Source organism: Mycolicibacterium septicum DSM 44393, assembly GCF_000455325.1.
GTDB lineage: Bacteria > Actinomycetota > Actinomycetes > Mycobacteriales > Mycobacteriaceae > Mycobacterium > Mycobacterium septicum.
This window is the reverse complement of the sequence record NZ_HG322951.1, coordinates 1,774,867-1,832,305: the sequence shown is the minus strand read 5'-3', so window position 1 is coordinate 1,832,305 and position 57,439 is coordinate 1,774,867. Positions and strand designations below refer to the sequence as shown.

The window sequence follows — 57,439 nt, the reverse complement described above, 5'->3', positions numbered from 1 at the left end:
AGGAGACCAACACCGCGAGCACGGTGCTGCCATCGCCCAGCTGCGGGAACAACGCGCTGGTGGTGGCCATGATGAGCACCCAGTACGACGCGTTGCCCGCGCACGCCGATGCCCAGAATCCGAACGCCGAGTTGAAGCCGACGTAGTCGCCGAACCCGGCCTTGGCGTACGCGAAGATTCCGGCGTCCAGTTCGGGCTTGCGGGTGGCCAGCCGCTGGAATACGAACGCCAGCATCAGCATTCCCGTACCGGCGATGGCCCAGGCGATGATCGCGCCCAGCACCCCGGACTCCGCGCCGAACCGGCGGGGCAGCAGAAACACCCCCGAGCCGACCATCGATCCGACCACCATCGCGGTCAGGGTCGGCAGGCTGACCTTCTCGCTCACCTCACCGGTCTTCGGTTCAGCCGTTGTCATATCTCGTCTTTCGCTGTCTGTTGGACGGAGCCTGGACGATCGTGAATCCGGTGTAACCATAAAACACGGTCAGCAAACGGCTGGTGAACTCGCGGAAGGCAGACGGCAAACGTGCCAACCGGGTTCATCCAGAACGCATTCAGAGATCGGCGATGATCTGCTGTCGCTTCGCCGTGTACTCGTCTTCGCTGATTGCACCCGTCGCACGCAGCGTCTCCAGTTCCTGAAGGCGTTGCGCGGTCGACGGCGCGGGCGGTGCCAGAAACGGTGCCGACGGCGCGCCCGGTTCCGATGCCGCCACCGACGTGGTAGGCGCCTGTTGTGCCGCCGATGAGCGCTCGCGCGAAGAGTATGTCGCCGCGCGCCGAACCACCGCCTGGACCTGTTCGCGGACCGCGGGATTGGCCCGCAGGTCGATCATGTTGTCGATACCGATGCCGTGTGCCTTGAGGATCTGCAGGATCTCCATCAGCGGGCCCGACTGTCCGGTGAGGTCGTAGGTCTTGTTGTCCTCGGCGATGGTGAACGTCGCAGGCATCAGACCGCTGACCAGACTGCTTCTCTCCCAATCGATCCGGTATTCGTTGGTGGTCGGGTCCACCAGGGCGACCAACTTGCGGTTGGTGATCATCGGCAGCCGCGACACCGAGGCGAGCACCCGGTCCTGGCTCGCGAACGGCGCGATGCCCGGCCCCGAGATCTGCAGATCCAGCTTCACCAGCGGCTGCTCGTTGATGCGGGTGTTGGTCTCGTGAATGCCGGTGACCTGGGCCAGTGCCAGCACCCCGACCTGTTCGAGCTTCTCGTTCTGCGCCGCCGACTTCGTCCCGGCCGCGGTGAGCCCCAGCGCGATCAGGACATCGATCGCGGTGATCAACAGACCCACCCAGAACATCCACTTCATCATCGGATCACCGCCGCTGACGAAGTAGATGGTCAGGAAGATCGGACCGACGATGCCACACAACAGTACGAAGGACTGAATGCGCACGTACCGCCAGAATGTGGACATCGCAGGCTCCTGTCGTCGGTTGGGCGCCATCAGATTAACGCCCGAGACCGCTCAAATCAGGAGTGAACGACTCCATCCGCCGAGCCACCCGTCGGCACCACCTGCTGCTGCATCGGTGACGGGCCGAGCATCCGGTACAACGGCCAGGTCCACCGGTATCCCCCACTGGCCGACCGGGCATAACTGGTGTGCACGGCGATCGCGGTGGCGGTGACCTCGTCGGCGTCCTCGTCGTAGTCGCAGACCGCATCGCCGCGATCGCACACGCTGATCGTGCGACTGCCGACCGACACCGGCAGCGCGGCCGGAGCGTGAGCCAGGATCGGCCAGTCCTGCGCGACGCCCTTACCGGTTCCGGGCAACGCCGTCGCGGTGCCCAGATTGACCGTGGGGTCGGCGGGCAACCGGTCACCGTCGGCGACCAACAGGGCGGCGGCCAGGTTCGGGCTCGCCGACAACGCCGTCAGATTGCGGTGGACCACCATCGCACCCTGCGAATAGCCGGCCAGCACGACCTCGCTGGCCGGGCACTGCTGGGTGAAGGCCGCGTACTGGTTGCCCAGCGCCGCCACCCCGGCGTCGACACTGCTCATGAAGCCGCCCCAGCCCAGCAGGTCTCCGTCGGCCGGTACCGGCGCCGCGGGGTAGACCACGGCCTCTGCGGTCATTGTTCGGCCGTCTTGCTGCACCCACCTGGACAGGTCGCTCAGGGAGTTGTAGACCACGCGGCCCATGCCGGCGTCGACACTCGGATCGTCACGCTCTCCCGAACCCGCGACACCGATCCAGTGCACGTCGGGGCAGCCTGGCGCTGCCTGTGCCGGGCCTGTTGCCAAGCTGATCAGTGCCGCACCGGCGACCGCACCCGCGCCTACCAGTGCACTTATCCGTCGAAACATCACCGGACCCCCATACCCTTTACCTATGTGGGGTGCATCGCCTCACGGGCCACGTGCGTTACATCAGCCACCAACGGTAACCAGAGCACCAGGGTGCAGGCCGGTCAGAACGGCAGGCCGACCGCCTTGGTGATGCTCGGCAGGTGGGTGAGCGGGTTGTCGAACGACGGCGGCGGAGGCGGCGGCGGCAACTGGGGTGGAGGCGGCAGCTTCGAGAAGTCGAACTGCGGCGGAGGCGGCAACTTGGAGAAGTCGAACTGCGGCGGAGGCGGCAGCTTCGAGAAGTCGAACTGCGGCGGAGGCGGCAGGGCCGGCAAGCTCGCAGCCGCGGTGGGCCCCAGCATCAGCGCTGCCAATCCATCCGGCGACGGCAACCCGCCGTTCTGATTGCCATAACTGGCAGCGGTGATGACGGCGCCCAGGAAGTCCAGTGCGCCGCCGCCGATGCCACCGACACCGCCGGAGACCGAAGAGGCGATGGCGCCCGCGGTGTTCTGTGCGTTCGTGTCGATCAAAGCCGACCATGGCGGCTGCATGGCTCCGGCGTCGAACTGCGGCCAGGAAATGCTGGGCACCTCTGCCGGCGCCTCGGGCAACGACGGAACGAAAGGCTCGGAACGGCTCGCGATGGCAGGACTCCAACTGGACCCGCCGGTGGCCGGCAACGCAGACGCAGGCCGTTCCCGCGGTTTGGGCGCAGGCGTCACGGGAGGCAGCACGTCCGGAATCACTGACGGTGCGGAATGGGCGGCTACCGGTTGCGCGTGTGGGGCAGGTGCCGACAAGGCGGCCGCCGCCGGCTTCGGATTCTCGATCGCAGGTGTTTCCGGCTCCTGTCCGACCACCCACACCAGTGCACCGACAGCGGCGACCGCGACCGTCGTGGACACCCCCGCGACGACTCGGGACGGACTCAATTGGCTCCGGATCCGCTCGGCCAGCGGTGCTGACACCGGAATCGGTTCTGTCACATCAACGTCCATCTATAGCTCGCCCCGTAACGATCAATGGTCCCGAACGTTGCGGAGTCAACGACGTCGCCTCAGCCAAACTATCATCCGCGCGCACGCCACGCTCGTGTCCGTCGGCGCGCACCGCTGGCCGGAAAACAAAAGCGGCGCTCACCCGAAGGTGAGCGCCGCTCTCGCAGTGCTAGGTCAGATCACAATTACTTGTTGATCTTGGTGACCCGGCCGGCGCCGACGGTACGGCCGCCCTCGCGGATCGCGAAGCGCAGGCCCTCGTCCATGGCGACGGGCTGGATCAGCTTGACGGAGATGTCGGTGTTGTCACCGGGCATCACCATCTCGGTGCCCTCGGGCAGGGTAACCACGCCGGTCACGTCCGTGGTACGGAAGTAGAACTGCGGGCGGTAGTTGTTGAAGAACGGCGTGTGGCGGCCGCCCTCGTCCTTGGACAGGATGTAGACGCTGCCCTCGAACTCGGTGTGCGGGGTGGTGGTGCCGGGCTTGACCACAACCTGGCCACGCTCGACGTCCTCGCGCTTGATGCCACGAACCAGCAGACCGACGTTGTCGCCGGCCTGGCCCTGGTCGAGCAGCTTGCGGAACATTTCCACACCGGTGACGGTGGTCTTGGTCGTGGTCGGCTTGATGCCGACGATCTCGACCTCTTCGTTGACGTTGATCACGCCACGCTCGACGCGACCGGTCACCACGGTGCCACGACCGGTGATGGTGAAGACGTCCTCGACGGGCATCAGGAACGGCTTGTCGGTCTCGCGAACCGGATCCGGGATCGACTCGTCGACCGCGTCCATCAGGTCCTCAACCGACTTGACCCACTTCGGGTCACCCTCAAGCGCCTTCAGCGCGGAGACCCGGATAACCGGGGCATCCTCGTCGAAGTCCTGAGCGGCCAGCAGTTCGCGGACCTCCATCTCGACGAGCTCGATGAGCTCCTCGTCGTCCACGGCGTCCGACTTGTTCAGCGCCACCAGGATGTAGGGCACACCCACCTGGCGGGCCAGCAGCACGTGCTCGCGGGTCTGCGGCATCGGGCCATCGGTCGCGGCGACCACCAGGATCGCGCCGTCCATCTGGGCGGCACCGGTGATCATGTTCTTGATGTAGTCGGCGTGACCGGGGGCGTCCACGTGGGCGTAGTGCCGCTTTTCGGTCTGGTACTCCACGTGGGAGATGTTGATCGTGATGCCGCGCTGACGCTCCTCAGGCGCATTGTCGATCTGGTCGAATGCGCGCGACTCGTTCAACTCGGGGTACTTGTCGTGCAGAACCTTGGTGATTGCTGCAGTAAGCGTCGTCTTGCCGTGGTCAACGTGACCGATGGTCCCGATGTTGACGTGCGGCTTCGTCCGCTCGAACTTCGCCTTCGCCACTGTGGTGTCCTCCTGGACTTGTTGGTGCTTTTCCTAAAAGCAGTGTTGATGTGTTCAGTTGTGTGTCGCGACAACTGCCGCGACGAGCTTACTGACCCGTCGCCTTCGCGATGATTTCCTTCGCCACGTTCGCCGGAACTTCGGCGTACGAGTCGAACACCATGGAGTAGTTCGCCCGGCCCTGGGTCTTCGACCGAAGGTCGCCCACGTAGCCGAACATCTCCGACAGCGGCACCTGTGCCTTGACGACACGCGCACCGCTGCGCTCCTCCATGGCCTGGATCTGACCACGGCGGGAGTTCAGGTCGCCGATCACTTCACCCATGTAATCCTCGGGCGTCGTGACCTCGACAGCCATGATGGGCTCCAGGATGACCGGCTGGGCCGCCTGCGCGGCCTTCTTCAGCACCTGCGAACCCGCCACCTTGAACGCCATTTCCGAGGAGTCGACCTCGTGGTAGGCGCCGTCGAGCAGCGTCACTTTCAGGTTCACCAGCGGGTAGCCGGCCAGCACGCCGTACTGCATCGCGTCCTGCGCACCGGCATCCACCGACGGGATGTACTCGCGCGGGATGCGGCCACCGGTGACCTTGTTCTCGAACTCGTAGGTGGCACCGTCCTCGCCGATGAACGGCTCGAGGTCGATGAGCACCTTCGCGAACTGGCCGGAGCCACCCGTCTGCTTCTTGTGGGTGAACTCGACCTTCTCCACCTTGCGGCGGATGGTCTCGCGGTAGGCCACCTGGGGCTTACCGACATTGGCCTCGACCTTGAACTCGCGACGCATGCGGTCCACCAGGATGTCCAGGTGCAGCTCGCCCATACCGCCGATGACGGTCTGGCCGGTCTCCTGGTCCAGGTGCACCTTGAAGGTCGGGTCCTCTTCGGCGAGCTTCTGGATCGCGGTGCCCAGCTTCTCCTGGTCACTCTTGGTCTTGGGCTCGATGGCCACCTCGATCACCGGATCGGGGAAGGTCATCGACTCCAGCACGACCTGCTGGTTCGGATCGCACAGGGTGTCACCGGTGGTGGTGTCCTTCAGACCGATCACGGCGTAGATGTGACCAGCGGAGGCCGACTCGACCGGGTTCTCCTTGTTGGCGTGCATCTGGAACAGCTTGCCCAGACGCTCCTTCTTGCCCTTGGTCGCGTTGATGACCTGGGCACCGGACTCGACCTTGCCCGAGTACACGCGGACGTAGGTGAGCTTGCCGAAGAAGGGGTGCACGGCGATCTTGAATGCCAGCGCGGCGAACGGCTCGTCGGTCGACGGCTTACGCAGAACCTCTTCGTCCTCCTTGCCGGGGACGTGGCCCTTGACGGACTCGACATCCAGCGGCGAGGGGAGGTAGTCGATAACGGCGTCCAGCATGGGCTGAACACCCTTGTTCTTGAACGCGCTGCCACACAGCACCGGGTACAGCTCGCTGTTCACGGTCAGCTTGCGGATCGCGCCCTTGATCTCATCGATCGTGAGCTCTTCGCCGCCGAGGTACTTCTCCAGAAGCGCCTCGTCGGTTTCGGCGACGGTGTCCATCAGCTCGCTGCGGTACTCGGCGGCCTTGTCGGCGAGATCCGCGGGGATCTCGACGGTCTCGTAGCTCTCACCGAGCTTGGTCTCGCCACGCCACACCTTGGCGTTCATCTCGACCAGGTCGATGATGCCCTCGAAGTCGTTCTCGGCACCGATCGGCAACTGGATCACCAGCGGCTTGGCGCCGAGGCGGTCCTTGATGGTCTGCACGGTGAAGTAGAAGTCCGCACCGAGCTTGTCCATCTTGTTGACGAAGCAGATCCGGGGCACGTCGTACTTGTCGGCCTGACGCCACACCTGCTCGGACTGCGGCTCAACACCCTCCTTGCCGTCGAAGACGGCAACGGCACCGTCGAGCACGCGCAGGCTGCGCTCCACCTCAACGGTGAAGTCGACGTGCCCGGGGGTGTCGATGATGTTGATCTGGTTGTTGTTCCAGAAGCAGGTGACGGCTGCGGAGGTGATGGTGATACCACGCTCCTGCTCCTGCTCCATCCAGTCGGTGGTGGAGGCACCGTCGTGCGTCTCACCGATCTTGTAGTTGACGCCGGTGTAATAAAGGATGCGCTCGGTCGTCGTCGTCTTGCCGGCGTCGATGTGCGCCATGATGCCGATGTTGCGGACCTTGTTCAGGTCTGTCAGCACGTCCTGTGCCACGGAAGTCTTCCCAACTCTTTCGCTTGCTTGATTAGGTGTTCGATTGCGCGCGTACCGGCACCCGACGCTGGATGCCGGGCGCGGGTATCACCAGCGGTAGTGCGCGAAAGCCCGGTTCGCTTCGGCCATCTTGTGAGTGTCCTCACGACGCTTCACAGCGGCACCCAGGCCGTTGCTGGCGTCCAGGATCTCGTTGGCGAGGCGCTCGATCATGGTCTTCTCGCGACGAGCCTTGGAGAAGCTGACCAGCCAGCGCAGGGCCAGGGTGGTGGAACGATCGGGGCGGACCTCGACCGGAACCTGGTAGGTGGCACCACCGACGCGGCGGCTACGCACCTCGAGGGCGGGCTTGACGTTGTCGAGCGCGCGCTTGAGGGTGACGACCGGGTCGGTGCCGGTCTTGTCGCGAGCCTGCTCCAGCGCACCGTAGACAATGCGCTCGGCGAGTGACTTCTTGCCGTCCAGCAGAACCTTGTTGACCAGCTGGGTGACCAGCTGCGACCCGTAGACCGGATCGTTGACCAACGGACGCTTCGGCGCGGGACCCTTGCGCGGCATCAGCTCTTCTCCTTCTTGGCGCCGTAGCGGCTACGGGCCTGCTTGCGGTTCTTGACACCCTGGGTGTCGAGCGATCCGCGGATGATCTTGTAACGGACACCGGGGAGGTCCTTCACACGACCACCGCGCACCAGCACCATCGAGTGCTCCTGCAGGTTGTGGCCCTCACCGGGGATGTAAGCGGTGACCTCAACGCCGCTGGTCAGCTTCACGCGGGCGACCTTGCGAAGCGCCGAGTTCGGCTTCTTCGGGGTGGTGGTGTACACGCGGGTGCACACGCCACGGCGCTGCGGGCTGCCCTTGAGGGCCGCGGTCTTGACCTTCGCGACCTTGTCGCGGCGACCCTTGCGGACCAGCTGGTTGATGGTTGGCATGTACCGGCTTTCTCTGTGTTGCTCTGCTCTTTTTTGCTGTTCTAAGTCTCTGTACTGCAGTTATCCCCCGGCCGCGTACCCCGCGTCCGGGCGTGTCGCACGTGCTTACACCGGTGGAATTCCGATGCGTGTTAGACATGCAAATTGGCCCGGCGTGCGGGCACGCTTGCGAAACACTCAGCCGCATGCGCCTTCCGGCCAGGCACGATCTACCACGATACCAGGGCTGGCCGTGCCGAACCAAACCCGCTAACGAGAACCTAATCCCAGGTCAGACGCTACGACTCTCGTTGCCCCATACCTGCGGCCAGTCGTCGCAGCATATCGGTGAACACCGCATCGGTGTCGATGTCGTCCATCACACCCGTCATTTCGAGCAGGACGAAGCCGTGCAAAGCCGACCAGAACTGCAGTGCGGCATAGAAGGCATCCTCGCCCTGCAACCCATAGGAAGTCAGCACTTCGATGACCGGACCGGCCGCCGCCCTGGTGGCTGCCGAGTACTCGGGATCGTCTCCGCCGAAAGGCATCCGGGTGAACGCCGAGTAGCGACCGGGATGGTGATGGGCGTAGCTGCGGTAGGCGCTTGCCATCACCGCGACCGCATCGTCACGGGTGCGGCCGGAACCCACGGTGTTGAGCATCTCGATGATGTCGTCGATCACCCGCATCCGGACTGTGCGACGCAGATCGTCAAGGCTCTGCACATGGTTGTAGAGCGACGGGCCCTTGGTGCCGAGCTGGCCGGCCAGAGCATTGATGGTCAGGGCATCCCAGCCCTCGCGGTCCAGGAACGTCAGCGCGGCGTTGACGATGGCGTCACGGCTGAGCTTGGTGGTCCGAGCCGGCCGCGACTGGGAACGTCGGGCGCCGGCCACCTGTGGCTCCGGCCGAGCTGACATTTGTGCACTGCCTTCGAGTCGAAGTGATTGACGTCCCCCGATGGGGTCGCCGTGAAACTGTAGCCCCTCTGACAGCGCAGATCAGTTCATCCGGCCCTGACTGAGCCGGGCGAGTTTCTCGGTGACCTGACACAGATCGGGCAGCGTGGCCGGGTTCATCGTCTGAATCGACCAGGTGATCACATCCTCACCCTTGGCCACATAGATACTGCACACATTCGCGTCCGCGGCGCGGAATCCCTGATTGCCGTCGATGGACAGTTCGGTGAGGGTGCGTCCGGCGCGGGTCTCCAGGGTCCGCTCGGTGTCCATGTCACTCCCCCGGTACCACCAGGTGGAGATGCCCATCCCGGCGCCGAAGGTGCCAAGCACCGAGTTCTCCTGCCAGAAACACCCGGTATCGCTGACCACGGCCTTGGTGAACATCGAGGAGCCGACGGCATCGGCGATGTCGGCGTCGGTGACACCGTTGCAATCCGCGCCGTGAAAACCGCCGCCGACGGGAGCCGACTCCGGTGCCGGCGGGGCGTCCGTCGATCCACACGCCGTCAGCAGCGCCGCAGCGGCTGCGACGCCGGTCAGACACCTCACTGCGAGGTAGCGGTGCGCCACGGTCAGAGTTCCGATTGAAGCGTGGCCGACAGCAGCTTCTTCGCGTCCTGGCACGGATCGCCCTTGGTGGCTTGCCCGGCTGCACCCGCACCGCGGAACTGCACCCACCAACTGATCACGCCCGACCCGGCCGACGCGGTCGCCGAGCAGGCCGCGCCCGTCACGTCGCGGCGCGCCACGAACGCCTGGTGCCGCTCGACCACGACGTCGGTGATCTGCGCATCCCGGCTGCGCGCCACCGCCCGCTCGCGCTCCAGCGAGCCCTTCTCGAACCAGGAGAAGATCACGTCGAGCATCGCGGGCGAGCCCGCATTCGGCTCGGCACCGGGCTGGGTCTTGCGCGACAGCACGTACTGGCAGACCGCACCGCTGTACGGGCGCACCACGTTGTCGGCGGCCAGGATCTCCTGGATCGTGCTGTCGACGAGCAGCCCGCACCGGTCGTCGACGTATCCGAAACTGCGGTCGGGATCGGCGGTATCGGCCGACGCGCGCTGGGCAGCCCCGTCGATGGTGTGCGAACACCCCGCGACGGTCACCACGGCTGTGACCGCCACGGCAGCAGCCTGAACAACACACCGACGCATTGCTGAACACGGTACCCAGCACCGACACAGCACGCGACCTGTCGGCGAACGCCCGTCAAACTGGTCAACACTTACCGCGACGAGAAGTGCGCCACGTACTCTTCTCGGCAGCGGATCGGAAGGGGAATTCACCGTGAATTGGACAGCTGTGGGCCGGAGGATGATTGTCGGGCTGGCGGCCGGCACGCTCGCATTGCCGCTGGCGCTCACCGTCGGTGCGCCCGGCGCCGCAGCCAAGAACGGTGACACCACGATCACCGGCCAGGGCATCGAACAAACCATTGACTGCAACAACGCCACGCTGATCGTCAATGGAACCGATATCCGGATCACCGCGTTGGGCACCTGTTGGGCGGTTGCCGTGCAGGGGTCGTCAAACGTGATCGTCGCGGACAACGTCATCAACGACGTCACCGTGTACGGCTCCAACCAGACCGTGTTCTTCAAGAACGGTGATCCGATACTCGTCGACCGTGGCCGTGAACTGGGGATGACCAACCAGATCAGTCGCGTCCCCGCCTGATCAACGCCCGAGGCAGAAAGCAGAGACTTACCGTGTTCACCCGTTTCCCCCACACCCAGTTGATCCTCGGGATCGGCGCCGCCGCCGCGGCGTTCACCCTCGCGGCCTGTGGTTCCGAAAGTTCGGACACCACCACCCCGAGCGCCACCGCGGGACAGTCCGGGGTCAACGTCGAAGTCGGCAACACCATCAACTACATGTCGGTCGGCACCACGACCGACATCGACTGCGCCGACGGCAAGTCGCTCACTGTCGGTGGCACCAACAACACGCTGACGGTCAAGGGCACCTGCGCCAATGTGAACATCGGCGGATCCGACAACAAGATCACCTTCGAGCGGATCGACAAGGGCCTGACGATCATCGGGCTGAACAACACCGTCACCTATGCGGCGGGTGACCCGAAGGTCACCAACACCGGCAGCAACAACAAGGTCAACAAGGGCTAATCGGCGCTGGCGCCGTGCCGGCCCGCTCCGGCGGCGAACCGACCGGCGCCATGGGCGGCCTCTTCCGCGACGCGGGCGACGCTGGCGAATTCGAATTCCATTGCCGCCTGCTCGGATTCACCCCACTGGTGCAGCGCTGACAGGCGGTCGGCCCGCAGACACTGTTGAGGCAACCGGGACAGTTCGCCGGCCAGTTCCTCTGCCGCGACGCGGGCTTGCCCTGTGGGTACCACCCGGTTGGCCAGGCCGATCGCGTGGGCTTCGGCCGCGTCGACGGCGCGCCCGGTCAGGATCAGGTCCATGGCGCGGCCCTGCCCGATCAGCCGGGGCAGCCGCACGGTGCCACCGTCGATCAGTGGCACTCCCCAGCGGCGGCAGAACACCCCCAGCACGGCGTCTTCCTCGACCACGCGCAGGTCACACCACAACGCCAGTTCCAACCCGCCGGCCACCGCATGGCCGCCGATCGCAGCGATCACGGGCTTGGACAACGCCATGCGGCTCGGCCCCATGGGTCCCGGCCCGGCGGGGTCCAGCCGGTTCATCTCCGGCGTGCCGAATGCCTTGAGATCTGCTCCGGCGCAGAATGTTCCACCGGCACCGGTCAGCACCGCGACGGCGGCATCCTCGTCGGCGTCGAATTGCTCGAACGCCGCGTACAGCGCCGCGGCAGTGGGGCCGTCGACCGCGTTGCGGGCATGCGGCCGGTCGATGATGACCGTGGTCACCGGTCCGTTGCGTTCGACCCGGACAGATTCGGTCACGTCGCCTCCATCAGTTCGGTACGGTCACGCCGCACGACCAGTTCGGCGGCAAAGTCGTTGTACGCCTTACGCAGTTCAGCACCCGGCCACTCGCCCGACAGCAACCCGTCCGGCAGCACCGGGTCCGCCAGCAGGTGACGCACGATCCCCGCGGCCGCGACGAACCGGCCCGGAACGTCGGTCGCGGCGGCCATCTCCTCCAGTAGCTGCTCGCCCGTGCGCCGCCAGCCGGGCAGATCCCACAGCGTGGCGGCCAGGCCGGCCGGATCCTCGTCCCTGGCATGCAGCAGCCGCACCCGGCCGGTGATCTCCTGGGGCAGCACCTGGTCCAAATTGTCCGGGCGCATCCACACACCCTCGCGCAGCTCGCCGAACCGATACTGCTGCAGGGCATTCCGCAGCGAAGCGCGGGTGCGGGCGTCGGTGCCCACACTGGTGATGACCAGTGCCTGCCACTGCCCGTCGTAGTCCCGCAGTTTCGGGTCGATCGCGTCGTCCTGGCGCCGCTGGCGGTTCAGCAGGCGGTCCGACAGCCGGTAGCCGTCCTCCGAACGGATCAGGTCACCGGCGCCGACCATGCGGGTCAACGCCACCCGCAGGGTTGGTTCCTTGATGTCGAAATCGGCTGTCAGCCTGACCAGTTCGGCGGCACTGGCCCAGGCCGGGTGGGCACCGAGCAACACGCTCAGCACCACCGACCGGGCCGTCATCCGAGTGAGCGCGGGCATGTCAGACCTCAGAAGACCTGCGCCCGTGGTCGCCCATCGGCTCGTCGCGATGGCGCACCGCTTCGCGGAAGCCGTGTTCGACTGCGTCGGCCACGAAGGCGTGCCCTTCGGGAGTGTGCCGCGCGATGCCGTCGAACACCGTGCTCACCATCCGACTGGTCGCCACCCCCTGCTGCAGCAGCGCGGAGTTGCAGGCCAGCTTGGCCATGATGAGCTGGTTGACGGGCATGGCGGCGATGCGTGCGACGAGGCGCTCGGTGCGCTCGTCGAGGTCTTCCGGTTCGGGCGCCTCGACGGCCAGGCCCCATTCGGCGGCCTTCGCACCGGTGATGCAATCCCCGGTGAACAGAAGCCGTTTGGCGCGTTGATCGCCCAACCGGTGCGCCCACAGGCCGGCGGCCGGAACGCCCCACACCCGCATGGGCGGGTAGCCGATCTTCGCGTCGGAGGCGGCGATCACCTGGTCGGCGTGCAGCGCGATGTCGGTGCCACCGGCCACGCAGTAGCCGTGAATCTTGACCACGGTCGGCTTGTCGGCGTGCATCAGGCTGGAGAAGCCGCGCACGAAGCGGCTCATCATCTGATAGTCGACCATCGGATCCCACGGTTGGTCCGGAAGATGGTTGACGGCCTGCGTTTTCCCCGACAGCACGGTCCCGTCGTAGCGGGCGCCCCCGGCCTCGCCGGTCCCGTCGGCGTAGGCCGACAGATCGAATCCGGCGCAGAAACCCTCACCACGGCCGGACACCAGGATCACGTGCACGTTCGGGTCCAGGTCGGCCCGCTCGACCAGGGCCTGCAGCTCCAGCGGGGTGTCCGCGACGATCGAGTTGCCTTTTTCGGGGCGGTTGAAGGTGATTCGCGCTATCCGATCGGTGACCTCGTAGGTCATCGTCTTCAGCGTGTCGACCGTCATACGTTGTCTGTCCTCCTCGCGTGCGGAGCCTTGACCAGGGCACGCTCGAGGATCGGCGCCAGATCCAGCCCGGTCGGCAGGGTGCCGAAGGCCTGGCCCCACTGCCCGCCGAGCCTGCTGGCCAGGAACGCCTCGGCCACGGCCGGGTGTCCGTGACGCACCAGCAGCGCGCCCTGCAGCGCCAGCGAGATGTCCTCTGCGACCTTGCGGCCCCGGTAGGTGATGGTCTCCAGATCCTGCAGATCGTTCTGCAGCGTGGTGACGTGGCGGCCCAGCCGCGGGTCCTGCCCGGCGGTCCTGGAGAGTTCGTCGAAGAGCACCTCGATGCTCTCCGGCCGGGTTGCCATGGCGCGCAAGGTGTCCAGCGCGCTGACGTTGCCCGAGCCTTCCCAGATACCCATCAGCGGGGCCTCCCGGTACAGCCGGGGCATGCCCGAGTCCTCGACGTAGCCGTTGCCGCCCAGGCATTCCATCGCCTCGGCTGCATGCGGGGTGGCCCGCTTGCAGACCCAGTACTTGCCGGCGGCCAGCCCGATGCGGCGCAGCAGTGCCTCGCGCTCGTCACCTCGGACCGCCTTGTCGGTGGCACCGGCCATCCGCATCGCCAGCATGGTCGCCGCCTCGGCCTCCACGGCCAGGTCGGCGAGCACGTTGCGCATCAACGGCTGATCGATCAGATAGGCGCCGAACGCCTTTCTGTGCTGGGCGTGGTGCACGGCACGGGTCAGGCCGCTGCGCATGCTCGTGGCGCTGCCCAGCGTGCAGTCGAGCCGGGTGAGGTTGACCATCTCGATGATGGTCGGCACGCCGCGACCCTCCTCGCCCACCAGCCAGGCGGTGGCGCCGTCGTACTCGACCTCGCTCGAGGCATTGGCGTGGTTGCCCAGCTTGTCCTTGAGCCGCTGCAGGAACATCCGGTTGCGGCTGCCGTCGGGCAGGATGCGCGGCAGGAAGAAACAGCTCAGACCGCCCGGCGCCTGGGCGAGCACCAGGAAGATGTCGCACATCGGGGCCGAGGTGAACCACTTGTGGCCGCGCAGCGAGTAGGTGCCGTCGCCGTTGGGAGTGGCTTCGGTGGTGCCGGCGCGAACGTCGGAGCCGCCCTGCTTCTCGGTCATCGACATGCCCGCGGTGATACCGGCTTTCGTCGTGGCGAGCTTGAGCTCGGGGTCGTAGACCCGGCTGGTCAGCAGCGGCTCGTAGATCGCGGCCAGCTCCGGGTTGAACCGCAGCGCGGGCACGACGGCGTAAGTCATCGAAATCGGGCAGACGTGCCCGGGTTCGACGGTCCACACCGAGGTCTTGGCGGCACGCACGACGTGGGAGCCCTCGCGGTCGTCGGCCCACGGGGCACCGTGCAGACCGTGGGTGACGGCCACATTCATCAGCTCGTGGTAGGCCGGGTCGTATTCGACCTCGTCCACCCGGAACCCGTAGCGGTCATGGGTGTGCAGCACCGGGCGGTTGCGGTCGGCCAGTTCCCCCCAGCGCTGAGCCTTGGCGCTGCCGTTGATCGCGCCGAGTTCGTGCACCTCGTCGACGCCCCACTGTCCGCCTTCGCGGATGAGGGCCTCGGCGAGCACCGGGGAGGTGGCGGGGTTGTAGTCCTCCAGCGTGGGGACCTGATTGGTGACGACGTGCGTGGCCATGCACCCAGTGTTACAAATTCACGACAACCGCACAATACTTGTAATGTCTGTTCAGGTCTCCGCCTTGCGGACCTGCGGCGGCGGGACGGTGTCGGCGCCACGCACACTGTTCAGCACGGTCTGCCCTTGCTGATCGATGAACCTGGTGAACAGCTGCTGGGCATAGCCGAACACCAGACCCCAGGCCAGGATCTGGGCCGAGGTGTCCAGCGCATTCAGGCCCGGAACGAACTGCCCGCGCATCAGGAGCAGGCCGAGGAACGCCGTCAGCGCTCCGGTCGGCAGCTTGAGTGCCGCGAGCGCCACCGGAATGCCGTAGCGTTCCGACGAGCCTCGGACGTGGCTGATCGCTGCGGCAGCCGCGATGGCCGCGGCGACAAGTCCGATCAACTCGACCACGATGATGTCGGTGCGTTTGGCGGTGTCGGCGACCACGTCGCCGATGTCCACACCGTTGCCCGGTTCCCCGGCCCGAAGAGGGACGAACGGTGCGGACGCGTTGGTCGGACACACCACCGACTGCTCAGAGACCCCCTGCGGGGCAAAACACATAGGGATCAACGTCGGGTTTCGCAAGCCGATCACCGCCAGAACCACAACCAGCAGCGATAAGAACAGCGTGGTGCTGACCACGATGTTGCGAAAGCTGCGCAGCCGGATGTTCTCCCGCAGTGCCGCGGAACTGGCAGCGCGGACGGTTGCCACGATCTGATCGCGCGCAGCCTCGACCTTGTTCAACGACGATTCACGATCACCGGACAGGTTCTTCACCAGCCGCTCGAACTCCTGCCGGCCAGGGTCGGTCGAACGGAGATGACGCTGCACGTGCCGCAGCAGTGACGGCAGCTGCCCGGCCAGATATTCGGTCGGTGCCAGGTTGAGCAACTGCGCCTCGGCAGCGTCGAGATTGCTCATCGCGCGTTCGAGCAGCGGGCCGTTGCGCGACAGCCTGATTCGCTTGCCGAGCTCCGGCTTCTTGCCCGACGCCGCGTCCCTCGCCGCGCTCAGGTGACACTTGATTGCTTTCGACAGTGCGGCATCGACGTCGCGCGAGCTGGCCTGCGACAGGTAGTCGGTGAGCGTCTCCAGCTCATATGCCCGGGTCAGCGTGCTCTCTCGCCAGGCCACCCAGACCGGTCCCCCAACCGACCGGACGGCATCGATGCGGGGCAGCGGGTTTGTCGGGGCCGGCGGCGCCTTCGTGATGATCACGATTATCTCCTCACCTGGTGGGTGATGGTGATGACCGTAAATTCCACCGATCGCATTCGGCACGCGTAGTCGACTACTCGATAAACGCCGGATTCACGAGCGGGAAGGGTCTGCGACCTCCAGGCCGGGGTCCGGCATCGGGTCCACATTCGCGGCCGGCGGTTCGGACCCGCAGGCACGCGTCTGGCGCGCTTCGTAGCGATTGAGCGCGAACAGCACCACGCCCGCCAGGGCCCAGCCGAGCAGGATGTCGACCACATAGTGCTCGGCGGTGTACACCAGCGTGAATGCCATGATCAGCGGATAGGCCACCAGCACCGGCCGCCATCCCCGGTTCACCCGGCTCCACAAGAACACCGCGACCGCAGCGGTGAGTCCCGCGTGCAACGACGGGATCGCCGCGACCAGGTTCACGCTGGCCTGTCCCTGATCGATCAATGCCGTTGCGGTGTGCAGATTGAGCTTGCCCCAGCCACGGGTGACGATCCGTTCGATCCACTCGTGCGCGCCGTCGCGACCGTCCTGCATGACGCCGAGGAGTCCACCGTCGACCGCTTCGCGCGCCGATCGGAACATGCATCCGGGGCCGGACGGGCCGCCGTCGACGTCATCGGCGCTGCACCGCGCCGCCGCCCACGGTGGAGCAGCAGGCAGCAGCGCATAGATGATCAGGGCTGCGAACGACAGCCCGACGAACAACCGCACGAACCGCTTCCACTCCTCGCGGTCACGCAGCCACAGCACACCCGCGACGACGTAGGGAAGGATGAAAAACGACATGTACACCGTGCTGATCACGACTTCCCACCACGGCGGGTGCAGCAGTTTCAGCCGTTCCTGCAACCACACCGTGGGCACCGTGCCGAAGAACATCCAGCGATCCGCGTCGACCTGCCAGTGCCACATGGTGGGCCGGCCGACCAGGGTGGCCGCGCCGCGGCTCAGATCGTAGGCGGCCAGCACCACGGCGAACGGCAGCCAGTCCCTGATCACGTAGAGCATCCGCCTGCCCTGCCCGATGCTCGCGGCCAGCAAACCGGTGGCGATATAGAGCAGCAACAGTTCGCGGTTGAACGCGAAACCGTCGGTGGCGGTGCGGTAGACGACCACGGCCGCCCACACCAGGATCGCGACGTACCGCAGAATTCGCAGTCGACGGGCACGGTTGGTGGCGCCCCATTCCGCTGGGGCTTCTTCCGTTACCGAGTCATCAACCGCGGTCACAGAGGTGACGTTAGTTCACCTTTGCTTCACGATGCCGTTGAAAACGGTTCAGGTCGCGAACGTGTCAGCCGGCGTGCTCGCGCAGAAACGCGATGTCGTCCTTGCGTCCCTCTTCTGCGGTCTCACAGATCACCGGCGCATCGGCCGCCTTGACCACCGCGGCCAGCAACTGCGGATCGATCTGCCCAGCACCGAAATTCGCGTGGCGGTCGGCACCGGAGCCGGCCGCATCGCGTGAATCGTTGCAGTGCACCAGGTCGATGCGCCCGGTGATGGCCTTGATCCGGTCGACGGCGTCGATCAACGCCTCCCCCGCCGCCCACGCATGGCACGTGTCGAGGCAGAAGCCAATTCCTTTGTCCCCGATGCGATCCCACAACCTGGAGATGGTGTCGAAATGCCGTGCCATGGCATGATCGCCGCCCGCGGTGTTCTCCAGGTACACCGGCACATCGGTGTTCAGCGCATCCAGGGCCTTGACCCAACGCTCGAACCCAGCCTCCATGTCGTTGTCATCGGCGTGTCCGCCGTGCACGATCACCGCGGTGGCGCCGATCTCGGCCGCGGCGTCGCACGTGTCCTGCAGGATCTTGCGGGACGGAATCCGCACGCGGTTGTTGGCCGACGCCACGTTGATCAGGTACGGCGCATGCACGTACAGCGGCACCGTCGACGCCTTTAGCAGCTCAGCGTCCTCACGGGGCTGTGGCTTCTTCCAGCTCTGCGGGTTGCCGAGGAAGAACTGCACGACGTCGGCGCCGTCCGAGGCGGCTGCTGCCAGTGGGTCGGTGTTGTCTACATGCGAACCGATGAGCACGCCGCCAAGTCTAGGCCGCCGTCCCGACACGAAATCGCCGACGATCCCGGCATCATCCCCGCATCCAGGGGGTCGGCCGCCACGAATGACGCCGAATGGCCACTTGTGACACGCGAAATGGCTTGCGGAGTGGCACAACTGGCCACTCGCACACACGCGGCGCACGAAAAAGCCCCCGCACAGGGCGGGGGCTTTTCCGTGAACTACTAGCGGTAGTCCGAGTATCCGTAATCGTCCAGCGGCACCGCAGCACCGGTGGCCTGGCCGAAGTCCGGGCTGTAGTACTGATCCTCGTAGGACGGGATCGTGTACGCCGCAGCGCGGGCCTCTTCGGTCGGCTGCACCTGGATGTCGCGGTAACGGGCGATGCCGGTACCGGCCGGGATCAGCTTGCCGATGATCACGTTTTCCTTCAGACCCTGCAGCTTGTCGCTGCGGCAGTTGATCGCCGCATCGGTGAGCACGCGCGTGGTCTCCTGGAACGACGCCGCCGACAGCCACGAATCCGTGGCCAGCGATGCCTTGGTGATACCCATCAGCACCGGACGGCCGGCCGCGGGCTCGCCGCCCTCGGCCACGACCCGACGGTTCTCGGTCTCGAACTCGGCGCGCTCGGTGAGCGAGCCGGGCAGGAACTCCGTGGCACCCGAATCGATGATCGTGACGCGACGCAGCATCTGCCGGACGATGACCTCGATGTGCTTGTCGTGGATCGACACGCCCTGGGCCCGGTAGACCTCCTGGACCTCCTTGACGAGGTGGATCTGCACCTCGCGGGGGCCCTGGACACGCAGAACCTCGTGCGGATCCGCGGAGCCTTCCATGAGCTGGTCGCCGACCTCGACGTGGTCACCGTCGGACAGCACGCCTTCGGAGCCGTCCTCGTGAGTGATCACGCGCAGACGCTGACGCTTGGAGAGCTTGTCGTAGACAACTTCCTCGCCGCCATCGTCGGGGACGATGGTGATCTTGAAGAACTTGTCGCTCTCCTCCAGCCGGACCCGGCCCGCGACGTCGGCGATGGGCGCCTTGTTCCGCGGAATACGGGCCTCGAACAGCTCCTGCACGCGAGGCAGACCACCGACGATGTCGGCGCCACCGGTAACACCACCCTGGTGGAAGGTACGCATGGTCAGCTGAGTACCGGGCTCACCGATGGACTGGGCGGCGACGATGCCGACGGCCTCGCCGATGTCGACCAGCTTGCCGGTGGCCATCGAGCGGCCGTAGCACTTGGCACACACACCGGAGGCCGAGGCACAGGTCAGCACGGAGCGGACCTTCACCTGCGTGATGCCGGCAGCCAGCAGCGCGTCGATGGCCGGGTCACCCAGGTCATGGCCGCGCTCGATGACGACCTTGCCGTCGGCGTCGACCGCGTCGGTGGCCAGGGTCCGGGCGAACGCCGAGGTCTCGACGTGCGCATCCCGGATCAGCGAGCCGTCAGCGGCGCGCTCGGCCAGGTGCACGATGATGCCGCGCTCGGTCTCACAGTCGGTCTCGCGAACGATGACGTCCTGCGACACGTCCACCAGACGACGGGTCAGGTAACCCGAGTCGGCGGTACGCAGAGCGGTGTCGGCCAGACCCTTACGAGCACCGTGGGTGTTGATGAAGTACTCCAACACCGTCAGGCCCTCACGGAACGAGGACTTGATCGGGCGCGGGATGAACTCACCCTTCGGGTTCGTCACCAGACCCTTCATACCTGCCAGGGTGCGGGTCTGGGTGAGGTTACCCGTGGCGCCCGACTTCACGATCGTGATGATCGGGTTGTCGGCCGGGTAGTACTCCTCCAGCGCCTTACCCACCTCTTCGGTGGCGTCCTGCCAGATCTTGACCAGGGACTCGTTGCGCTCGTTGTGGTTCAGCGCACCGCGCTGGTACTTGCGCTCGATCGCCTCGGCCTCGGCCTCGTGCCGCTCCAGGATCTCCTGCTTCTGCGGCGGCACCAGAACGTCGGCCATCGAGACCGTGACACCCGAACGGGTGGCCCAGTGGAAACCGGCGTCCTTGAGCTTGTCGACGGTCTGCGCCACCACGATCATCGGGAAGCGCTCGGCCAGATCGTTGATGATCCGGGCCTGGACCTTCTTGTGCATCTGCTCGTTGACGAACGGGTAGCCCTTGGGCAGCAGCTCGTTGAACAGCACGCGACCCAGCGTGGTCTCGGCGGTCCAGGCCTCGCCTGGCTTCCAGCCGTTCTCGAACAGCTCGGCCTCGACGGCGACCGGCGGACGCTGCTGCGTCAACCGCACCTTGATCTTGGCGCGCACCGACAGGGCACCGCGGTCCAGCGCCATGATCGCCTCGGCCGGCGAGCTGTACACGCCCTGCTCCGCACGATCCTTGGCGGCCGGCACGTACTCGCCGGTGTCGCCCGGGACCTCGGTGGTCAGGAAGTACAGACCGGTCACCATGTCCAGACGCGGCATGGCCAGCGGCTTACCCGACGCCGGGGACAGGATGTTGTTCGAGGACAGCATCAGGATGCGGGCCTCGGCCTGGGCCTCTGCCGACAGCGGCAGGTGCACGGCCATCTGGTCACCGTCGAAGTCGGCGTTGAACGCCTCACACACCAGCGGGTGCAGCTGGATGGCCTTGCCTTCCACCAGCTGCGGCTCGAAGGCCTGGATACCCAGGCGGTGCAACGTAGGTGCACGGTTCAGCAGCACCGGGTGCTCGGCGATGACCTCTTCGAGGACATCCCACACCTGGGGACGCTGACGCTCCACCATGCGCTTGGCGCTCTTGATGTTCTGCGCGTGGTTCAGGTCGACCAGACGCTTCATCACGAACGGCTTGAACAGCTCGAGGGCCATCAGCTTGGGCAGACCACACTGGTGCAGCTTGAGCTGGGGACCGACCACGATGACCGAACGGCCCGAGTAGTCGACGCGCTTACCGAGCAGGTTCTGACGGAAGCGACCCTGCTTGCCCTTGAGCAGATCGGACAGCGACTTGAGCGGACGGTTGCCCGGCCCGGTGACCGGACGGCCACGACGGCCGTTGTCGAACAGCGCGTCCACCGACTCCTGAAGCATGCGCTTCTCGTTGTTGACGATGATCTCGGGCGCGCCGAGGTCGATCAGTCGCTTGAGCCGGTTGTTGCGGTTGATCACACGGCGGTACAGGTCGTTCAGGTCGGAGGTGGCGAAACGGCCACCGTCGAGCTGAACCATCGGACGCAGCTCCGGCGGGATCACCGGGACGGCGTCGAGCACCATGCCCAGCGGGGAGTTACCCGACTGCTGGAAGGCAGCGACGACCTTCAGACGCTTGAGGGCGCGCAGCTTCTTCTGGCCCTTGCCGTTCTTGATGGTGTCGCGCAGCGACTCGGCCTCGGCCTCGATGTCGAAGTTCTCGATGAGCTTCTTGATCGACTCCGCGCCCATGGCGCCGGTGAAGTACTCGCCGTAGCGGTCCTGCAGCTCGCGGTACAGCACCTCGTCGACGATGAGCTGCTTGGGAGCCAGCTTGGTGAAGGTGGTCCAGATCTCGTCGAGCCGGTCCAGCTCACGCTGGGCCCGGTCACGGAGCTGACGCATCTCACGCTCGCCGCCGTCGCGCACCTTGCGGCGCACGTCGGACTTGGCACCCTCGGCCTCGAGCTCGGCCAGGTCGGCCTCGAGCTTCTGGGCGCGGGCCTCCAGGTCGGAGTCACGCTGGTCCTCGACGGCCTTGCGCTCGACGGCCATCTCGGCCTCGAGCGTGGACACCTCGTTGTGGCGCATCTCGTCGTCGACCGAGGTGATCACGTAGGCCGCGAAGTAGATGATCTTTTCCAGATCCTTCGGGGCCAGGTCGAGCAGGTAGCCCAACCGTGACGGAACACCCTTGAAGTACCAGATGTGCGTGACGGGTGCGGCCAGCTCGATGTGGCCCATCCGCTCACGACGCACCTTGGCGCGGGTCACCTCGACGCCGCAGCGCTCACAGATGATGCCCTTGAAGCGGACACGCTTGTACTTGCCGCAGTAGCACTCCCAGTCGCGAGTAGGTCCGAAGATCTTCTCGCAGAACAGGCCGTCCTTCTCAGGCTTCAGCGTGCGGTAGTTGATGGTCTCCGGCTTCTTGACCTCGCCGAAGGACCAGTTACGGATGTCGTCCGCGGTGGCGAGGCCGATGCGGAGTTCATCGAAGAAGTTGACGTCTAGCACGTAACTCCCTTTCCCCTTTCGGGACTAGAAAACAACTCAGGCGAGATCTTCGACAGAGGCGGACTCGTTGCGTGACAGGTTGATGCCGAGGTTGGCAGCAGCGCGCTCCAGGTCCTCGTCGTCACCGTCACGCATCTCGATCGCCGCGCCGTCGCTGGAGAGCACCTCAACGTTGAGGCACAGCGACTGCAGCTCCTTGAGCAACACCTTGAACGACTCCGGGATACCGGGTTCGGGGATGTTCTCGCCCTTCACGATCGCCTCGTACACCTTGACGCGACCGACGGTGTCGTCGGACTTGATCGTCAGCAGTTCCTGCAGGGTGTAGGCGGCACCGTAGGCCTGCATGGCCCAACATTCCATCTCACCGAATCGCTGGCCACCGAACTGCGCCTTACCACCGAGCGGCTGCTGGGTGATCATCGAGTACGGGCCAGTGGAGCGAGCGTGGATCTTGTCGTCCACCAGGTGGTGCAGCTTGAGGATGTACATGTAGCCGACCGTCACCGGGTACGGGAACGGTTCGCCACTGCGGCCGTCGAACAAAGTCGCCTTGCCGTCGGCATTCACCATGACGTCGCCGTCGCGGTTGGGCAGCGTCGAGCCGAGCAGGCCGGCCAGCTCCTCTTCGCGGGCACCGTCGAACACCGGGGTGCTCACGATGCTGTCGACCGGGGCCGAGTGCAGACCGTCGGGCAGCCTGCTCGCCCATTCCGGCGTTCCCTCGGCCACATCGATGTTCCAGCCGGCCTTGGCCACCCACCCGAGGTGGGTTTCCAGGATCTGGCCGATGTTCATACGACGCGGCACACCGTGGGTGTTCAGGATGATGTCCACCGGGGTGCCATCGGGCATGAACGGCATGTCCTCGACCGGCAGGATCTTGCCGATGACGCCCTTGTTGCCGTGGCGTCCGGCGAGCTTGTCGCCGTCGGAGATCTTGCGCTTCTGGGCCACGTAGACGCGGACCAGCTCGTTGACACCGGCGGGCAGCTCGTCGTCATCCTCACGCGAGAACACGCGGATGCCGATGACCTTGCCGGACTCACCGTGGGGCACCTTCAGCGACGTGTCGCGAACCTCGCGGGCCTTCTCACCGAAGATGGCACGCAGCAGGCGCTCCTCCGGGGTCAGCTCGGTCTCACCCTTCGGGGTGACCTTGCCGACCAGGATGTCGCCGTCGCGGACCTCGGCGCCGATGCGGACGATGCCGCGCTCGTCGAGATCGGCCAGCACCTCATCGGAGACGTTCGGGATGTCCCGGGTGATCTCCTCGGCGCCCAGCTTGGTGTCGCGGGCATCGATCTCGTGCTCTTCGATGTGAATCGAGGTGAGCACGTCCTCTTCGACCAGGCGGTTCGAGAGGATGATCGCGTCCTCGTAGTTGTGACCCTCCCACGGCATGATCGCCACGAGCAGGTTCTTGCCAAGGGCCATCTCACCGTTCTCGGTGCACGGACCGTCGGCGACGACCTGGCCGGCCTCGACACGCTGCCCGGCGTCCACGATCGGACGCTGGTTGGCACAGGTGCCGTGGTTGGACCGGGCGAACTTGCGCATCCGGTAGGTGTGCCGGGAGCCGTCGTCGGCCATCACGGTGATGTAGTCCGCCGAGACCTCCTCGACGACGCCCGCCTTCTCCGAGACGATGACATCGCCTGCGTCGATCGCGGCACGCAACTCCATGCCGGTACCGACCAGCGGGGCCTCGCTGCGCACCAGCGGAACCGCCTGGCGCTGCATGTTGGCACCCATCAGGGCGCGGTTGGCGTCGTCGTGCTCGAGGAACGGGATCATCGCGGTCGCGACAGACACCATCTGGCGCGGCGAGACGTCCATGTAGTCGACGTCGGACGGGGCCACGTTCTCGACCTCGCCACCCTTACGGCGGACCATCACGCGGTCCTCGGTGAAGCTGCCGTCCGCGTCGATCGGCGAGTTGGCCTGCGCCACGACGTGGCGGTCCTCCTCGTCGGCGGTCAGGTAGTCGATCTGGTCGGAGACCACACCGTCGACGACCTTGCGGTACGGCGTCTCGATGAAGCCGAACGGGTTGACCCGGGCGTACACCGACAGCGAGCCGATCAGACCGATGTTCGGACCCTCAGGGGTCTCGATCGGGCACATGCGGCCGTAGTGGCTGGAGTGCACGTCGCGGACCTCAAGGCCGGCACGCTCACGGGACAGACCGCCGGGGCCCAGCGCCGACAGACGACGCTTGTGGGTCAGGCCCGACAGCGGGTTGTTCTGGTCCATGAACTGCGACAGCTGGCTGGTGCCGAAGAACTCCTTGATCGCCGCCACGACGGGACGGATGTTGATCAGGGTCTGCGGCGTGATCGCCTCGACGTCCTGGGTGGTCATGCGCTCACGCACGACGCGCTCCATGCGGGAGAGGCCGACCCGGATCTGGTTCTGGATCAGCTCACCGACGGTGCGCAGACGACGGTTACCGAAGTGGTCGATGTCGTCCACCTCGACCGGGACCTCGACGCCGCCGGGGACGGTCATCGTGGTCTGGCCCTCGTGCAGACGCACCAGGTACTCGATGGTCGCGACGACGTCTTCCTCGGTGAGGGTCGAAGACGTGATCGGCTGGCCGGCGTTCAGGCCCAGCTTCTTGTTGACCTTGTAGCGGCCCACGCGGGCCAGGTCGTAGCGCTTCTCCTTGAAGAACAGGTTCTCCAGCAGGGTCTGCGCGGACTCCTTGGTCGGCGGCTCGCCCGGACGCAGCTTGCGGTAGATGTCCAGCAGCGCCTCGTCGGGACCAGCGGTGCTGTCCTTCTCGAGGGTGCCCATCATGATCTCGGAGAAGCCGAAGCGCTCCACGATCTGCTCGTTGGTCCAGCCCAGTGCCTTCAGGAGCACGGTGACCGGCTGACGACGCTTGCGGTCGATGCGCACACCGACGGTGTCGCGCTTGTCGACGTCGAACTCCAGCCACGCACCGCGGCCGGGGATCACCTTGACGCTGTGCAGCGTCTTCTCGGTGGACTTGTCGATGCTGTCGTCGAAGTACACGCCGGGAGAACGCACGAGCTGGGACACCACGACACGCTCGGTGCCGTTGATGATGAAGGTGCCCTTCTCGGTCATCATCGGGAAATCACCCATGAAGACCGTCTGGCTCTTGATCTCACCGGTGTTGTTGTTGATGAACTCGGCCGTGACGAACAGCGGAGCCGCGTACGTCATGTCCTTGTCTTTGCACTCGTCGACCGGAGCCTTGACCTCGTCAAAGCGCGGGTCAGAGAAGCTCAACGACATCGAGCCCGAGAAGTCCTCGATCGGCGAGAGCTCTTCGAGCACCTCTTCGAGACCGCCCTTGGGGTTGGTCTCGCCACGATCGACGGCCTTCTGGCGCCATCCGTCCGCTCCGACGAGCCAGTCGAAGGAATCGGTCTGAACGTCGAGTAGCCCCGGAACCTCAAGCGGTTCACGGAGCTTTGCAAATGAAACTCGGTTCGGTGCTCCTGGGACGGAGTTATTGGTGTTAGCGTTCGCTGTGCTCTGGCTAGAGACTGCCAAGATGCATCCTTCCAGCACCTCATGCGACTTTCCGGAGAGCTGGTACGCCGGTCCGTTGGCCGCGATTCTGCGTCGGTTCGGCTGGCTTTGGCCTGTCCAGAACCCCATACGCACGGCACAGGACTAGATGCTGAGCAACGCTCAGGCTAGAACATTATGTGCAGATCAGGTGAGGGTGGGCAGGGTGCAGCCAGCGCAACGTCCAACAATAGCGCAGAACGGCGCATTCCTCAACCACCACATATCCACTGCATGAATTGGGTCACCCGGCGCTGGCTGGCGTCCCTAAACCCTTCACACATGCTGCCCAACAGATTGGCCTGTCCATGGCCGTCCGTCAAGAGGTGACGCGCGGTTTGGTGCGGCGAACTGTCCCCGGGGCTGCAACTCCGGCAAACTGCCTGCTGAGCCCGCCTATGCCGGAACCAACCCAGGCGCAAGACCCTGCGCTGTGAGCTGAAACGCGGGGCCGTCGGGCCCGATGGACAGGCCCGCTGTCGCCGGCCGGTCGGCCCGTCCGGCGTCGACGATGCCCGCGGTGCGGATCATTGCCCACGAAACAAGTCAGGCCGGGCCCGAAGGCCCGGCCTGACTTGTTCGAAACTCAGCTCTGGTGAGGAACCTCGATGGCTCCGGTCGGTGCGTCGTCCTCGACCGGGCGGTGGTGACGCGCGGTGGGCTCGTCGCCGAACTGGTGCACCGGCAGCTTGTGCGTGCCCTCGAGGTCGTCGAGGATCGCGGCCTGCGCAGCCGGCGGCAGGGTGTGCAGGATCTCGCGCACCCGGGCCTGGCGCCGGCCCACGGCCTTGCGCTCGGGCATACCCGGAGTGGCCATCAGCTGCGGCGGCACACCCTCGATCTCCTCGACACCGCCGTCGTGCTGACCGGCCTCGATCATGGCCTGCTCAGCGGCCGCGGTCGCCTCGTCCTTCTCCTCCGACATACCGATCGGCCCGATACGCCGACCATTGAGGAACTGCTTGACCACCGGCTCCTCGCTGGTCAGCAGCACCTCGCGGGGGCCGAACATGACCAGCTGCTTGCGGAACAGCATGCCGATGTTGTCGGGCACGGTCCGGGCGATGTTGATGTTGTGCGTCACGATCAGCACCGTGGCGTCGATCTGCGCGTTGATGTCGATCAGCAACTGGGACAGGTAGGCGGTACGCACCGGGTCCAGACCCGAGTCCGGCTCGTCGCACAGGATGATCTTGGGGTCGAGCACCAGGGCCCGGGCCAGGCCGGCGCGCTTGCGCATACCGCCGGAGATCTCACCGGGGAACTTGTGACCGTCGTTGGGCATACCGACCAGGTCGAGCTTCTCCATGACGATGTTGCGGATTTCGCTCTCGCTCTTCTTCGTGTGCTCGCGCAACGGGAAGGCGGTGTTGTCATAGATGTTCATCGAGCCGAACAGCGCGCCGTCCTGGAACAGCACACCGAACAGGGTGCGGATCTCGTAGAGCTCCTTGGCCGAGCACTCGAGGATGTTGGTGCCGTCGATGACGATCGAGCCGCGCTCGGGGCGCAGCAGGCCGATCAGGGACTTCAGGAACACCGATTTACCGGTACCCGACGGGCCCAGCAACACGCTGACCTCGCCCTCGGGAACCGTCAATGTGACGTCTTCCCAAATCTTTGACGATCCGAAAGATTTGCTCAGTCCCGTCACATCGATCTGGACGCCCATAAAGATCCTTCCGCCTACGGCTCACCCCGCCACCTGCTGCGGCCTGTGGCTTGAGTCACCATAGCGCACGGGGCACCGCCCACACATGCTTGTCTCCCAATATCCGGGAGTACCCGGACCCTGGGCGAACCAATCCTGCTCATACAAGCAAAGAACCCCCGAATCCGTAGGGATTCGGGGGTTCTTGCGGTCCAGTTTTGGACTACTTGACGGTGACGCTGGCGCCGGCGGCCTCGAGCTTGGCCTTGGCGTCCTCGGCGGCCTCCTTGGTGACCTTCTCCAGCAGCGGCTTGGGAGCGCCGTCGACCAGATCCTTGGCTTCCTTCAGGCCCAGGCCGGAGACGATCTCGCGGACGACCTTGATGACGCCGATCTTCTTCTCGCCGGCACCCTCGAGGATGACGTCGAATTCCGACTGCTCCTCGGCGGCCTCGGCGGCGGCCGGGGCGGCACCGGCGGCGGCAACGGCGACCGGAGCAGCAGCGGTGACCTCGAAGACCTCTTCGAACTGCTTCACGAACTCAGAGAGCTCCAGCAGGGTCATTTCCTTGAACGCGTCGAGCAGTTCGTCGGTGGACAGCTTGGCCATGTTTATGGTCCTTCCTGAATTTTTCTTACAGATGTTGGGTGGTTTGTGCGGTTGCGATTAAGCAGCAGCGACGGTTAAGCAGCTTCCTCAGCGGCCTTCTTCTCCTGCAGCGCCGCGGCAAGGCGGGCAACCTGAGAAGCGGGCGCGTTGAACAGGCCTGCGGCCTTGGACAGGTTGCCCTTCATGGCACCTGCCAGCTTGGCGAGCAGAACCTCGCGCGACTCGAGGTCGGCGATCTTCTCGACCTCGGCGACGGACAGCGCTTTGCCGTCCATGTAGCCGCCCTTGATGATGAGCGCCTTGTTGTCCTTGGCGAACTTCTTGATCGCCTTGGCGGCGTCAACGGGCTCGCCCTTGACGAACGCGATCGCCGTGGGACCGGCGAACAGCTCGTCGAGACCTTCAATGCCGGCTTCGGACGCGGCGCGCTTCACCAGAGTGTTCTTGGCGACGGTGTACGAGGCGGAGTCGCCGAGTGAACGACGCAGATCAGCCAGGTTCGCCACAGTCAGCCCGCGGTACTCGGTGACGACGGTGGCCGTCGACGCCTTGAACTGCTCAGCAATGTCGGCAACCGCCGTGGCTTTGTCAGCCTTGGCCATGCATGCCTCCTTGTGGTGGGTATCGGGCGCTCCACCAACTTGGGGCCGTGAAATGACGAACGCCCCGACGCAGACAGGTCGGGGCGCAGAGATATCCAGTACGAAACTGGTCTAGCCTCGTCCTCCTGCGTGGGCCGCCGGGACATTTCCCGGACCTTCAACCGATTACTCGGTGACCGACGGTCTTCGGTGGAACCCGACCAGAGTAGCCGAGCACCCGCCAATCAGCCAAAACGAGCCTCCTCCTTGCACCGCGAGCGACCGTGTCTGTACGCAGACACGCCGCAAATCGCGTACCTGAGCGGTCGCTCGCGGTGCGTCACACCCCGCTGCCGGCCAGCACCAGCAGTACGAACGCTCCCGCGAGCAGTCCGACCCTCACCCAGTGCAGACGGTCCCAGCGGCTGACCAGTTCGTGGAACTGTTCGGGGTCCTGACCTGCGCCGTCGCCGCCGAATCCTGCCGCGACCCGGTTGTTGATCGGCACCAGTGTGGTCAGGGTGAGCAGCATGACCAGCCCCATCAGCACCACCGCGGTGATGAGCAACGGGCCGGGACTCCACAGTGTGGCGGCGATCAGCAGAGCCACCGCCCCGATGTACCAGAACGGCATCGCCGTCCCGAGGATCCGGCCGCCGGTGCTTCGGGCCTGCCGATAGGCGGCATCGGGCAATCGCTGCAGGATCGGGTTGGTGAACGCGGCGACTCCGAACTCGACGCCGAGCAGCGGCCCGGTGACGATGACGGCGAGAATCTGAACGATTTCCTTCACACCATCGAGCCTGGTCAGTACGCTGACAAAAAACAAGGTACTGACAAATTAGTCAGCATTCGAAGGGCCGGGTATGGCGGTTTCCAAGAAAGAGGTCGGCGAGTGCCCGATCGACGCGACGTTGTCGGTGATCGACGGCCGCTGGAAGGGCACCATCCTGTGGCGGTTGGCCGACGGGCCGATGCGCACCGCTGAGCTGCGCCGCAGCATTCCCGACATCACCGAGCGCATGCTCATCCGGCACCTGCACGATCTGGTCGACGCCGGGATCATCGAGCGCCACGATGCGGGCACGGTGCCACCGTGCGTGCACTATTCGATCTCCGAGTACGGCAAGACGCTGGCGCCGGTATTGGGCGCATTGTGCGAATGGGGCCGCACCCACATGGAGATTCAGCAGCGCAAGCGTCAGCCACGGGCCAGGGCGGCCGCGCCGACCAGGCCGGCGTCCCCGCCGAGTTCGGCCGGCACCACCCGCAGCCCGCGCAGGAAGTCCAGCCCGGCGTAGTCCGCCAGCGCCGCACGGACCGGGTCGAACAGCAATGCCCCGGACTTGGCCACTCCCCCGCCGATCACCACCAGGTCCAGGTCGCACACCGCGCCCACCGACGCGATCATGGCCGCGACCGCGCGGGCGCCGCGCTCAAACGCCTTGACGGCCAGATCATCTCCTCGATTTGCCGCATCGCCCAGCGCCTTGGCGTCCGTACCGTCCCAGCCCTGCCTGCGGGCCCACCGCACCATGCTCGGGCCCGACGCGATGGTCTCGACGCAGCCGTGCCCGCCGCACGTACACAGGTCACCGCCGTCGGGGGCGACGACGACGTGGCCGACGTGCCCCGCGTTACCGGTGCGGCCGTCGTACGGTGCGCCGTCGAGCACGAGGCCACCACCGACCCCGGTCGACACCACCATGCCGAGCAGGAACTGCGCACCCCGGCCCGCACCGCACCATTGCTCACCCAGCGCCATGCACAGCCCGTCGCCGCCGAGCCGCACCGGCAACCGGGTGACGCCCGAAACCCGTTCCACGATCGGAAACTGTTGCCACTCGGCGATATTGATGGGACTGACCGTGCCATTGGGCAGGTCGATCGGCCCGGCCGAGGCCACGCCGACGCCGGTCGCGGCTCCGTTCGAAGCCTGCACGGTCTCGCCGAGCAGCTTCTCCACGACGGCCCACACGGTTTCGGCATCACCGTCGGGGGTCGGCAACTGGGCCCGATGGACCAGCTTTCCGTCGGGATCCACCAGGCCGGCGGCGATCTTGGTGCCGCCGATGTCGAGTGCCAGGGTCAGTGGCATCGGAAGGTCCCCCTAGTGCTTGTGGGTGTTGTCCGGTTGGCGGGGATCGCCGGGATGTTCGTATCCGGGCGCCAGTTGCACCAGAGCCGCGCAACGCGCATCGAGCCACTGCCGGAAAGCCAGCCTGCGCGCGGCGGCCCGCAGGTGGGCGGCGATCCGATCGCGAACCTCATCGAACGACGGCACGACAGGACGCGTACGCCATCCGTGCGGCCCGGTCTGCGTCTCGGCGAATCGCAGCGGATTGCGTGCGTGGTAGGCGGCCACCTCGGCATCCGAGACGTCCACCGCGGCAGTGACATCGGCAAACACCGCTCGGGCCGAAGGTGCACCCAGCGTGGCGGCGGCGACACTGCCGATCTGCAGCCGGGCCGAGGTATCGGGCAGCACCTCGTCCAGGGTGGGAGCACCTTCGTCGGACAGTCCGCGCGCCAGGGCCTCGTCGTCGATCACCCGTTCGGCAACCACCAACTGGGTGAGCCAGCGACGCAACTGACGCCCCTCGCTGGTGCCCGGGCGGGGCAGCGCCGACGCCCGGTTGCCCGCCCGCAATGCTGCCTCCCGGTCGTCGATCTCCTTGATCGACACGGGTTTTCCGGCCACCTGCGCCGCCCAAGCCACCTGGTTCATCGCACCGTGACCTTCACGGCCGGTGTGTAGATCAGCCGTCCGGCGCAACCCACCCGGATCAAAGCCCACCATTCCCCGGGTTCGACCCACGACGGTGGTGCGACATCGAATCCGATCTGCGCCGTGCCGCCCGCGGGCACTTCGACCCCCGCCGCGGCCGGCCCCATCCATTCCCACGTTCCCCACGGGCTGATGAGGTGCGCCTCGGCGGTCAGGTCGGCGAGTGCGTCGGTACCGATCGTGATGGACAGCCGCGCGGTCTCACCGGCCTTGACGTCGACGGCATCCGGCTCGGACACCAGTTTGAGCACCTGGGCGGCACCGGGTTCACCGATCGTGACGACGCAGACGTCCTCGACCACCTGGCGCCACGACGGCGGCAGGGCCGCACCTCCGCCGGTCACCGCGAGTTCGGCGCGCACCGGGTACAGCCCGGGTTGGGCCCCGGCTGGGATGCCCAGCACCACATCGGTTTCCAGATGCTCACCGGGCGGCAGCACGTAGGGCAGCTCCGCGGGTTGCACCTCCCATCCCGGCGGGGTGGACAGTCTGACCCGGCCGTGCAGCGCCGCGTCGGTGCAATCGCTGGCCGCGGTGAGCCGGACGATCACTTCGGTATCGGGTTGTCCGGCAATGCTCTCCGGATGCAGATACGCCACGGCGGGCAGGCCGCCCAACGGTGCCGGGCCGCGATTGTGCAGCCAGTACCGGGCGTACAGCGGCTGGGCCGCCTCGGCCTCGGGTGCCAACTGCCGGTGCTCGGCGCGCAGCATCCGGGGCAGGTTGAGCTGCGTGGACACCGTGGCGATCTGGTAGCCATGCAGCCTCAGGTCCGAGGGCTGCTCCGGCGCCGGCTCCTCCAGCAGGTTCAGGTTCGCGGCGGTCGAGACCGCGCGCAGGCCGGAGCGGATGGTGACCTCCGCGTCACCACCGGTGATCTCCACCAGACGCGCCGTCACCCCGTCGGCCGGGTCGGTGCTGCGCGTGCTGCCCGACGCCAGCGGATTGCCCGCAACCTTGAGCGCGCCGAGTTGCACAGCCCCGGCGGGCTCGATCTCCAGCAGCGATCCCCACGCGGGCAGCCCGCCTCCGGCGTCGGAGTCGACGACCACCGGCTGCAGCGGACGGTTGAATTCGGCAGCGCTGGGGGCGACCCCCGCGGCTCGCCAGTCACCGGAGCCGCTGACCAGTGCGTAGTCGAATGTGTGTGTCCAGTGCTGCAATTGGAAGTTGGATCCGTCCGGCGCCGTGCGCCGTGGCGGGTCGATCCAGGTGCCGGACGGCCAGCCGGTGCAGGACCGCATCAGCGACGTGTGCAGGGTGCCGTCCGGCTCGACCGCGAAGCTCGGCACACCGCGGTTCAGCAGTGCCACCGTGCGGGACTCGAACGGCTCGGCCGCCGCGAAGGCTCGTTGGGTGACGACGATCTCGGCGCCGCCCAGCTCATCGACCACCGCATCGAGGTCGCCGGCCAGGATCAGCACCGGCAGGGTTCGTACCCCGCGCAGATCGGCACCGGGTACCCAGTGTTCGATCAACGGCGCCGCGGCGGGCACCCACACGCGAGCCGATCCGGTTGCGTCGATCTGACGCTTGAGTTCGTCGGCGTAGGCGACGTCCGCCTCGGCGAGAACAGCAGCGGTGAAGGGATTTTCGTCCGGACCGCCGAGCGCGAACCGGGTGTCGGGAAGGTTGGAGTCCACGCTGAGATCGCCGTAGCGCGGCTTGTCGGCGGCGCTGCAGGTGGCGGTGACGCCGGCCCGCACCAGGGCCACCATCAGGTCGCGGGGGTTCGCCCCGTCGGGAGCGACCACCTCGGCCACCGAGACCGCCCGGACCGCCGACCCGATGCGCACCCGGACCGCCGATGACAGCCCGAACCAACCGTAGGCCGGGTTGTCCAGCGTCCACGGGTGTTGCGCGGCGTCGACGGCGTGATGATCCGAACCGTCGTGCAGCAGCCCGAATCCGCGGCCGATCACCGCGTCGCCGACCTCGCTCACCGGCAACGCGCCGGGCACCGGGCAGGGCCACCGCAGCCGCACCAGGCGGTCCGCACCGACGAATTCGTCGATGACCGTGCGACAGTCGACGCGGTCCACACCCGACCAGAGCGTGATGATCTGGGTGTAGCGCAACAGGCCTGGAATGCGGCCCCGCACGATCACCCGCTGCCCGAGCGGGCTCTGATAGCACTGCACGTCGTCGGCCGGGCCGGCCGAGGAGCACACCACGGGCCCCGTCGGCAGCAGGTGCCAGGGCCCTTCCCCGGCTTGGGGGTGGGCCGAATACTCCTCGTATACGGCCAGTTCGTTGCCGACGCTGCCGTCGGCGATGAGCTCGCACCCGTCGTCCACGAGCGAGCACACCGCACCGCCACGGGCGGCATCGACGCGCAGCCGGTACCGGTCGTTGGCGATCTCGTCCCCGGCCAGCGGTTTCCAGCCGCGCGCCGCCCCGGAGACGAAGCGGTAGGACCGCCAGCCCAGCGACGGCACGTCACGGGCCAGCCAGCTCACCGTGGCTCCGTCATGCTCGACGAGTACGGGCACCTCGTTACCGTCGCTGTCGAGCACCGCACCGGAGAACGGCGTGTCCAGGTGCACGGTGACGATGTCGGTCCGGTTGTGCGCCACGGCATTCCACACGATCACGGTATTGATCCCCGGGTCGCTGCGCTCCTGCCCGCCGAGACCGCCGACCGCCTCGGACAACAGGCCCAGCGCGTTGTCCCGGGCGGTGACGCCCAGCTCCCACGCGTCGCGCCAGCCGGTCAGCAGGTCGAGATAGACCTGATCGGACTCCGATCCGGTGATGGCGTCGTGATGCGCACCGTAGGCCAGTTGCACCCAGGCCTTGGCCATTGCGGCCTGCGGATAGTCCGCGCCGCCGAGCAGCCCGGCGAACACCGAGAACCGCTCCGCATCGAGCACCGCGTCCTCGGCGGCCCGGTTGGCCTGTTTGGTGTCGATGTAGGAGACGTCCTTGCCGGTGTAGATCGGGTTCATGTCGCGGGTCTGCGGGGACGGCGTGATCCCACGCTCGTCGACTTCGGCCCGAACCGCGGTGAAGAACTCGGACGGCAGCGCGCACACGAACTTCGGCCAGGCGTACCGCGAGTTCCAGTCGCGGTGGATCTGGGTGACCCATTTGTTGGGCGGGGTGTAGTCGGTGCCGACCGGCAGGAGCACGTTGCGGGTCAACGCAACTCGCTTGAGTTTGGTGAAGAGGGAGTAGGTGGATTCCTCGGCCTCGGCCAGGGACGCAGAGGAGTCCATCCACCACCCGGCCGAATAGTGTGCAGGCATGTAGTGGGTGAGAAGCCCGCGGCCCGAGGGCGCGATCCACTCGAACTCGCTCGCGAACTGCATGCGCTCGGGGTCGCCGTCGTTCTGCATCGGACCCCACTGGTGATGCGGCCCACGCGCCCACGAACTGGAGGTCAGGCCGACGTCGGCCGCCATCCCGGGAAACTGCGGGTCGTGCCCGAACACGTCGAGCTGCCAGGCGGTGGCAGGGTCGGCACCCAGCACGTCACGCTGAAAGCCCATGCCCGACACGAAATTCCGGATCGCGGTCTCGGGGCTGGTGAGGTTGGTGTTGGGTTCGTTGTAGGTGCCGCCCATGATCTCGACGCGCCCCTGAGCGATGAACCGGCGCAGATCGGCCCGGTCCTCGGGACGGGCATCCCAGTACGGCTTGAGGTAGTCCACCTCGGCCAGTACGAACTTGTATTCGGGTTCGCGCCGGGCCATTTCCAGGTGTGCGTGCACCAGGTCGAAGCCGTTGGTCTGGCGGCACTGCCCGGGCGGATCCTCGGTCCACAGGCTGGTATAGGCGGCCTGGGTGTTCCACCAGACGGGGTCGTAGTGGAAGTGGCTGATCATGTACATGGTCCAGCCCGGTTCGGCGACGGTGAACTCGAAGTCGGTCGAGCCGACCCGTGCGCGCCGGATCTCGCCGGGCACGCCGCGCTCGACGTCCACCGGCACCTCGACGGTGCCGTCTCCGGCCGCGGCGATCGCCTCACCGGAGAGCCCGTCCCCGCTGACCCGCACGGGCGTCGGCGCGGCGCAGCCCTCGTATCGCACCCGCACCAGCTGCCGAGGGGCATCCTCCGGCCCGGCAAACAGCTCCGTCGTCTCCACTGACGTGACGTGCATCTGGAAAACCCTACGACTTCAAGGCACCGAAATGTCGACGACCAGTGCCCGATGATCCGAAATCGGCAGGTGCGGTGCGGCGTATGCGGTGGCGGCCAGCGTGGGGTCGTCGGTGAGGATGTGGTCGAGCTGGGTCGTCGGCGTGTCGGCGGGAAAGGTCGGGGCGGCCCCGAGCGGACGCCAGCGCTCCGGTGCGCCCGAGTTCAGGTCGCCCATGAGAATCCTCGGGCCCGGGAAGCCGCTCAGGTCGCGCAGCAGATGCCGGAGTTGCACCCGGTTCCACCCCGGCACGAACGACAGGTGGGTGTTGGCCACCGAGATCGCGCCGAGCGGCGTATCGACGCGCGCCACCATCGCGGCCCTGGGCTCCTCGTGAACGATCCGGAACCGGCGGATCCCCGAGACGTACATCGGGAACCGGACCGGTATCCGCGGGAGCCGCAGCACCTGCCAGTGCTCGACCGGGTACCGGGTGAGCAGGGCGATGCCGTAGGCGGCGGTCCCGGGTTGTTCACGTCCGGTCGCGGCCATCCAGGTGGCACCGGGTGTTCCGGAGATCGCGGCAACGAACCGGTGGTGCACGGCGTTCATCGCCTCGGCGGCCACGGCGGTCAGGTCGGCCTTGCCCGAGCGCGGCTGATCCAGGTCGACTTCCTGCAGCGCGAGGATGTCTGCGTCGAGTTCGGCCACCGCGGCAGCCAGTCTGCCCAGGTCGACGTCGCCGTCGTGGACACTGCGCCCGTGCAGGATGTTGAAAGTGGCCAGCCGCATGGGTACTCAGTACCCACAACGGCGTCGGCTCCATCATCCGGCGCCCCACAGACCTTGGATCGCACATGCTCGACCGCAACGACGCACTCCGTGACGCGTTGAAGCGCGCCGCGTCGGCGTTCAAGGCGCACGGACCGCGGTTCGCGCTGGCCGGCAGCTACGCGCTGTGGGCCTACGGTGCGCCAGAACCCGTGCACGACGTCGACTTCGTGGTCGCCGAGACCGACGCCGAGGCGGCCGAGGTGACGTTGCGCAAGGCCGGGTTCCAGATCGTGCACGTCCCCGAGGACTGGTTGTTCAAGGCCTATCCCGACGACGACGTCCTGGTCGACGTGCTCTACCAACTCAACGGGGCGTCGGTCGATGCGGCCACCCTCGAATGCGCCACGGTGCTCGACGTCCTGGCGATCCGGATGCCGGTCCTGCCGCCCACGGTCGTGGTGACGGAGAAGCTGCGGTCCCTCAACGAACACCACTGCGACTTCGCGGCGATGCTGCCCGCCGTCCGTGCGGTGCGCGAGCAGGTCGACTGGGATGCGGTTCGGGTCGCGACCGCCGACAACGATTTCGCCGCCGCGTTCCTGACGCTCATCGACCGGCTCGGCATCACCTAGTTCCCCTGAGCGGCAGCGTGCAGGCGTGCGGCGACGACTCCGACGGCGGCCGCCACCTCGGGCGGTTCCAGCACCTCGAAGTCGTAGCCCACGGTGGCGAAGTACAGCACCATGCGTTCGGGGTCGTCGGCGCCGGCGGTGACGATGCAGGCATCGGGACCGTCCGCCTCGACGGTGGCCGACGACGGTGGAAACTTCTGTGCCACAACCGCTTGCGGCGCCTGGTAGCGCACCCGGGCGCTGTAGCGGTAGGGCGAGGAGCTGATCGAGCGGCGGACATAGTCGGCCGCGTCCGGTGCGTCCCGCGGCGTGAACGTGCTCCCTCGCGCCACGACCGCCGACATCCGGTCCAGCCGCAGGCTGCGCCAATCCTCGCGGTCACGGTCGTAGGTCATGAGGTACCAGCGCCGTCCAGTGGTCACCAGTTGATAGGGCTCCAACCGTCTCTGGGTGTGGTTGCCCCGGATGTCGGTGTAGTCGGCGCTGACGTGTTCATGGTCGCGGCAGGCCCGGGCCAGGGTCATCAGCACCTCGGGCTCCACCGGCGCGTCCGACGAGTTGGAGGTCAGGGTGACGGTCGCGTCGTGCACCGCCGAGACCTGCGAACGCAACCGTGCGGGCATGACCTGGTCGAGCTTGGACAGTGCCCGGAGGGCGGATTCCCCGACGCCCGCGACGCTTCCGCCGGCGGCCAACCGCAGGCAGACGGCCATCGCGACGGCTTCGTCGGGGTCGAGCAGCAGCGGTGGCAGCGCCGCACCGGCACCGAGTTGGTAGCCGCCGCCCTGCCCCTTGCTGGCGTGGACGGGATACCCGAGTTCACGCAACCGCTCGATGTCGCGACGGACGCTGCGCGTGGTGACGTCGAGCCGTTCGGCCAGCTCTTCACCCGTCCACACCCGGCGCGACTGCAGCAATCCGAGGAGTTGCAGCACCCGGCCGGTGGTTTCGCTGCTCACAGCCATGCAACAAGTGTGCCGCACTTTTAGGACCGAAACTGTCCTATATGCGTGAGACGGTATTCCCATGTGGACAAACCTCCTGGCCGACCAACTGGACTTCCACTGGACCCACCAGCTGAGGCCGCGATTGGACGGCCTGACCGACGACGAGTACTTCTGGCAGCCCGTGAAAGACTGCTGGACCGTTCACCCCGACGGCGCCATCGACTTCAGTTATCCACCACCACAACCGGAACCGTTCACCACCATCGCGTGGCGACTGGCGCACGTGATCGTCGGCGTGTTCGCCATGCGCAACCACTCACACTTCGGCGGCCCGCCGGCCGATTACGAGTCCTGGCCGTATGCCACCGATGCGGCCACGGCCCTGAAACAACTCGACGACACATACCGACATTGGATCGACGGGGTCCGACGCCTCGACGAAACCGACCTGCAGAAGCCGTGCGGGCCCGCCGAGGGTCCGTACAGCAATGAGCCGATGGCGGTGCTGGTCCTGCACATCAACCGGGAGGTAATCCACCACGGCGCCGAAATCGCCTGCATCCGCGACCTTTACGTGCACTCCAACCAAACAGCCCACAACATCAAGGAGAACCGAGCCATGCCAGGAATGCCCCTGCCGGCCACCGACGAACGCCAGACCCTGATCGAGTTCGTCGCCTTTCAGCAGAACGCCTTCCTCGCGGTGGCGCACGGCCTGACCGATGAGCAGGCCCGATCCACCCCGTCGGTGAGCGCGCTGTCGGTCGGTGGCCTGATCAAGCACGTCACCGCCGTGCAGAAGGGCTGGGCCGACCGCGCCGAGCATGCACCGCAATTCCCGCCGCCGGACCCCCGTCCGTTCGAGGAACGGGCGGCCGAGTACGCCGATCTGCACGTGATGCGCGAGGACGAGACCCTCGCCGGCCTGCTCGAGGCGTTCAAGGCCCAGAACGCCGAGACGCTACGGGTTTTCGCCGAACGGGACCTCGACACCGCCGTTCCGGTACCCCACGATGTGCCATGGTTCCCACAGGACGTCGACAACTGGTCGGTGCGATGGGTGGCCATGCACCTGATCGAGGAACTCAGCCGGCACGCCGGCCATGCCGACATCATCCGCGAATCCATCGACCGCGCAACGATGTACGAGTTGCTCGCGGCCGAGGAGCAGTGGCCCGAGACCGAGTGGATCAAGCGCTGGCGGCCTGCCGCAGTCTAATTGGCGGCACCGGGCTCAACTGGCGGCACCGCCGCCGCCGCTGCCGAGCACCAGCCGTAGCGCGTAATCCACCACAACTCCGAGGTCGTCGCCCAGGTTCCCGCCCAGCCACTGCTGGGCAAGCTCGGCCATTGCCCCCGTGTACATGGCCGCGCCGACCTGGGCGGCGACCGGGTCCGAACCCGGATTGAGCCGGCCACCCTCCGACAGCACGGCCTCGCGCAACAGGTCCTGGGTCGCCGCGCGCCGGGCGGCCAGGACGGGGTTGGCCCTGGCGTCGGTGAACAGCACCCGTCCCCGCCGCGGGTCGGCCGAACTGAAGCCCAGCACGGCGGCGATTCCGGCACGGGTCCGGGCCCGAGGGGAGTCCCCGGCCCCGGTCATCGCCGCGTCGACATCGGCTGCCAGTGCCGCGTTCACCTGGTCGTACACCGCACCGAGCAGATCGTCGGTGTCGGCGAAGCTCTCGTAGAAGTAGCGGGTGTTGAGGCCGCATTCGCGGCAGACCGAGCGCACCGACGTCGCCGCCTCCCCACCGTCCCCGAACAGCCGGAACGCCGCGTCGACGAGCAACGCGCGGCGTTCGGCACGGCGGTCCGTCAGCGGGACGCCGGCCCATCGAGTCGGGCTGGACATTCCTCCAGACTAGATCTGGTCACACCCGTACCCAAAATGTATTCTGGCTACAGACGTAACCAGAAGGGGGTCCACGGTGGACATGCCGCACCAGGTGCTCGAGCAGATGCTGCAGCGGAAGTTCGACAAGGACATTCGTCAGCACTACTTCCGTGGCATGGAGTTCGCCGGGCCGGCGGGCGATCCGGGATGGTTCGGTCCGGGCAGCGCCGTCTGGCATGTCCACTCCCACACCGAGGCGCTGATCTTCGGCCTGCAGTGCGCGGCCTTCATCGAACGCCTCGATCCGTCGATCTATTGGATGGGCATGCACCATTCGCGCCTGGTCAAGCGCGACGAGAACGGCACGGCCATTCCGGTCATCGACCCGCAGGGCGCAGCCGTCCGGCTGGGCCACTCCATCGCGTTCTTCATCGGCACCGCCTACGGCAACACGGAGACCGCCGAACGGGTGGCCAAGACCGTGCGCGCCATGCACCACACCATCAAGGGCACCCGCCCCGACGGCGCGGCCTACGACGCCGACGATCCGGACTGGCTGCGCTGGAACTACGCGACCGTGGTGTGGGGGCTGGCCACCGCGCACGAGATCTACCACCCGAACCCGTTGCGCGGTAAGAAACTCGACCGTTATTACGGGGAGTTCATCCGCGTCGGACATGCCCTCGGCGGCACCGACCTGCCGGAAACCAAGGCCGAGACCCTGGATTGCCTGCACTCCTACCTGCCCAAGCTGGCGCTCACCCACGGGGCCGCCATGGCCACCGGCCCCAACCTGCCGATGCCGCAGAGCGCCGTGGACTGGGCGATCCGCGACACCATGCCGACGTGGGCCAAGCAGCTGATCGGGCACACCGATCCGAAGCCGATCGAACGGGCGGGCCGGCGGGCTCTGGTGTGGTCGATCATCAACGGACTGCACACCGCGGCGGGCACCACGATGGAGTTCCGGGCGGCGCAGAAGCGGGTCGCCGGCGGCACCACCGTGCCGCACACCGAGCCCTCCTACGTGCCCGGCAGCGACCCGATTCTCAGCCGCGAAGCGGTCGAAGAGAGTTTCGCATCGGTGTGACTCACGGCACAGATGTTTTTGGCCGCACCGTGGCCTTTGAGACACTGCAGCTATGAGCACTACGCCGCCGAAAACCAAGCACCGCGAGGTCGCCAGGTTGAGCCGGGTGCCGCTGCCTGTGGAGGCCGCCCGTATCGGCGCCACCGGATGGCAGATCACCCGTACCGGGGTCCGCGTCGCCGCCAACATGTTCGGCAAAGGGTCCCTGCAGCACAAGATCATCAAGCAGGTGCCGCAGACCTTCTCCGACCTGGGTCCCACGTACGTCAAGTTCGGCCAGATCATCGCGTCGAGCCCCGGCGCCTTCGGTGAGCCGCTGAGCCGCGAATTCCGCAGCCTGCTCGACCGAGTGCCACCGGCCGACACCGACGAGGTGCACAAACTCTTCGTCGAGGAACTCGGCGACGAGCCCACGAACCTGTTCAAGAGTTTCGACGAGAAGCCGTTCGCGTCGGCCTCGATCGCGCAGGTGCACTACGCCACGCTGCACAGCGGCGAGGAGGTCGTGGTCAAGATCCAGCGCCCCGGAATCCGTCGCCGCGTCGCCGCCGACCTGCAGATCCTCAAACGGGGCGCGCAGCTCGTGGAGCTCGCCAAGCTGGGCCGGCGGCTGTCCGCTCAGGATGTGGTCGCCGACTTCGCCGACAATCTGGCCGAGGAGCTCGACTTCCGGTTGGAGGCCCAGTCGATGGACGCGTGGGTGTCACACATGCACGCCTCCCCGCTCGGCGAGAACATCCGGGTACCCCAGGTGTACTGGGACCTGACCAGCCAGCGGGTGCTGACGATGGAACGGGTCACCGGCGTGCGTATCGACGACGTGGCCGCCATCCGCAAGAAGGGCTTCGACGGCACCGAGCTGGTCAAGGCCCTGCTGTTCAGCGTGTTCGAGGGCGGCCTCAAGCACGGCCTGTTCCACGGCGACCTGCACGCGGGCAATCTGTACGTCGACGACGCGGGCAAGATCGTGTTCTTCGACTTCGGCATCATGGGCCGCATCGACCCGCGGACCCGGTGGCTGTTGCGTGAGCTCGTGTTCGCGCTGCTGGTCAAGAAGGACCATGCGGCCGCGGGCAAGATCGTGGTGCTGATGGGGGCGGTGGGGACGGTGAAGCCCGAAGCGCAGGCCGCCAAGGACCTGGAAAAGTTCGCTACCCCGCTCACGATGAAGTCGCTCGGGGATATGTCCTACGCCGAAATCGGCAAGCAACTCTCGGCGCTGGCCGATGCCTACGACGTCAAACTGCCCCGCGAACTGGTGTTGATCGGCAAGCAGTTCCTCTACGTCGAGCGCTACATGAAGCTGCTGGCACCGACGTGGCAGATGATGAACGACCCCCAGCTCACCGGGTACTTCGCCAACTTCATGGTGGATATCAGCCGCGAACACAAGGATTCAGCCGGTCCCGACGACGGGATCGAGGACTGAGTGGCCGGCATGAAGGTGCGGTCCGGATTCGCCAAGTCATCCGCGGAACCCGGCGACGTCGACCTCTACTACGAGGACATGGGTGACCCGAACGATCCGGCCGTGCTGCTGATCATGGGCCTGGGTGCGCAGATGCTGTTGTGGCGCACCGGTTTCTGCGAAAAACTGGTGAGCCAGGGGTTGCGGGTCATCCGGTACGACAACCGTGACGTGGGCCTGTCCACAAAGTTGTCCGGCCGGCGGGTGGACTCCCCGCTGTCGGTGCGGATGGCCCGGTCGTTTCTGGGCCTGCGCAGTCCGTCGGTCTACACGCTCGAAGACGTCGCCGATGACGCTGCCGCCCTGCTCGATCACCTCGACATCGACAACGCCCACATCGTCGGCGGCTCGATGGGCGGCATGATCGCCCAGGTGTTCGCGGCCCGGTACGCGCAGCGCACCAAGTCGCTGGCGGTGATCTTCTCCAGCAACAACCAGCCGCTGCTGCCGCCGCCCGGCATCAAGCAGCTGCTGTCGGTGATCACCGGCCCGCCCGCGAATTCGTCGCGAGAAGCCATCATCGACAACGCCGTTCGGATCAGCAGGATCAACGGCAGCCCCGGCTACCCCACTCCCGAAGAGGAGATCCGGGCCCAGGCCGCCGAGCTGTACGACCGCGCCTACTACCCCGCCGGCATCGCCCGGCATTTCGATGCCATTCTCGGCAGCGGCAGCCTGCGCCACCACGACAAGCGGATCAGCGCGCCGACCGTGGTGATCCACGGTCGCTCCGACCGGCTGATGCGACCGTTCGGCGGCCGCGCGGTGGCCCGCGCGATCGCCGGTGCCCGCCTCGTGTTGATCGACGGGATGGGCCACGAGCTACCGGAACCGGTGTGGGACGAGATCGTCGGCGAGCTCAAGACGAACTTCGCCGACTCCGCCTAGTTTCTGCATCCGCAACGTTAATATCGCGATCACCCCTTTGCCGGGGCCTGAAAACTCGGTAGCTGGCCGAACTGCATCTACGCTTCAGTGCAGCAGTCTGGGGGGGCGGCTAGGTCAAGACGTGGCATAGCGCAGCTCTCGCCGGTGGGACTCCTCCCGATAGGCGCCGCATGGCCAAAAATCCTGACCAACTCAAACCCCATTTCGACGACGTACAAGCCCATTACGACCTGTCCGACGATTTTTTCGCGCTCTTCCTGGACGCGAGCAGGACTTATAGCTGCGCGTACTTCGAGCGCGAGGACATGTCGCTCGAGGAAGCCCAGCTGGCGAAGATCGACCTGGCATTGGGCAAGCTCGGTCTACAACCGGGGATGACCTTGCTCGATGTCGGATGTGGTTGGGGCGCAACGGTTATGCGCGCGATCGAGCGCTACGACGTCAACGTCGTCGGCCTCACCCTCAGCCGCAACCAGGCCGCCCATGTGCAGCGGAGGTTCGACGAGTCCGAAAGCCCCCGCTCCAAGCAGGTGCTGCTGGCCGGCTGGGAACAGTTCGACCAGCCCGTGGATCGCATCGTCTCGATCGGCGCGTTCGAACATTTCGGCCACGACCGCTACGACGACTTCTTCCGCTTCGCCCACGATGCCCTGCCCACCGACGGCGTGATGCTCTTGCACACGATCACCGGATTGAAACCGCAGCAGATCATCGACCGCGGGATGCCGCTGTCGTTCGAATTCGCCCGGTTCGTCAAGTTCATGGTGACCGAGATCTTCCCCGGTGGGCGGCTGCCGTCGATCGAGATGGTCGAGGAGCACTCCGCCCGGGCCGCGTTCACCCTGACCCGGCGGCAGTCCCTGCAGTCGCACTATGCGCGCACCCTCGACATCTGGGCAGCCAACCTGCAGGAACGTCGCGACGAGGCCATCGCGATCCAGTCGCAGGAAGTCTACGACCGGTACATGCGCTACCTGACGGGCTGCGCGAGCAGCTTCCGGACCGGGTACATCGACGTCAATCAGTTCACCCTGCATGTCGCGGGTTGATTTCCTTCGCCAACGAGACACCACCCGAGGCATCTCCGCAGGCAACGCCGGACAAATTCTCTTGCTGCGAGGGAATTTTGTTTGCCGACGAAATTCATTGACGGTAGCGGCAACAGGATGGTGGCCGATGGCTGCGGTACCCTGAGATCCGCGGGGAGAACTCTAAGGCTTGGAGCATATCGAATATGTCCAAATTGACACCGAAATATGAAGAACTGCAGTCGATCTACGACATTTCCAACGAATTCTACGAACTGTTTCTAGGCCCGACAATGGGCTATACATGCGGCTATTTCGAGCGCGAGGACATGACCGGCGACGAGGCCCAGATCGCGAAGTTCGATCTGGCGCTCGGCAAGCTGGGCCTCGAACCGGGGATGACGCTGCTGGACATCGGCTGCGGCTGGGGCGCGTGCATGGCGCGGGCGATCGAGAAGTACGACGTCAATGTCATCGGCCTGACGCTGAGTGGCGAGCAGCGTGAATACGCCATCGAAAAGCTCTCCAAGGTGCCCACCGAGCGCAATGTCGAGGTTCGGCTGCAGGGCTGGGAAGAATTCAACGACAAGGTCGACCGCATCGTGTCGATCGGCGCGTTCGAGCATTTCGGATTCGAGCGGTATCCGGCGTTCTTCGAGACGGCCTACAACGCGCTGCCCGACGACGGCACCATGCTGCTGCACAACATCACGGGGTTCGACCTGCGGCAGGGCCAGAAGCTCGGCCTGCACATGACGTTCGACGACGCCCGGTTCGCCCGGTTCATCATGACCGAGATCTTCCCCGGCGGCCGGCTGCCCTCGGTGACGATGGAGGAGGAAAAGGCGACCGAGGCCGGGTTCAAGGTCACCCAGCTGCAGGAGATCGGACCGCACTACGTCCGGACCCTCAAGATCTGGGCCGACGCGCTCGAGGCCCACAAGGACGAGGCCATCGCGATCCAGGGCCAAGAGGTCTACGACCGCTACGACAAGTACCTCAACGGCTGCCAGAAGTACTTCGCCTCGGGCCACATCAGCGTGCATCAGTTCACGCTGCAGAAGTAGCGAGAAGTAGTCAGAAGTAATCTCGCGCGGTCTGTCGGATCCCGGCACCGTCGTTCGTCGGATAGGTAGAGAGTGGAACAGAGGGTTCCCACTCGCTGACGCCGGGAGATGACGATGCATTACTTCGCTTTACTGATCAGCCGCGACGTGGAACTCGCCCCCGACGAGGCAGCCGAGGGCATGGCTGCCTTCCAGGCTTTCCACGCCAAGGCGGCGTCGGCGATCCGGGCCGGCGACGCGCTGGACAAGTCCGCCGCCGCCACCCGCATCGCCGGTGGGCCGGACAACCCGACGGTCACCGACGGCCCGTTCGCCGAGGGTGCCGAGGTCGCCTGCGGTTACTACGTGTTCGAGGCCGACAATCTCGATGACGCCCTCGCATTGGCCCGCGAAATCCCGGTCGCCCATTTCGGCGCGGTCGAGGTGTGGCCGATGGTCCACTGGCAGGCCCCCGAGCAGCCGCTGGGCAATGACTGGCTGGCCCTGCTGCTGGAGCGGCCCGAGGACGTCAACACGCCCGGAACCGACGACTGGAACGCGCAGGCGGCCAAGCACGGCGAACTCGCCAAGACCATCGGCGACAGGACGCTGTCGGGCGCGCCGCTGCATCCGCCGACCACCGCGACGACGGTGCGCGTGCGCGACGGCAAGGTGCTGCTGACCGACGGGCCCTACATCGAAGGTGCCGAGGTGGCCAACGGCTTCTATGTGCTGCGTGCCTCCGATCGTGAGGAGGCGGTCAAACTGGCGTCGATGATCCCCGCATCGGCCATCGAGGTCCGCCAGTTGGCGGGCGTCTCGGGCCTGTAGTCCTCGGTGACCCAGCTGGACGGCGTCTTCCGGCGCGAGTGGGGCCCGGTGGTTGCCACCATCGCCCGCTGGTCGGGTGACCTCACCGTTGCCGAGGACGCCGTCCAGGAGGCCTGTGCGCAGGCGCTGCAGACATGGCCCGCCGAGGGTGTGCCCGCCAATCCCGGCGCGTGGTTGATCACGGTGGCGCGCAACCGCGCCCTGGACCGGCTGCGGCGTGAATCTTCCCGTCCCGGAAAGGAACTCGCAGCGGTGTACGAGCAGGTGAGCGCGTCGGGCGGCGATGCCGAGCTGCACCCGGTGCGCGATGACGAGCTGCGGATGATGTTCACCTGCGCTCACCCTGCGCTGGACCGCAGTTCGCAGCTGGCCCTCACGCTGCGGCTGATCTCGGGGCTCACCGTCACCGAGATCGCCCGCGCCCTGCTGCAGTCCGACGCCGCCGTCGGGCAGCGAATCACCCGGGCCAAGAACAAGATTCGGCAGGCCAACATCCCGCTGCGGGTGCCGCCACCGGACCTTCTGGAGGAGCGCACACCACATGTGCTCGGCTGTATCTATTCGGTGTTCACCGAGGGCTACTGGTCGACCGGCGGACCGTCGGCCATCCGCGACGAACTCTGCGACGAGGGTGTCCGGCTCGCCGGCGAACTGTGCGCGTTGATGCCGGACAACCAGGATGCCCGCGCGCTCGCAGCGCTTGTGCTGCTGCATGATTCGCGCCGTCGCACCCGGGTGGACGAGGGCGGTGCGCTGATACCGCTGGACGAGCAGGACCGCAGTCATTGGGATCGGGGACGTATCGCGCGGGGCCTGGAGCAGTTGCGCTTGGCCGAAGGCGCACCCGGCACATATCTCCCGCAAGCGGTGATCGCGGCGCTGCACGCCACCGCTCCCACCTGGCAGCACACCGACTGGGCCACCATCTGCCTGGCCTACGACCGGTTGGCCGCGATGACGGACTCCCCCGTCGTGCGCGCCAATCGCGCACTCGCCGTTGGCTTTCGCGACGGCTTCGGGGCCGGCCTGGCCGCACTCGACGAAGTGGCCGACGATCCGCGGCTGGCCCGCACCAATGCGGTGGCGCCGATCCGCGCGGATCTTCTGCGTCGGGCCGGCCGCTTGGAGGAGGCCCGGCGCTGGTACCGCATCGCACTTGAGGGCGAAGGCTCCGGGTCCGAGCCGGCCCGGGCCTTCATGCGGCGCCGGCTCGCCGAATGCGCTCCAGAAACGCCGAATGGCCAGTTATGACACGCGATTCAGAGAATCTTGTGCCGTAACTGGCCACTGGACAGACGGACTACGCCACAGAGCCGATGGTCGGCTCCGCTGCGCTACGCCTCCGTGAAGTTCCGGGTCACCGACGGGTCAACCGGGATGCCCGGGCCCGTGGTGGTGGAGACGGTCACCTTCTTGAGGTAACGACCCTTCGAGGACGACGGCTTGGCCCGCAGCACCTCGTCGAGGGCGGCGCCGTAGTTCTCGGCCAGCTTGGCCTCGTCGAAGGACGCCTTGCCGATCACGAAATGCAGGTTGGCCTGCTTGTCGACGCGGAAGTTGATCTTGCCGCCCTTGATGTCGGCCACAGCCTTGGTGACATCGGGAGTGACGGTGCCGGTCTTGGGGTTCGGCATCAGACCGCGCGGGCCCAGCACGCGGGCGATCCGACCGACCTTGGCCATCTGATCCGGGGTGGCGATCGCGGCGTCGAAGTCCAGGAAACCGCCCTGGATCTTCTCGATCAGGTCGTCGCTGCCGACGACGTCGGCGCCGGCGGCCAGTGCCTGCTCGGCCTTCTCACCGACGGCGAACACGGCGACGCGGGCGGTCTTACCGGTGCCGTGGGGCAGGTTGACGGTGCCGCGGACCATCTGGTCAGCCTTGCGGGGGTCGACGCCGAGGCGGATGGCGACCTCGACGGTGGCGTCCTGCTTCTTGGAGGAGGTCTCCTTGGCCAGCTTCGCGGCCTCGAGCGGGGTGTAGAGCTTGTCCCGGTCGACCTTCTCCGCGGCTTCGCGGTATGCCTTGCTGTTCTTGCTCATTGTGAATCCAATCGTGTCTGTTGGAGTCGTGGTCCTGCGGGCCGATGCCAGCCCTGCCACGCGTTCCGAGTTATTCGACGGTGATGCCCATGGAGCGGGCGGTCCCGGCGATGATCTTCGCCGCGGCGTCGATGTCGTTGGCGTTGAGATCGGCCTTCTTGGTCTCAGCGATCTCGCGCACCTGGTCCCAGGTCACCTTGGCGACCTTGGTCTTGTGCGGCTCGCCCGAACCCTTGGGCACACCGGCGGCCTTGAGCAGCAGCCTGGCGGCGGGCGGGGTCTTCAGTGCGAAAGTGAAGCTGCGGTCCTCGTAGACGGTGATCTCCACGGGGATGACGTTCCCGCGCTGCGACTCGGTCGCGGCGTTGTACGCCTTGCAGAACTCCATGATGTTGACGCCGTGCTGGCCAAGTGCAGGACCGACCGGCGGGGCGGGGTTGGCCTGCCCGGCCTGGATCTGCAGCTTGATGAGCCCGGCGACCTTTTTCTTCGGGGCCATGCTTCTGGTGTTCCTTTACTTGCTCATCCAAGGGCGTGAAACGCCCGTTGTTTCTAGCCGCTGTGGCGACTAAATCTTTGAGACCTGGTTGAAGGTCAGTTCGACAGGTGTCTCGCGGCCGAAGATGGACACCAGCACCTTGAGCTTCTGCTGCTCGGCGTTGACCTCGCTGATGGAGGCGGGCAGCGTCGCGAACGGGCCGTCCATGACGGTGACGGACTCGCCGACCTCGAAATCGACCAGGATCTCGGGACGTTCCAAGGTGGCCTCGGTGCTGGCACCGGCCGCGGCGGCGGCGCTGGACTTGGCGGGCTTCTTGGCCGCGCCCTGCGGCAGCAGGAACTTCACCACGTCGTTCAGCGACAGCGGGGACGGCCGCGAGGTGGCGCCGACGAAACCGGTGACACCCGGGGTGTTGCGCACTGCGCCCCACGACTCGTCGTTCAGTTCCATGCGCACCAGGATGTAGCCCGGCAGCACCTTGCGGTTGACCTGCTTGCGCTGGCCGTTCTTGATCTCGGTGACCTCTTCGGTGGGCACCTCGACCTGGAAGATGTAATCGCCGACGTCAAGGTTCTGCACGCGGGTCTCGAGGTTGGCTTTCACCTTGTTCTCGTAACCGGCGTAAGAGTGGATGACGTACCAGTCACCTGGCTTGAGTCGCAGTTCCTTCTTGAGCGCGACTGCCGGGTCCTCGTCTTCGTCGGCTTCGTCCGCTGCAGGTGCCTCAGCCGCCTCTTCGGCGACCTCGGCTTCCGGCGTTTCGGTTTCGTCGACCGTTGCGGCCTCGACGGCCTCCTGGCCCTCGGCCGAATCGTCGGTCTGCGACTCGACGCCGTCGACGTCAACGGTCTCGTCGGCGACCGTCTCGTCGCCGTCGAACGTGGTCACGTTGTCAGTCCTCTCTCAAATTCCGGATCAGGTGCCGAACACCAGCGACACCAGCCGCGCCAGTCCAAGGTCGGCGCCGGAGATCAGCGCAACCATGAACACCAGGAAGACCAGCACCACCGTGGTGTAGCTGACCATCTGCTTGCGGTTCGGCCAGATCACCTTGCGGAGCTCGGCAACGACCTGCCGCAGGTAGTTGACGACGAACATGATCGGGTTCCGCGACGGCCCGGCCTTCGTGGCCTTCGCGTTCTTCTTGGCCTTCTTCGACTTACCGGAGTCGGCCTCGACGTCGTCGCCCGACGCGTCGCCCTCGGCGGCCTCGTCACCGTCGGCCTCAGCAGCCACGCCACGACGGGTCCGCTTGCCGGTCGGGCGCAGCGGCCGGGTCACCACAGCGGTCTGGCCGTGGGTGGTGTCCGTTGCCCCGGTGTCGGTGCCAGCGTCGGTTCCAGTGTCGTCTGCGGAGCCGGCACCTTCGCGCTCGTCGCTCACCGCATGCCTTTCATCCTGGTTTGTGTGTTCACCTTCCAGTGTCCACACGTTGTCGAGTATTCAGTTTGAGCAGGGGCGACAGGACTTGAACCTGCAACCTGCGGTTTTGGAGACCGCTGCTCTGCCAGTTGAGCTACGCCCCTCTGTTGGTGACTTTCTGGCGCTTTCGTCACCGTACTGCGTCGAGGCTTACACAATTCGCGCGCGGCCCGTTCGATGGTAAAGCCGACGGACAGCGCGCTGAAATGGGAAAAACCCCGAATGCCGAGTGTACCCCGGCGTAGGTGCCATCTACTAATCGATTGCTACTCCCCGGCGGCCTTCCGCACGACCTTGCCGGTTTCCGGATCCCACTTCACCTGGATGGAATCGTCGGCGTCGTGACCCATCATCGTGGTGATCGCCTCAAGGACCACTGCCCCGTCGTCATCGGTGCAGACGTTGTGGGTGACGACGATGTCGGCGCCGAAGCGCTCCTCGACAGAGGTGATCTCCATGACGGCGTGCAGCTGATCGCCGGCCTTGAGCGGCTTGCGGTACACGAACTTCTGGTCCACCTGGACGATCTGCTTGGTTTCCATGCCGATGTCGACGTTCTGGAAGAAGTGCTCCTGCACCAGCAGCGCCAGCGTTGAGGCGAAAGTCAGCGGGGCGACCAGGGCGTCATGGCCGAGTTCGGCGGCGGCAGCCTCGTCGTGGCTGGCCGGGTCCATGGCCTTGACGGCCTTGGCGTACTGACGGATCTGCTCGCGGCCGATCAGGAACGGGTGCGGATACTTCCAGACCATTCCCCGGATGTCAGCCTTGAGTGCCATGGCCCAGAACTCCTTACGCCAGTTTCGCGGTCGCTATGGCCCGCCCGAAGATCTTCTTTCCGCCTGCGGTCGCCGAGATGGCGACGGTGACCAGTTTCGCTTCGGGATCCACGGACTTCACGCGTCCGTTGAAGACGATCTCGGCGCCGACACCGTCGTTGGGCACCGGCACCACCGCGGTGAAGCGGACGTTGTACTCGGTCACCGCGGCCGGGTCGCCGACCCATTCGGTGACGTAGCCGCCGCCAAGGCCCATGGTCAGCATGCCGTGGGCGATCGCGGTGTCGAGGCCGACCTGCTTGGCGATCTCGTCGTCCCAGTGGATCGGGTTGAGGTCACCGGACACACCGGCGTAGTTGACCAGATCTCCACGGGTCAGCGGGATCACCCGCTCGGGGAGCGTGTCGCCGACCTTGACCGAACTGAACTCGCGCAGCGCCATCAGTTAAAACCCTCTTCTCCGTCGCCCGCACGCCCCGCCAGGGTCGTGTAGGCCTCCTGGACCACCTCACCATTGTCATTGGTGATGATGTTCTTGGTCACGATGATGTCGGTGCCGTGCGCCTTGCGCACGGAATGCACGTAGACGTCGCAGTACAGCTTGTCGCCGGCCTTGACCGGCTTGTGGAACTTCAGCTCCTGGTCGACCTGGACGATCTGAGCATCCTGGATGCCGATCTCGGCCCACTCGAAGAAGGCCCACTGCGCCTGGTAACCGAAAATGCAGATGAAGGTCAGCGGCGCCAGCACCGAGTCGTATCCGAGCTCGGCTGCGGCAGCCTCGTCGTGGTAGAACGCACCATCGTTCTTGACCGCGATCGCGTGTTCGCGGATCTTCTCGCGCCCGACCTCGTAGTGCTCAGGATGCCGGTAGTGCATCCCGACGATGCTGGTCGAAAGAGCCACAGCGAATGGCTACCGCGACTCTTTGTGCGGCTGGTGCGTGCCGCAGTTCGGGCAGAACTTCTTGATCTCGAGCCGGTCGGGATCGTTGCGGCGGTTCTTCTTGGTGATGTAGTTGCGGTGCTTGCACACCTCGCACGCCAAAGTGATCTTCGGCCGTACGTCGGTACTCGACGCCACGTCAGTTCTCCCTGCTCAAAATCACGCTCTGCTTTTGATGTTCCTGTAGCGGTGGGGAGGCTCGATCTCCCGACCTCACGATTATGAGTCGTGCGCTCTAACCAGCTGAGCTACACCGCCCCGGAGGGTCCCAGGTGGGGCTCCACGTCCGGATACTCCCGCGTCGCTTCGCTCGCCTGGCGTCCACCGAGCCCCCTAACGGAATCGAACCGTTGACCTTTTCCTTACCATGGAAACGCTCTGCCGACTGAGCTAAGGGGGCTTGTCCCCGCGGCGTTGCGGCTGCGGGGCCTTAAAGAGGGTACAACCTCCCCGGCAGCCGCACCAAACCGCAGGTCAACGCGGCCGCCGAGGAGCTATTTTCCCTGGTCGGCTAGTCCAGGAGCCAATCGTTGGGTGCGAACAGCTCGCAATGCACCCGCTCGACGGCGACGCCGCGCCCGGTCAGCTGGGTGCGGACCGCCTCGACGAAGCCGGCCCCGCCGCACAGGTAGTAGGCGGCGTCGGCGGGCAGTTCGATGCCGTCGAGCTTGAGCAGGCCGGCGTGTACACCGGCCGCCCCTCCGGTGACGCCGTCCTCGTACCAGAGGTCGAGGCTCGCGTTGGGCAGTGCGTCGATCAGCTCGTGCTGACGTTCCCGCAGCGGGTGACCGTTGTCGCTGCGGTCGGCGTGCAGGACCCGCACGTGGGTGTCGGGTGCCTCGGCGGCCAGGAACTCCAGGATGCCGACCATCGGGGTGACCCCGATCCCCGCCGACACCAGCACCAGCGGGCCGTCGGGCCGGCCGCCGTTGTACAGGTCGCCGAAGGGCACCGTGACGTCGAGCAGGTCGCCGACGCAGAGGTTGGCCCGGATCCACGACGACACCTCGCCCGCGGGCTGGTCCGCGACGGCGTCCACCGGCTTGACCGCAAACGTCAGATCGGTGGACCCGGGTGCGCCGACCAGGCTGTACTGGCGTAGCTGACGGGCACCGTCGGGCAGCGTCACGCCGACCGATACGTACTGTCCGGCGGCGAAGTTGACGGGCTCGGCGGCGCGGACCGTGACGAGCACCGCACCGGACGGATCGTCGACGCGGGAGACGACGCGCAGGCGCCGGAAGACGTCACCGGGTTCGACGCCGGCACCCGCGTACAGATCCCGCTCCAGCGCGATCAGGGTGTCGGCCATGATCCAGTAGACCCGGTCCCAGGCCTCGGCCACCTCGGCGGTCACGGTCTCCGCACCGAGCACCTCCACGATCGCGGCGAACAGGTTGTCGTGCACGATCGGGTACTGGTCGGCGGTGATGCCGAGCGAGGCGTGCTTGTGACCGATGCGCGCCAGCAGGGCCGACGGATGCGGCAGGTCCGGGTTGACCAGGTGGGTGGCGAACGTGGCGATCGAGGCCGCCAGTGCGCGCTGCTGGGCACCCTGGGCCTGGTTGCCGCGGTTGAACAGGTTGCGCAGCAACTCGGGGTGGTTGGCAAACAGCCGCCGGTAGAACTCCGAAGTGATCTCGTCGATGTGCGCGCCGATGAGAGGCAGTGTCGCCGAGACGATCTCGGCGTGGTGCGGCTCCAGTTCGTCGCGTACCGCAGACGGCTCGGGGCTGGTGACGGTCATCGGAGATTCCCTTCGGTTGTGAGTTGCAAAACAATCGGCAGGCGGTTGTCTGCCGTCAGGTCTGTCACGGTGTAGCGGTCGAGCTCCCGGTAGAACGCCTCCTTGGCGTCGGCCAGCACGCGGCGGAGCCGGCAGGCCGCGATGAGCGGACACGGGGAATCCCCGCCGCATTCGATGACCTCGCGATCACCTTCGAGTTCGCGCACCAGCCAGCCGATCGAGGCGTTGCGCCCGGCGTCGGTGAGCATCAGTCCCCCGACCCGGCCCCGCCGGGCGTGCACCATGCCCAGCTCGGACAGCTTGGACACCGCCTTGGCGACGTGATGCTCCGACGCGTTGGCCCCTGACGCGATGGTGCGGGTGGTGATGCGGCGGTCCTCGGACTCACCCGAGGCCAGCAGCATCAGCGTGCGCAGTCCTAGGTCGGTGAACCGGGTGAGGTGCATACCGATCACGCTAGTAATTCCGCATTTTTGATGCGAGTTTTATTGGATGTGGGTTCAAACACGTCATGACGTGCGGTTTTTAGACCTGCGAGGATGCCCGAACCGGGCCGCAATAGTCTTGACTGATGTCCGAGCCCACGGTTGATGACCGCTTGTACTTCCGGCAGTTGTTGTCAGGTCGCGACTACGCGGCCGGCGACGTGATCGCCCAGCAGATGCGCAACTTCTCGTACCTGATCGGCGACCGCGAGACCGGCGATGCCGTGGTCGTCGACCCCGCGTATGCGGCCAACGATCTGGTCGACGCGCTCGAGAACGACGGCATGCACCTGTCCGGCGTGCTGGTCACCCATCACCACCCCGACCACGTCGGCGGCACGATGGCGGGCTTCTCCCTCAAGGGCCTCGCCGAGCTGCTGGAACGCCAGAGCGTGCCGGTCCACGTCAACACCCACGAGGCCAACTGGGTCTCCCAGGTCACCGGGATCGCGCAGAGCGAGCTGACCGAGCACGTGCACGGCGACAAGGTTTCGGTCGGCGCGGTGGAGATCGAGCTACTCCACACTCCCGGTCACACCCCGGGCAGCCAGTGCTTCCTGTTGGGCGGCCGACTGGTCGCCGGGGACACGTTGTTCCTCGACGGATGCGGGCGCACCGACTTTCCCGGCGGCAATGTCGACGACATGTTCCGCAGCCTCCAGGCGCTGGCCAAGCTGCCCGGAGACCCCACCGTCTTCCCCGGGCACTGGTACTCGGAAGAACCGAGCGCCCCGCTCGATGAGGTCAAACGCAGCAACTACGTGTATCGGGCGTCAAACCTCGACCAATGGCGCATGTTGATGGGCGGCTGATGAATCGTTTCAGTCGGGCCAAATGCGGAATCCGCTGAATTAACGCCGCCGCAACGGGGCAATTGCACCTTGCTACCGACCTACTGCCACGGATTTCGTTGCCAAATCGGTTGCAATAGGAACTATGCACCGTTTTCCGCGATTCGAGTAGTGCAATACTCAGGACATCTGCTTGCGGACCCGGCAAAGTAACTGTCAGCAATAGTTGAGCAGTAGTTGACAGTCCCGGCGGGGGTCATCGTGAAGAACATCGTGCTGTGCTTCGACCACACAGATGAACATCCCGGGCTCCGTGACGCTTCGAATACCGAGATGCTGTTTCGGTTGCTGGACGACACCGAACAGCTGAACTGGTATCACAGCGGCACGGCCATACGACACGGCCGAAGAATCACGCCGGGCCGCCGCGGCGATGCCGTCAGCGAAGCCCGAGCCGCCATCGTCGAGGCATACCGATTCCTCGGGGACGCCTGGGATCCAGGCGACCGGATCTTCGTGTTCGGCGGTGGCGAAGGCGGACATCGCGCGGGCGAGCTGGCCACCCTGCTCGGCACGGTCGGCCTGTTGCCGGCCCACTCCGACGACGTACTGGACTACGCGCTCGCCACCTACGTACTGCCCCGCACCCCGCGCACCCCACAGGATTGGCGGCAGATCAGGGTGCTGGCGGCGCAACTCGTCGGCGACCGCGACCCCGCGGTGCCGGTGCGGTTCGTCGGACTGTGGAACGCGACGGCCACTCCGGGCACCAAACAGCAGATGGGTCCGCTGCCGACGGTGGAATCGGGCCGGCATGCGGTGGGCGTGGACGGCGGGCGCCGGACCGTGCGGTACAGCGAGCGCCTCGACGAAGTCTGGTTCCGGGGAGCCCGCTGCGACGTCACCGGTGGCACGGGTGCGTGCTGGCCACTGGCCGACATCGCCCTGGACTGGATGCTGGACGGGGCCATCGCCGCCGGGCTGCACGTCGTCGACAACACAGCCTGCCCCACCGACGTCGACGCTCTGGCCGGGACCGCATCGGCGATCGGTCGGTGCCGGGCGCCGCTGGACGCGAAGGTGCACGCGAGTGTCGAGGTGTACCTGCGTTCGCACCCGCACTATTGGCGGCGACTGCCCGCGCGTATCGAATGGGCCGATACCGAGTGGCTGGCCCGTGGTGAGCGGTTGGTGCACAGGCCGGTGACCCCGACCGTGCAGCGCGACATCCTCACCGCCATCGCCTCGTGAGACGGCCGGTTTTGGCCAGAGTTTGCTGAGCCGGACCGCTGCCCGCACCTGATGTCCGTGATATACCCACTTGGTGGGGATCATCGATTCAGTCACGGAGCGGGGGCGTGAGTTGGCTAGTTTCGAACCGGGTGCGTGGACTGCGCTCGCAGCATGGGTGGCGATCATCGTCGTCGTCATCGCGCTGATCTATGCGTGGCGGCAGTATCTGAAGGCCAAGGAGCGGCAGGCCGAGCTGACTCAGCCGAACGTGTCGATGTTCATGGAGCCCAGCAGTGCCGATTGGCACCTGGTCGAACTCGTCGTCCGCAACTACGGGCAACGGCCGGCCTACGGTTTGCGGTTCGAGTTCGCGAACCCGCCGACGGTCGGCAAGTACGAGAGCTCCTACGACGACAACTTCGTCGACATCGTGCCGTTGAACCTGCCCGCCGAGATCCCGTACCTGGCGCCGTCGCAGGAGTGGCGCATCGTGTGGGATTCGGCGCTGGACCGCAAGCAGTTGGGCGAGGCGATCGCGTCCCGCTTCGACGGCGCGGTCACCTACTACGACGAGCCGGGCTCACCCGGCAAGCCCAGCGGCCGCAAGCTGCGCAACACCGCGGTGCTGGATTGGGCGACGCTGCCGCCGGTGGACCGCATGGAGCTGCTGACCACCCATGACCAGGCGCGCCGGGAGAAGCAGAAGCTGGAGTTGTTGCGCGGTGTGCTGACCTATTTCCAGTACGCGGCCAAGGAGTCCGACGAGCAGACGCTGCGGAACGAGATCAACCGCATCAATGCCCTGGGCACCGAGGTGCGGTCCCGCTGGCGCGACCGGTACGAGGCCAGTCATGACGATGACGACGACGATTACGACGATGACGATCCCGAGACCGACCTGATCAAACCGGCGGCAACCTCCGGCAGGCGTCATCGGGCCTGAGGCCACTCGCTAGCATCAGTGCGATGAGCAGCCTGGTGAGCTACGAGCTCAACGATGCCGTGGCCACGATCACGATGGACGACGGCAAAGTCAACGCACTGTCGCCTGCGATGCAGGCCGAGATCAACGCGGCGCTGGATCAGGCGGCCGCAGGCGCGGCTGCCGGCGACGTGAAAGCCGTGGTGCTGGCGGGCAATTCGAAGGTGTTCAGCGGCGGGTTCGACCTGAGCGTGTTCTCGGCCGGCGATCCGGCGGCGACCCTGGCCATGCTCGCCGGAGGCTTCGAGCTATCGGTGCGGTGTCTGACCTTCCCGGTGCCGGTGATCATGGCCGCGACCGGACATGCCATCGCGATGGGCTCGTTCCTGCTGCTCTCCGGTGATCATCGGGTCGGCTCGGT

At 66.2% G+C, this 57,439-nt stretch carries 56 protein-coding genes, 3 tRNA genes and 1 pseudogene (1 of these 60 cut by a window edge); 17 read left to right on the top strand and 43 right to left on the bottom strand.

Features of this window, described 5'->3' with window-relative positions:
- The 11 genes from TX88_RS08575 to TX88_RS08525 form a co-directional block, all read right to left on the bottom strand.
- A protein-coding gene (locus tag TX88_RS08575; RefSeq protein WP_044516065.1) for a basic amino acid/polyamine antiporter crosses the window boundary here: on the bottom strand, positions 1–418 show its start. The gene continues 1,037 nt to the left of window position 1, outside the view; the window shows 418 of its 1,455 coding nt (coding positions 1–418); it begins with the start codon at positions 416–418; its stop codon lies off the left edge, out of view.
- Between the two features lie 139 nt (positions 419–557).
- On the bottom strand, positions 558–1,430 hold the full coding sequence (locus TX88_RS08570) for an SHOCT domain-containing protein (protein ID WP_044516064.1): 873 nt from the start codon (positions 1,428–1,430) through the stop codon (positions 558–560).
- 56 nt (positions 1,431–1,486) lie between these two features.
- A complete protein-coding gene (locus TX88_RS08565) occupies positions 1,487–2,329 on the bottom strand; it encodes a cutinase family protein (protein WP_044516062.1) in 843 nt (280 codons plus the stop codon).
- Between the two features lie 104 nt (positions 2,330–2,433).
- Positions 2,434–3,300, bottom strand: a complete 867-nt coding sequence (locus TX88_RS08560; RefSeq protein WP_244438534.1) for a hypothetical protein — start codon at positions 3,298–3,300, stop codon at positions 2,434–2,436.
- A 197-nt stretch (positions 3,301–3,497) separates the two neighbouring features.
- On the bottom strand, positions 3,498–4,688 hold the full coding sequence (gene tuf, locus TX88_RS08555; RefSeq protein WP_044516060.1) for an elongation factor Tu: 1,191 nt from the start codon (positions 4,686–4,688) through the stop codon (positions 3,498–3,500).
- An 88-nt stretch (positions 4,689–4,776) separates the two neighbouring features.
- Complete coding sequence (gene fusA / locus TX88_RS08550) at positions 4,777–6,879, bottom strand: elongation factor G (RefSeq protein ID WP_044516058.1); 2,103 nt, start codon at positions 6,877–6,879, stop codon at positions 4,777–4,779.
- A gap of 87 nt (positions 6,880–6,966) precedes the next feature.
- A complete protein-coding gene (rpsG, locus tag TX88_RS08545) occupies positions 6,967–7,437 on the bottom strand; it encodes a 30S ribosomal protein S7 (RefSeq protein ID WP_003881868.1) in 471 nt (156 codons plus the stop codon).
- Positions 7,437–7,811: a 30S ribosomal protein S12 gene (gene rpsL / locus TX88_RS08540; protein WP_003881867.1), complete on the bottom strand. Its 375-nt coding sequence runs from the start codon at positions 7,809–7,811 to the stop codon at positions 7,437–7,439. Before rpsL ends, rpsG begins: the two co-directional genes overlap by 1 nt.
- Before the next feature lie 278 nt (positions 7,812–8,089).
- The gene (locus TX88_RS08535; protein WP_044516056.1) at positions 8,090–8,713 is read right to left on the bottom strand and encodes a TetR/AcrR family transcriptional regulator; all 624 of its coding nucleotides are present in this window, start codon (positions 8,711–8,713) and stop codon (positions 8,090–8,092) included.
- 81 nt (positions 8,714–8,794) lie between these two features.
- The gene (locus TX88_RS08530) at positions 8,795–9,325 is read right to left on the bottom strand and encodes a DUF3558 domain-containing protein (protein ID WP_044516055.1); all 531 of its coding nucleotides are present in this window, start codon (positions 9,323–9,325) and stop codon (positions 8,795–8,797) included.
- Positions 9,326–9,327: 2 nt separating this feature from the next.
- The gene (locus TX88_RS08525) at positions 9,328–9,912 is read right to left on the bottom strand and encodes a DUF3558 domain-containing protein (RefSeq protein ID WP_044516053.1); all 585 of its coding nucleotides are present in this window, start codon (positions 9,910–9,912) and stop codon (positions 9,328–9,330) included.
- Positions 9,913–10,045: 133 nt separating this feature from the next.
- Here TX88_RS08525 and TX88_RS08520 point away from each other — a divergent pair, with 133 nt between their 5' ends.
- Both TX88_RS08520 and TX88_RS08515 read left to right on the top strand, forming a co-directional pair.
- Positions 10,046–10,435 carry a DUF3060 domain-containing protein gene (locus TX88_RS08520; RefSeq protein ID WP_409365857.1) on the top strand — a complete coding sequence of 130 codons (390 nt, stop codon included), beginning with the start codon at positions 10,046–10,048 and terminating at the stop codon, positions 10,433–10,435.
- 32 nt (positions 10,436–10,467) lie between these two features.
- Positions 10,468–10,884: a DUF3060 domain-containing protein gene (locus tag TX88_RS08515; protein ID WP_044516050.1), complete on the top strand. Its 417-nt coding sequence runs from the start codon at positions 10,468–10,470 to the stop codon at positions 10,882–10,884.
- Here the strand turns inward: TX88_RS08515 and TX88_RS08510 are convergent.
- The 13 genes from TX88_RS08510 to TX88_RS08450 form a co-directional block, all read right to left on the bottom strand.
- On the bottom strand, positions 10,881–11,648 hold the full coding sequence (locus tag TX88_RS08510) for a crotonase/enoyl-CoA hydratase family protein (protein ID WP_044516048.1): 768 nt from the start codon (positions 11,646–11,648) through the stop codon (positions 10,881–10,883). The genes TX88_RS08515 and TX88_RS08510 overlap by 4 nt on opposite strands.
- Positions 11,645–12,376 carry a PaaX family transcriptional regulator C-terminal domain-containing protein gene (locus tag TX88_RS08505; protein ID WP_044516046.1) on the bottom strand — a complete coding sequence of 244 codons (732 nt, stop codon included), beginning with the start codon at positions 12,374–12,376 and terminating at the stop codon, positions 11,645–11,647. Before TX88_RS08505 ends, TX88_RS08510 begins: the two co-directional genes overlap by 4 nt.
- 1 nt (position 12,377) lies before the next feature.
- Positions 12,378–13,292 (bottom strand): crotonase/enoyl-CoA hydratase family protein, encoded by a 915-nt coding sequence (locus TX88_RS08500; protein ID WP_044516045.1) that lies wholly within the window; start codon positions 13,290–13,292, stop codon positions 12,378–12,380.
- On the bottom strand, positions 13,289–14,941 hold the full coding sequence (locus TX88_RS08495) for an acyl-CoA dehydrogenase family protein (RefSeq protein ID WP_044516043.1): 1,653 nt from the start codon (positions 14,939–14,941) through the stop codon (positions 13,289–13,291). Before TX88_RS08495 ends, TX88_RS08500 begins: the two co-directional genes overlap by 4 nt.
- 51 nt (positions 14,942–14,992) lie before the next feature.
- On the bottom strand, positions 14,993–16,153 hold the full coding sequence (locus TX88_RS08490; protein WP_084621987.1) for a hypothetical protein: 1,161 nt from the start codon (positions 16,151–16,153) through the stop codon (positions 14,993–14,995).
- A gap of 93 nt (positions 16,154–16,246) precedes the next feature.
- Positions 16,247–17,377, bottom strand: coding sequence for a phosphatase PAP2 family protein (locus TX88_RS08485; RefSeq protein WP_044516042.1), 1,131 nt, complete (start codon positions 17,375–17,377; stop codon positions 16,247–16,249).
- A gap of 64 nt (positions 17,378–17,441) precedes the next feature.
- Positions 17,442–18,194, bottom strand: a complete 753-nt coding sequence (locus TX88_RS08480) for a deoxyribonuclease IV (protein WP_044516040.1) — start codon at positions 18,192–18,194, stop codon at positions 17,442–17,444.
- A gap of 206 nt (positions 18,195–18,400) precedes the next feature.
- Positions 18,401–22,354: a DNA-directed RNA polymerase subunit beta' gene (locus TX88_RS08475; protein ID WP_044516039.1), complete on the bottom strand. Its 3,954-nt coding sequence runs from the start codon at positions 22,352–22,354 to the stop codon at positions 18,401–18,403.
- A gap of 36 nt (positions 22,355–22,390) precedes the next feature.
- Positions 22,391–25,900 carry a DNA-directed RNA polymerase subunit beta gene (rpoB, locus tag TX88_RS08470; RefSeq protein WP_044519215.1) on the bottom strand — a complete coding sequence of 1,170 codons (3,510 nt, stop codon included), beginning with the start codon at positions 25,898–25,900 and terminating at the stop codon, positions 22,391–22,393.
- A 586-nt stretch (positions 25,901–26,486) separates the two neighbouring features.
- On the bottom strand, positions 26,487–27,572 hold the full coding sequence (locus tag TX88_RS08465; RefSeq protein ID WP_044516037.1) for an ABC transporter ATP-binding protein: 1,086 nt from the start codon (positions 27,570–27,572) through the stop codon (positions 26,487–26,489).
- Positions 27,573–27,774: 202 nt separating this feature from the next.
- Positions 27,775–28,161 (bottom strand): 50S ribosomal protein L7/L12, encoded by a 387-nt coding sequence (rplL, locus tag TX88_RS08460; RefSeq protein ID WP_029106810.1) that lies wholly within the window; start codon positions 28,159–28,161, stop codon positions 27,775–27,777.
- 74 nt (positions 28,162–28,235) lie between these two features.
- The gene (gene rplJ, locus TX88_RS08455; RefSeq protein WP_044516035.1) at positions 28,236–28,763 is read right to left on the bottom strand and encodes a 50S ribosomal protein L10; all 528 of its coding nucleotides are present in this window, start codon (positions 28,761–28,763) and stop codon (positions 28,236–28,238) included.
- Positions 28,764–29,082: 319 nt separating this feature from the next.
- A complete protein-coding gene (locus tag TX88_RS08450; RefSeq protein ID WP_044516033.1) occupies positions 29,083–29,535 on the bottom strand; it encodes an anthrone oxygenase family protein in 453 nt (150 codons plus the stop codon).
- Positions 29,536–29,608: 73 nt separating this feature from the next.
- Here TX88_RS08450 and TX88_RS33220 point away from each other — a divergent pair, with 73 nt between their 5' ends.
- Positions 29,609–30,043, top strand: a complete 435-nt coding sequence (locus tag TX88_RS33220; protein WP_084621835.1) for a winged helix-turn-helix transcriptional regulator — start codon at positions 29,609–29,611, stop codon at positions 30,041–30,043.
- Here the strand turns inward: TX88_RS33220 and TX88_RS08440 are convergent.
- The 4 genes from TX88_RS08440 to TX88_RS08425 are packed head-to-tail and all read right to left on the bottom strand — an operon-like array spanning position 29,944 to position 36,404.
- On the bottom strand, positions 29,944–30,840 hold the full coding sequence (locus TX88_RS08440) for an ROK family protein (RefSeq protein WP_044516030.1): 897 nt from the start codon (positions 30,838–30,840) through the stop codon (positions 29,944–29,946). The two genes, TX88_RS33220 and TX88_RS08440, sit on opposite strands and share 100 nt — an antisense overlap.
- A 12-nt stretch (positions 30,841–30,852) precedes the next feature.
- A complete protein-coding gene (locus TX88_RS08435; protein WP_044516029.1) occupies positions 30,853–31,470 on the bottom strand; it encodes a DUF7158 domain-containing protein in 618 nt (205 codons plus the stop codon).
- Entirely contained in the window at positions 31,467–35,633 is a 4,167-nt protein-coding gene (locus tag TX88_RS08430; RefSeq protein ID WP_044516027.1) for a glycoside hydrolase family 38 N-terminal domain-containing protein, read from the bottom strand. Before TX88_RS08430 ends, TX88_RS08435 begins: the two co-directional genes overlap by 4 nt.
- Before the next feature lie 18 nt (positions 35,634–35,651).
- Complete coding sequence (locus TX88_RS08425; RefSeq protein ID WP_044516026.1) at positions 35,652–36,404, bottom strand: endonuclease/exonuclease/phosphatase family protein; 753 nt, start codon at positions 36,402–36,404, stop codon at positions 35,652–35,654.
- A 65-nt stretch (positions 36,405–36,469) separates the two neighbouring features.
- Here TX88_RS08425 and TX88_RS08420 point away from each other — a divergent pair, with 65 nt between their 5' ends.
- Entirely contained in the window at positions 36,470–37,018 is a 549-nt protein-coding gene (locus tag TX88_RS08420; protein WP_044516024.1) for a nucleotidyltransferase family protein, read from the top strand.
- On the opposite strand, the gene TX88_RS08415 is transcribed toward TX88_RS08420, so the two are convergent.
- Complete coding sequence (locus TX88_RS08415; protein ID WP_044516023.1) at positions 37,015–37,983, bottom strand: helix-turn-helix transcriptional regulator; 969 nt, start codon at positions 37,981–37,983, stop codon at positions 37,015–37,017. The genes TX88_RS08420 and TX88_RS08415 overlap by 4 nt on opposite strands.
- Positions 37,984–38,044: 61 nt before the next feature.
- Between TX88_RS08415 and TX88_RS08410 the strand changes: the two are divergent.
- A pseudogene (locus tag TX88_RS08410) lies at positions 38,045–38,548 on the top strand (DinB family protein); the annotation flags it as partial.
- 36 nt (positions 38,549–38,584) lie between these two features.
- Positions 38,585–39,184 carry a DinB family protein gene (locus TX88_RS08405; protein WP_044519213.1) on the top strand — a complete coding sequence of 200 codons (600 nt, stop codon included), beginning with the start codon at positions 38,585–38,587 and terminating at the stop codon, positions 39,182–39,184.
- 15 nt (positions 39,185–39,199) lie between these two features.
- On the opposite strand, the gene TX88_RS08400 is transcribed toward TX88_RS08405, so the two are convergent.
- Positions 39,200–39,820 (bottom strand): TetR/AcrR family transcriptional regulator, encoded by a 621-nt coding sequence (locus tag TX88_RS08400; protein ID WP_044516021.1) that lies wholly within the window; start codon positions 39,818–39,820, stop codon positions 39,200–39,202.
- A 76-nt stretch (positions 39,821–39,896) separates the two neighbouring features.
- Here TX88_RS08400 and TX88_RS08395 point away from each other — a divergent pair, with 76 nt between their 5' ends.
- The 7 genes from TX88_RS08395 to TX88_RS08365 all read left to right on the top strand — a co-directional run bounded on the left by TX88_RS08395 (position 39,897) and on the right by TX88_RS08365 (position 47,404).
- Complete coding sequence (locus TX88_RS08395; RefSeq protein ID WP_044516020.1) at positions 39,897–40,892, top strand: oxygenase MpaB family protein; 996 nt, start codon at positions 39,897–39,899, stop codon at positions 40,890–40,892.
- A 52-nt stretch (positions 40,893–40,944) separates the two neighbouring features.
- On the top strand, positions 40,945–42,321 hold the full coding sequence (locus TX88_RS08390; RefSeq protein WP_044516018.1) for an ABC1 kinase family protein: 1,377 nt from the start codon (positions 40,945–40,947) through the stop codon (positions 42,319–42,321).
- 9 nt (positions 42,322–42,330) lie between these two features.
- Positions 42,331–43,248 (top strand): alpha/beta fold hydrolase, encoded by a 918-nt coding sequence (locus tag TX88_RS08385; RefSeq protein WP_044519212.1) that lies wholly within the window; start codon positions 42,331–42,333, stop codon positions 43,246–43,248.
- A gap of 170 nt (positions 43,249–43,418) precedes the next feature.
- Positions 43,419–44,297, top strand: a complete 879-nt coding sequence (locus tag TX88_RS08380) for a cyclopropane mycolic acid synthase family methyltransferase (RefSeq protein WP_044516017.1) — start codon at positions 43,419–43,421, stop codon at positions 44,295–44,297.
- 185 nt (positions 44,298–44,482) lie between these two features.
- Complete coding sequence (locus TX88_RS08375; RefSeq protein WP_044516015.1) at positions 44,483–45,343, top strand: cyclopropane mycolic acid synthase family methyltransferase; 861 nt, start codon at positions 44,483–44,485, stop codon at positions 45,341–45,343.
- Between the two features lie 114 nt (positions 45,344–45,457).
- Positions 45,458–46,153 carry a YciI family protein gene (locus TX88_RS08370; RefSeq protein ID WP_044519211.1) on the top strand — a complete coding sequence of 232 codons (696 nt, stop codon included), beginning with the start codon at positions 45,458–45,460 and terminating at the stop codon, positions 46,151–46,153.
- Between the two features lie 6 nt (positions 46,154–46,159).
- Positions 46,160–47,404, top strand: coding sequence for an RNA polymerase sigma factor (locus tag TX88_RS08365; RefSeq protein WP_044516014.1), 1,245 nt, complete (start codon positions 46,160–46,162; stop codon positions 47,402–47,404).
- Between the two features lie 83 nt (positions 47,405–47,487).
- On the opposite strand, the gene rplA is transcribed toward TX88_RS08365, so the two are convergent.
- The 13 genes from rplA to TX88_RS08300 form a co-directional block, all read right to left on the bottom strand.
- Entirely contained in the window at positions 47,488–48,195 is a 708-nt protein-coding gene (gene rplA, locus TX88_RS08360) for a 50S ribosomal protein L1 (protein ID WP_044516013.1), read from the bottom strand.
- A 70-nt stretch (positions 48,196–48,265) separates the two neighbouring features.
- Complete coding sequence (rplK, locus tag TX88_RS08355; protein ID WP_044516011.1) at positions 48,266–48,694, bottom strand: 50S ribosomal protein L11; 429 nt, start codon at positions 48,692–48,694, stop codon at positions 48,266–48,268.
- Positions 48,695–48,763: 69 nt separating this feature from the next.
- On the bottom strand, positions 48,764–49,585 hold the full coding sequence (gene nusG / locus TX88_RS08350; protein ID WP_044516010.1) for a transcription termination/antitermination protein NusG: 822 nt from the start codon (positions 49,583–49,585) through the stop codon (positions 48,764–48,766).
- A gap of 27 nt (positions 49,586–49,612) precedes the next feature.
- Positions 49,613–50,080 (bottom strand): preprotein translocase subunit SecE, encoded by a 468-nt coding sequence (gene secE / locus TX88_RS08345; protein WP_044516008.1) that lies wholly within the window; start codon positions 50,078–50,080, stop codon positions 49,613–49,615.
- 70 nt (positions 50,081–50,150) lie between these two features.
- A tRNA-Trp gene (locus TX88_RS08340) sits at positions 50,151–50,223 on the bottom strand.
- Between the two features lie 162 nt (positions 50,224–50,385).
- Positions 50,386–50,895: a (3R)-hydroxyacyl-ACP dehydratase subunit HadC gene (hadC, locus tag TX88_RS08335; RefSeq protein ID WP_044516006.1), complete on the bottom strand. Its 510-nt coding sequence runs from the start codon at positions 50,893–50,895 to the stop codon at positions 50,386–50,388.
- 13 nt (positions 50,896–50,908) lie between these two features.
- Positions 50,909–51,337: a (3R)-hydroxyacyl-ACP dehydratase subunit HadB gene (gene hadB, locus TX88_RS08330; RefSeq protein WP_044516005.1), complete on the bottom strand. Its 429-nt coding sequence runs from the start codon at positions 51,335–51,337 to the stop codon at positions 50,909–50,911.
- The gene (gene hadA / locus TX88_RS08325) at positions 51,337–51,801 is read right to left on the bottom strand and encodes a (3R)-hydroxyacyl-ACP dehydratase subunit HadA (RefSeq protein ID WP_044516003.1); all 465 of its coding nucleotides are present in this window, start codon (positions 51,799–51,801) and stop codon (positions 51,337–51,339) included. Before hadA ends, hadB begins: the two co-directional genes overlap by 1 nt.
- A 9-nt stretch (positions 51,802–51,810) precedes the next feature.
- The gene (rpmG, locus tag TX88_RS08320; protein WP_003881823.1) at positions 51,811–51,978 is read right to left on the bottom strand and encodes a 50S ribosomal protein L33; all 168 of its coding nucleotides are present in this window, start codon (positions 51,976–51,978) and stop codon (positions 51,811–51,813) included.
- 46 nt (positions 51,979–52,024) lie between these two features.
- Positions 52,025–52,098: transfer RNA gene (locus tag TX88_RS08315), tRNA-Met, on the bottom strand.
- Between the two features lie 69 nt (positions 52,099–52,167).
- Positions 52,168–52,240: transfer RNA gene (locus tag TX88_RS08310), tRNA-Thr, on the bottom strand.
- Between the two features lie 111 nt (positions 52,241–52,351).
- Positions 52,352–53,587, bottom strand: coding sequence for a globin domain-containing protein (locus tag TX88_RS08305; RefSeq protein ID WP_044515998.1), 1,236 nt, complete (start codon positions 53,585–53,587; stop codon positions 52,352–52,354).
- Entirely contained in the window at positions 53,584–54,033 is a 450-nt protein-coding gene (locus tag TX88_RS08300; RefSeq protein ID WP_044515997.1) for an RrF2 family transcriptional regulator, read from the bottom strand. The genes TX88_RS08305 and TX88_RS08300 overlap by 4 nt, the downstream gene beginning before the upstream one ends.
- A gap of 125 nt (positions 54,034–54,158) precedes the next feature.
- Here TX88_RS08300 and TX88_RS08295 point away from each other — a divergent pair, with 125 nt between their 5' ends.
- The 4 genes from TX88_RS08295 to TX88_RS35020 all read left to right on the top strand — a co-directional run.
- Positions 54,159–54,884: an MBL fold metallo-hydrolase gene (locus tag TX88_RS08295; RefSeq protein ID WP_044515995.1), complete on the top strand. Its 726-nt coding sequence runs from the start codon at positions 54,159–54,161 to the stop codon at positions 54,882–54,884.
- Between the two features lie 240 nt (positions 54,885–55,124).
- Positions 55,125–56,114, top strand: a complete 990-nt coding sequence (locus tag TX88_RS08290) for a phospholipase effector Tle1 domain-containing protein (protein WP_044515994.1) — start codon at positions 55,125–55,127, stop codon at positions 56,112–56,114.
- A 73-nt stretch (positions 56,115–56,187) separates the two neighbouring features.
- Positions 56,188–57,039: a DUF8453 domain-containing protein gene (locus TX88_RS08285; RefSeq protein ID WP_049924876.1), complete on the top strand. Its 852-nt coding sequence runs from the start codon at positions 56,188–56,190 to the stop codon at positions 57,037–57,039.
- Between the two features lie 23 nt (positions 57,040–57,062).
- Positions 57,063–57,439: crotonase/enoyl-CoA hydratase family protein (locus TX88_RS35020; protein ID WP_044515993.1), on the top strand; the 377-nt coding region annotated here is incomplete at its 3' end.

Coding starts and splice junctions, on each gene's coding strand:
- TX88_RS08570 (WP_044516064.1), bottom strand. CDS start 1,430: ATGTCCACATTCTGGCGGTACGTGCGCATTCAGTCCTTCGTACTGTTG.
- TX88_RS08565 (WP_044516062.1), bottom strand. CDS start 2,329: ATGTTTCGACGGATAAGTGCACTGGTAGGCGCGGGTGCGGTCGCCGGT.
- rpsG (WP_003881868.1), bottom strand. CDS start 7,437: ATGCCGCGCAAGGGTCCCGCGCCGAAGCGTCCGTTGGTCAACGATCCG.
- rpsL (WP_003881867.1), bottom strand. CDS start 7,811: ATGCCAACCATCAACCAGCTGGTCCGCAAGGGTCGCCGCGACAAGGTC.
- TX88_RS08535 (WP_044516056.1), bottom strand. CDS start 8,713: ATGTCAGCTCGGCCGGAGCCACAGGTGGCCGGCGCCCGACGTTCCCAG.
- TX88_RS08525 (WP_044516053.1), bottom strand. CDS start 9,912: ATGCGTCGGTGTGTTGTTCAGGCTGCTGCCGTGGCGGTCACAGCCGTG.
- TX88_RS08505 (WP_044516046.1), bottom strand. CDS start 12,376: ATGCCCGCGCTCACTCGGATGACGGCCCGGTCGGTGGTGCTGAGCGTG.
- TX88_RS08500 (WP_044516045.1), bottom strand. CDS start 13,292: ATGACGGTCGACACGCTGAAGACGATGACCTACGAGGTCACCGATCGG.
- TX88_RS08495 (WP_044516043.1), bottom strand. CDS start 14,941: ATGGCCACGCACGTCGTCACCAATCAGGTCCCCACGCTGGAGGACTAC.
- TX88_RS08465 (WP_044516037.1), bottom strand. CDS start 27,572: ATGGGCGTCCAGATCGATGTGACGGGACTGAGCAAATCTTTCGGATCG.
- rplL (WP_029106810.1), bottom strand. CDS start 28,161: ATGGCCAAGCTGTCCACCGACGAACTGCTCGACGCGTTCAAGGAAATG.
- rplJ (WP_044516035.1), bottom strand. CDS start 28,763: ATGGCCAAGGCTGACAAAGCCACGGCGGTTGCCGACATTGCTGAGCAG.
- TX88_RS33220 (WP_084621835.1), top strand. CDS start 29,609: ATGGCGGTTTCCAAGAAAGAGGTCGGCGAGTGCCCGATCGACGCGACG.
- TX88_RS08440 (WP_044516030.1), bottom strand. CDS start 30,840: ATGCCACTGACCCTGGCACTCGACATCGGCGGCACCAAGATCGCCGCC.
- TX88_RS08435 (WP_044516029.1), bottom strand. CDS start 31,470: ATGAACCAGGTGGCTTGGGCGGCGCAGGTGGCCGGAAAACCCGTGTCG.
- TX88_RS08430 (WP_044516027.1), bottom strand. CDS start 35,633: ATGCACGTCACGTCAGTGGAGACGACGGAGCTGTTTGCCGGGCCGGAG.
- TX88_RS08425 (WP_044516026.1), bottom strand. CDS start 36,404: ATGCGGCTGGCCACTTTCAACATCCTGCACGGGCGCAGTGTCCACGAC.
- TX88_RS08420 (WP_044516024.1), top strand. CDS start 36,470: ATGCTCGACCGCAACGACGCACTCCGTGACGCGTTGAAGCGCGCCGCG.
- TX88_RS08415 (WP_044516023.1), bottom strand. CDS start 37,983: ATGGCTGTGAGCAGCGAAACCACCGGCCGGGTGCTGCAACTCCTCGGA.
- TX88_RS08405 (WP_044519213.1), top strand. CDS start 38,585: ATGCCAGGAATGCCCCTGCCGGCCACCGACGAACGCCAGACCCTGATC.
- TX88_RS08400 (WP_044516021.1), bottom strand. CDS start 39,820: ATGTCCAGCCCGACTCGATGGGCCGGCGTCCCGCTGACGGACCGCCGT.
- TX88_RS08390 (WP_044516018.1), top strand. CDS start 40,945: ATGAGCACTACGCCGCCGAAAACCAAGCACCGCGAGGTCGCCAGGTTG.
- TX88_RS08385 (WP_044519212.1), top strand. CDS start 42,331: ATGAAGGTGCGGTCCGGATTCGCCAAGTCATCCGCGGAACCCGGCGAC.
- TX88_RS08380 (WP_044516017.1), top strand. CDS start 43,419: ATGGCCAAAAATCCTGACCAACTCAAACCCCATTTCGACGACGTACAA.
- TX88_RS08375 (WP_044516015.1), top strand. CDS start 44,483: ATGTCCAAATTGACACCGAAATATGAAGAACTGCAGTCGATCTACGAC.
- TX88_RS08370 (WP_044519211.1), top strand. CDS start 45,458: ATGCATTACTTCGCTTTACTGATCAGCCGCGACGTGGAACTCGCCCCC.
- rplA (WP_044516013.1), bottom strand. CDS start 48,195: ATGAGCAAGAACAGCAAGGCATACCGCGAAGCCGCGGAGAAGGTCGAC.
- rplK (WP_044516011.1), bottom strand. CDS start 48,694: ATGGCCCCGAAGAAAAAGGTCGCCGGGCTCATCAAGCTGCAGATCCAG.
- hadC (WP_044516006.1), bottom strand. CDS start 50,895: ATGGCACTCAAGGCTGACATCCGGGGAATGGTCTGGAAGTATCCGCAC.
- hadB (WP_044516005.1), bottom strand. CDS start 51,337: ATGGCGCTGCGCGAGTTCAGTTCGGTCAAGGTCGGCGACACGCTCCCC.
- TX88_RS08305 (WP_044515998.1), bottom strand. CDS start 53,587: ATGACCGTCACCAGCCCCGAGCCGTCTGCGGTACGCGACGAACTGGAG.
- TX88_RS08300 (WP_044515997.1), bottom strand. CDS start 54,033: ATGCACCTCACCCGGTTCACCGACCTAGGACTGCGCACGCTGATGCTG.
- TX88_RS08295 (WP_044515995.1), top strand. CDS start 54,159: ATGTCCGAGCCCACGGTTGATGACCGCTTGTACTTCCGGCAGTTGTTG.